General features: G+C 68.3%; 46 protein-coding genes and 1 pseudogene (1 of these 47 cut by a window edge). 19 read left to right on the top strand and 28 right to left on the bottom strand.

Annotation, left to right across the window (positions count from 1 at the left end):
- Positions 1-274: hypothetical protein (locus BMX32_RS18815; protein WP_211664251.1), on the top strand; the 274-nt coding region annotated here is incomplete at its 5' end.
- 225 nt (positions 275-499) lie between these two features.
- On the top strand, positions 500-946 hold the full coding sequence (locus tag BMX32_RS17440) for a DUF192 domain-containing protein (RefSeq protein WP_089981237.1): 447 nt from the start codon (positions 500-502) through the stop codon (positions 944-946).
- Between the two features lie 257 nt (positions 947-1,203).
- Here BMX32_RS17440 and BMX32_RS17435 read toward each other — a convergent pair whose 3' ends face one another.
- Complete coding sequence (locus BMX32_RS17435) at positions 1,204-1,398, bottom strand: rubredoxin (protein WP_089981234.1); 195 nt, start codon at positions 1,396-1,398, stop codon at positions 1,204-1,206.
- Between the two features lie 96 nt (positions 1,399-1,494).
- On the opposite strand from BMX32_RS17435, the gene thiE reads away from it, so the two are divergent.
- Positions 1,495-2,139: a thiamine phosphate synthase gene (thiE, locus tag BMX32_RS17430; protein ID WP_089981231.1), complete on the top strand. Its 645-nt coding sequence runs from the start codon at positions 1,495-1,497 to the stop codon at positions 2,137-2,139.
- On the top strand, positions 2,139-3,416 hold the full coding sequence (gene hemL, locus BMX32_RS17425; RefSeq protein WP_089981228.1) for a glutamate-1-semialdehyde 2,1-aminomutase: 1,278 nt from the start codon (positions 2,139-2,141) through the stop codon (positions 3,414-3,416). The genes thiE and hemL overlap by 1 nt, the downstream gene beginning before the upstream one ends.
- Before the next feature lie 387 nt (positions 3,417-3,803).
- Here hemL and BMX32_RS17420 read toward each other — a convergent pair whose 3' ends face one another.
- From BMX32_RS17420 to BMX32_RS17395, 6 genes are all read right to left on the bottom strand, one after another.
- A complete protein-coding gene (locus BMX32_RS17420) occupies positions 3,804-5,051 on the bottom strand; it encodes an acetylornithine transaminase (protein WP_089981226.1) in 1,248 nt (415 codons plus the stop codon).
- Positions 5,052-5,459: 408 nt separating this feature from the next.
- Positions 5,460-6,725 carry a sigma-54 interaction domain-containing protein gene (locus BMX32_RS17415; RefSeq protein WP_244511597.1) on the bottom strand — a complete coding sequence of 422 codons (1,266 nt, stop codon included), beginning with the start codon at positions 6,723-6,725 and terminating at the stop codon, positions 5,460-5,462.
- Positions 6,726-7,012: 287 nt separating this feature from the next.
- A complete protein-coding gene (locus BMX32_RS17410; protein WP_089981221.1) occupies positions 7,013-7,831 on the bottom strand; it encodes an SDR family oxidoreductase in 819 nt (272 codons plus the stop codon).
- An 11-nt stretch (positions 7,832-7,842) separates the two neighbouring features.
- On the bottom strand, positions 7,843-8,445 hold the full coding sequence (locus BMX32_RS17405) for an LON peptidase substrate-binding domain-containing protein (protein ID WP_089981261.1): 603 nt from the start codon (positions 8,443-8,445) through the stop codon (positions 7,843-7,845).
- Between the two features lie 10 nt (positions 8,446-8,455).
- Positions 8,456-9,814: a UDP-N-acetylmuramate:L-alanyl-gamma-D-glutamyl-meso-diaminopimelate ligase gene (gene mpl, locus BMX32_RS17400; RefSeq protein WP_089981218.1), complete on the bottom strand. Its 1,359-nt coding sequence runs from the start codon at positions 9,812-9,814 to the stop codon at positions 8,456-8,458.
- 51 nt (positions 9,815-9,865) lie between these two features.
- Entirely contained in the window at positions 9,866-10,447 is a 582-nt protein-coding gene (locus BMX32_RS17395; protein ID WP_089981216.1) for an adenylate kinase, read from the bottom strand.
- Positions 10,448-10,642: 195 nt separating this feature from the next.
- Between BMX32_RS17395 and BMX32_RS17390 the strand changes: the two genes are divergently transcribed.
- Positions 10,643-11,899, top strand: a complete 1,257-nt coding sequence (locus tag BMX32_RS17390; RefSeq protein WP_089981214.1) for a 6-phosphofructokinase — start codon at positions 10,643-10,645, stop codon at positions 11,897-11,899.
- 91 nt (positions 11,900-11,990) lie between these two features.
- Here the strand turns inward: BMX32_RS17390 and BMX32_RS17385 are convergent, their stop codons facing one another.
- Positions 11,991-13,409, bottom strand: a complete 1,419-nt coding sequence (locus BMX32_RS17385; protein WP_089981211.1) for a UdgX family uracil-DNA binding protein — start codon at positions 13,407-13,409, stop codon at positions 11,991-11,993.
- 71 nt (positions 13,410-13,480) lie between these two features.
- Positions 13,481-14,626 (bottom strand): annotated as a pseudogene (locus tag BMX32_RS17380) (putative DNA modification/repair radical SAM protein); the annotation flags it as partial.
- A 157-nt stretch (positions 14,627-14,783) separates the two neighbouring features.
- Between BMX32_RS17380 and BMX32_RS17375 the strand changes: the two are divergent.
- The 6 genes from BMX32_RS17375 to ppa all read left to right on the top strand — a co-directional run bounded on the left by BMX32_RS17375 (position 14,784) and on the right by ppa (position 22,132).
- Positions 14,784-16,070 carry an amidohydrolase family protein gene (locus tag BMX32_RS17375; protein ID WP_089981206.1) on the top strand — a complete coding sequence of 429 codons (1,287 nt, stop codon included), beginning with the start codon at positions 14,784-14,786 and terminating at the stop codon, positions 16,068-16,070.
- A 148-nt stretch (positions 16,071-16,218) separates the two neighbouring features.
- Complete coding sequence (locus tag BMX32_RS17370) at positions 16,219-16,647, top strand: RcnB family protein (RefSeq protein WP_089981203.1); 429 nt, start codon at positions 16,219-16,221, stop codon at positions 16,645-16,647.
- Between the two features lie 11 nt (positions 16,648-16,658).
- A complete protein-coding gene (locus tag BMX32_RS17365; protein WP_089981200.1) occupies positions 16,659-17,057 on the top strand; it encodes an RcnB family protein in 399 nt (132 codons plus the stop codon).
- A gap of 132 nt (positions 17,058-17,189) precedes the next feature.
- Entirely contained in the window at positions 17,190-19,238 is a 2,049-nt protein-coding gene (locus BMX32_RS17360; protein WP_089981197.1) for a sodium-translocating pyrophosphatase, read from the top strand.
- 142 nt (positions 19,239-19,380) lie between these two features.
- Positions 19,381-21,504 carry a prolyl oligopeptidase family serine peptidase gene (locus BMX32_RS17355; RefSeq protein ID WP_089981195.1) on the top strand — a complete coding sequence of 708 codons (2,124 nt, stop codon included), beginning with the start codon at positions 19,381-19,383 and terminating at the stop codon, positions 21,502-21,504.
- 94 nt (positions 21,505-21,598) lie between these two features.
- On the top strand, positions 21,599-22,132 hold the full coding sequence (ppa, locus tag BMX32_RS17350) for an inorganic diphosphatase (RefSeq protein WP_089981192.1): 534 nt from the start codon (positions 21,599-21,601) through the stop codon (positions 22,130-22,132).
- An 85-nt stretch (positions 22,133-22,217) separates the two neighbouring features.
- Here ppa and BMX32_RS17345 read toward each other — a convergent pair whose 3' ends face one another.
- The 3 genes from BMX32_RS17345 to BMX32_RS17335 all read right to left on the bottom strand — a co-directional run bounded on the left by BMX32_RS17345 (position 22,218) and on the right by BMX32_RS17335 (position 24,672).
- Positions 22,218-23,237 (bottom strand): DUF2333 family protein, encoded by a 1,020-nt coding sequence (locus BMX32_RS17345; protein WP_089981190.1) that lies wholly within the window; start codon positions 23,235-23,237, stop codon positions 22,218-22,220.
- Between the two features lie 59 nt (positions 23,238-23,296).
- Positions 23,297-23,863 carry a ferritin-like domain-containing protein gene (locus BMX32_RS17340; protein WP_089981187.1) on the bottom strand — a complete coding sequence of 189 codons (567 nt, stop codon included), beginning with the start codon at positions 23,861-23,863 and terminating at the stop codon, positions 23,297-23,299.
- A gap of 143 nt (positions 23,864-24,006) precedes the next feature.
- The gene (locus tag BMX32_RS17335) at positions 24,007-24,672 is read right to left on the bottom strand and encodes a TetR/AcrR family transcriptional regulator (protein ID WP_089981185.1); all 666 of its coding nucleotides are present in this window, start codon (positions 24,670-24,672) and stop codon (positions 24,007-24,009) included.
- Between the two features lie 361 nt (positions 24,673-25,033).
- Between BMX32_RS17335 and BMX32_RS17330 the strand changes: the two genes are divergently transcribed.
- A complete protein-coding gene (locus BMX32_RS17330; RefSeq protein WP_089981183.1) occupies positions 25,034-25,693 on the top strand; it encodes a protein-L-isoaspartate O-methyltransferase family protein in 660 nt (219 codons plus the stop codon).
- Positions 25,694-25,727: 34 nt separating this feature from the next.
- Positions 25,728-27,104, top strand: coding sequence for a TolC family outer membrane protein (locus BMX32_RS17325; RefSeq protein WP_089981180.1), 1,377 nt, complete (start codon positions 25,728-25,730; stop codon positions 27,102-27,104).
- Between the two features lie 58 nt (positions 27,105-27,162).
- Here the strand turns inward: BMX32_RS17325 and BMX32_RS17320 are convergent, their stop codons facing one another.
- Positions 27,163-28,215 carry a class I SAM-dependent methyltransferase gene (locus tag BMX32_RS17320; protein ID WP_089981177.1) on the bottom strand — a complete coding sequence of 351 codons (1,053 nt, stop codon included), beginning with the start codon at positions 28,213-28,215 and terminating at the stop codon, positions 27,163-27,165.
- Between the two features lie 80 nt (positions 28,216-28,295).
- Positions 28,296-29,561 (bottom strand): lipid IV(A) 3-deoxy-D-manno-octulosonic acid transferase, encoded by a 1,266-nt coding sequence (waaA, locus tag BMX32_RS17315; RefSeq protein ID WP_089981259.1) that lies wholly within the window; start codon positions 29,559-29,561, stop codon positions 28,296-28,298.
- 80 nt (positions 29,562-29,641) lie between these two features.
- On the opposite strand from waaA, the gene lpxL reads away from it, so the two are divergent.
- Together lpxL and BMX32_RS17305 are read left to right on the top strand one after the other, a co-directional pair.
- The gene (gene lpxL / locus BMX32_RS17310) at positions 29,642-30,559 is read left to right on the top strand and encodes an LpxL/LpxP family Kdo(2)-lipid IV(A) lauroyl/palmitoleoyl acyltransferase (RefSeq protein WP_089981175.1); all 918 of its coding nucleotides are present in this window, start codon (positions 29,642-29,644) and stop codon (positions 30,557-30,559) included.
- Between the two features lie 286 nt (positions 30,560-30,845).
- On the top strand, positions 30,846-31,760 hold the full coding sequence (locus BMX32_RS17305; RefSeq protein ID WP_089981173.1) for a VirK/YbjX family protein: 915 nt from the start codon (positions 30,846-30,848) through the stop codon (positions 31,758-31,760).
- Here BMX32_RS17305 and BMX32_RS17300 read toward each other — a convergent pair.
- From BMX32_RS17300 to BMX32_RS17275, 6 genes are all read right to left on the bottom strand, one after another.
- Complete coding sequence (locus tag BMX32_RS17300; RefSeq protein WP_089981171.1) at positions 31,707-32,501, bottom strand: glycosyltransferase family 2 protein; 795 nt, start codon at positions 32,499-32,501, stop codon at positions 31,707-31,709. The two genes, BMX32_RS17305 and BMX32_RS17300, sit on opposite strands and share 54 nt — an antisense overlap.
- Positions 32,491-33,771, bottom strand: a complete 1,281-nt coding sequence (locus BMX32_RS17295) for an O-antigen ligase family protein (protein ID WP_089981168.1) — start codon at positions 33,769-33,771, stop codon at positions 32,491-32,493. The genes BMX32_RS17300 and BMX32_RS17295 overlap by 11 nt, the downstream gene beginning before the upstream one ends.
- A complete protein-coding gene (locus tag BMX32_RS17290) occupies positions 33,768-34,907 on the bottom strand; it encodes a glycosyltransferase (RefSeq protein WP_089981165.1) in 1,140 nt (379 codons plus the stop codon). Before BMX32_RS17290 ends, BMX32_RS17295 begins: the two co-directional genes overlap by 4 nt.
- Before the next feature lie 60 nt (positions 34,908-34,967).
- On the bottom strand, positions 34,968-35,174 hold the full coding sequence (locus tag BMX32_RS17285; protein ID WP_089981162.1) for a zinc-finger domain-containing protein: 207 nt from the start codon (positions 35,172-35,174) through the stop codon (positions 34,968-34,970).
- A 113-nt stretch (positions 35,175-35,287) separates the two neighbouring features.
- Entirely contained in the window at positions 35,288-37,183 is a 1,896-nt protein-coding gene (locus BMX32_RS17280) for a S8 family serine peptidase (RefSeq protein ID WP_089981160.1), read from the bottom strand.
- Positions 37,184-37,212: 29 nt separating this feature from the next.
- Positions 37,213-39,579: a YadA family autotransporter adhesin gene (locus BMX32_RS17275; protein ID WP_170843725.1), complete on the bottom strand. Its 2,367-nt coding sequence runs from the start codon at positions 39,577-39,579 to the stop codon at positions 37,213-37,215.
- A gap of 155 nt (positions 39,580-39,734) precedes the next feature.
- Between BMX32_RS17275 and BMX32_RS17270 the strand changes: the two genes are divergently transcribed.
- Positions 39,735-41,540: an ATP-binding protein gene (locus BMX32_RS17270; protein ID WP_170843724.1), complete on the top strand. Its 1,806-nt coding sequence runs from the start codon at positions 39,735-39,737 to the stop codon at positions 41,538-41,540.
- Here the strand turns inward: BMX32_RS17270 and BMX32_RS17265 are convergent.
- The 3 genes from BMX32_RS17265 to BMX32_RS17255 all read right to left on the bottom strand — a co-directional run bounded on the left by BMX32_RS17265 (position 41,522) and on the right by BMX32_RS17255 (position 43,653).
- Positions 41,522-42,205, bottom strand: coding sequence for a response regulator transcription factor (locus BMX32_RS17265; RefSeq protein ID WP_244511595.1), 684 nt, complete (start codon positions 42,203-42,205; stop codon positions 41,522-41,524). The two genes, BMX32_RS17270 and BMX32_RS17265, sit on opposite strands and share 19 nt — an antisense overlap.
- Positions 42,206-42,401: 196 nt before the next feature.
- Positions 42,402-42,989, bottom strand: a complete 588-nt coding sequence (locus tag BMX32_RS17260; protein WP_089981150.1) for a YceI family protein — start codon at positions 42,987-42,989, stop codon at positions 42,402-42,404.
- A gap of 70 nt (positions 42,990-43,059) precedes the next feature.
- Positions 43,060-43,653, bottom strand: a complete 594-nt coding sequence (locus BMX32_RS17255; protein ID WP_089981148.1) for a malonic semialdehyde reductase — start codon at positions 43,651-43,653, stop codon at positions 43,060-43,062.
- A 138-nt stretch (positions 43,654-43,791) separates the two neighbouring features.
- On the opposite strand from BMX32_RS17255, the gene BMX32_RS17250 reads away from it, so the two are divergent.
- Positions 43,792-44,757, top strand: coding sequence for a mitochondrial fission ELM1 family protein (locus tag BMX32_RS17250; protein ID WP_089981146.1), 966 nt, complete (start codon positions 43,792-43,794; stop codon positions 44,755-44,757).
- Between the two features lie 23 nt (positions 44,758-44,780).
- On the opposite strand, the gene recG is transcribed toward BMX32_RS17250, so the two are convergent.
- The 4 genes from recG to rpoZ all read right to left on the bottom strand — a co-directional run bounded on the left by recG (position 44,781) and on the right by rpoZ (position 49,977).
- Positions 44,781-46,877 (bottom strand): ATP-dependent DNA helicase RecG, encoded by a 2,097-nt coding sequence (gene recG / locus BMX32_RS17245; RefSeq protein ID WP_211664252.1) that lies wholly within the window; start codon positions 46,875-46,877, stop codon positions 44,781-44,783.
- 37 nt (positions 46,878-46,914) lie between these two features.
- Positions 46,915-47,298 carry a RidA family protein gene (locus BMX32_RS17240; protein WP_089981143.1) on the bottom strand — a complete coding sequence of 128 codons (384 nt, stop codon included), beginning with the start codon at positions 47,296-47,298 and terminating at the stop codon, positions 46,915-46,917.
- Between the two features lie 99 nt (positions 47,299-47,397).
- Positions 47,398-49,578 (bottom strand): RelA/SpoT family protein, encoded by a 2,181-nt coding sequence (locus BMX32_RS17235; RefSeq protein WP_089981140.1) that lies wholly within the window; start codon positions 49,576-49,578, stop codon positions 47,398-47,400.
- Positions 49,579-49,686: 108 nt separating this feature from the next.
- Positions 49,687-49,977, bottom strand: a complete 291-nt coding sequence (gene rpoZ / locus BMX32_RS17230) for a DNA-directed RNA polymerase subunit omega (protein WP_089981137.1) — start codon at positions 49,975-49,977, stop codon at positions 49,687-49,689.
- Positions 49,978-50,153: 176 nt separating this feature from the next.
- On the opposite strand from rpoZ, the gene BMX32_RS17225 reads away from it, so the two are divergent.
- Positions 50,154-50,990, top strand: a complete 837-nt coding sequence (locus tag BMX32_RS17225; protein ID WP_089981134.1) for an MlaA family lipoprotein — start codon at positions 50,154-50,156, stop codon at positions 50,988-50,990.
- Positions 50,991-51,035: 45 nt separating this feature from the next.
- Here the strand turns inward: BMX32_RS17225 and prmA are convergent, their stop codons facing one another.
- Positions 51,036-51,935 carry a 50S ribosomal protein L11 methyltransferase gene (gene prmA / locus BMX32_RS17220; protein ID WP_089981132.1) on the bottom strand — a complete coding sequence of 300 codons (900 nt, stop codon included), beginning with the start codon at positions 51,933-51,935 and terminating at the stop codon, positions 51,036-51,038.
- Between the two features lie 100 nt (positions 51,936-52,035).
- On the opposite strand from prmA, the gene BMX32_RS17215 reads away from it, so the two are divergent.
- On the top strand, positions 52,036-52,781 hold the 5' portion of the coding sequence (locus BMX32_RS17215) for a zinc-ribbon and DUF3426 domain-containing protein (protein ID WP_089981130.1). 79 nt of this gene lie beyond the right edge of the window; 746 of the gene's 825 nt are visible here — the first part of the coding sequence; it begins with the start codon at positions 52,036-52,038; its stop codon lies off the right edge, out of view.

Genomic DNA, 52,781 nt, shown 5'->3' with positions numbered 1-52,781 from the left:
ATGTGTTAAGCATGCCGCCAGCGTTCAATCTGAGCCAGGATCAAACTCTTCACTTAAGTTTTCGACCATCCAAAGGATGATCTATCTTTCTGAAGTGCTTAACCCCAACAAGAAAAAACTCATTGCTGACTTCTTTCTAGTGGGACACTTGCATTTGGTTGACATCGTCAATCCACCGCAAGGCGTCCACACAATTCACCTGCGCACACTGTCAAAGATCAATCACTTGCATCATCTTTCGTTGATGCCCTCTGAACATTTCGTCCCGAGGTGAGCCGCCCATTCTATATCGTTTTTCGTTTCCGTCAACACCCTCGTGAAGCTTTTTTTCGAGGTGGTTGGTGGAGCCGAGGAACTGTCGCGTGGGTGACTTTCGTCGCGACCAGAAGGAAAGTATAGGGCCGTGCCGCAGCTCTGTGAAGGGGTTTTCGACATCTTTTTGAAAAAAAGTCGCGCGGTAGACTGCGCGCTTCTCCTCACACTAATAAGGTGTCTTTCGATGCATATGAGAGCGATGCTCGCGGCCCTCTTTCTTGCCCCGCTCGGTGCGTCCGGCGCGACCGCGCCTTCGGTCATGCTGCACGGCCATCGTTTCACCACCGAACTGGCCGTCAGCGACGCCCAGCGCGAGCACGGATTGATGGACCGGACCGCACTCGCGGCCGATCACAGCATGCTCTTCATCTTTCCGGACAGCCAACCGCGCGCGTTCTGGATGAAGAACACGCTCATCCCGCTCGACATCCTCTACTTCGGCAAGGATCGGAAGCTGGTGGCCATGCAACTCAACGCCCAGCCCTGCAAGGCGGATCCCTGCGGCATCTATCCCAGCGGCGACAAGGAGGCCACCTATGTTCTCGAAGTGGCCGCCGGCACCTCGGGACGCATCGGGCTTCGGCTCGGCGACGAGCTCTCGATCGAGGGCGAGACCGGCACGGCTCGCTGATCCCCTGCCAGACCGCGCTCACACGGCACATCCACGTGATAGGGGACGAGCAGCGCCGGGTCGAGCCGGGCAAGCTCGTCCCACTGGTCGTCGAAAGGAATGAATCGCTGCATCGCCGCTTCCTCCGCGTCGTCGGCGCACATTGCGTGGCCACGGGATCATGGAAGCAGGTTTTCCTGCGTTATCGGTGGCGAAATGGGGCGGAACGATGTCGGCCCCCTTCGCGAAGCGGTGCGCCGCGAGGGGCGCACCCGCCGTCAGTCGATTTCGACCATCTCGAAATCGTCCTTGGTGACGCCGCAGTCCGGGCAGGTCCACGTGTCGGGGATGTCTTCCCAGCGGGTGCCCGGAGCGATGTCTTCCTCGGGCAGGCCCAGGGCTTCGTCGTAGATGAATCCGCAGACGACGCACATCCATTTGCGCGTCGCGGTCGTGGTTTCGGTGTCGGCCATAGCTTTATGTACTGTCGTGGAGCGGAAAAGTCCCTCATTCTGTCACCCCCGGGCCTGCGGCGGTAGCGCGGCCCCGTCACGATTCAAAGGATGCCCATGACCACCCTCCTCCGGTCCGCCCGTCTGCGCGGCGGCGTCTATGCCATTACCGACGGCCCGCGCGACGACCTTTTCGCCGCCGTGGAGGCCGCCCTGGCGGGCGGCGCCCGCCTGCTGCAGTACCGCGACAAGACCGGCGACGCCGCCCGGCGCCTCAGCGAAGCCACCGAGCTGTCGAGCATCTGCGCCCGCTACGACGTGCCACTGATCATCGACAACGACGTGGCACTGGCCCGCGAGACGGGCGCGGGCGTGCACCTGGGGCAGCACGACGTGTCCGTCACGGTGGCGCGGGAACGGCTCGGGGAGGAGGCGATCATCGGCGTGTCCTGCTACGGAGACGTCGAACGCGCGCGCGCCCTGGCCGCCGAAGGCGCGGACTACATCGGTTTCGGCGCCATGCATCCGTCACGGACGAAGCCGAATGCGACCGTCATCTCGCCGGACGTGTTGACGCAGGCGAAGGCCCTGGGCCTTCCCGTCGTGGCGATCGGCGGCATCACGTCCGACAATGGTGGGGTGCTGATCGACGCGGGCGCGGATTTCCTCGCCGTCGTCTCCGGCGTCTTCGCGGCACCCGACATCCAGTCGGCCACCCGCCGCCTCGCCGATCTTTTCGACTCCCGTTCCGGAACCTCTTGATGACCACGAACCACGAACTCTTCGAACGCGCCCGCAAGCTGCTGCCCGGCGGCGTGAACTCGCCCGTCCGCGCGTTCCGCTCCGTCGGCGGCGAACCGTTCTTCACCGCGCGCGCCGATGGCCCCTTCCTCTTCGACGTGGAAGGCAAGCGTTACATCGACTACGTGGGCTCCTGGGGTCCGATGATCGTGGGCCACAACCATCCCGCCGTGCGGGAAGCCGTGGAACTCGCGATTCGCGACGGCCTCTCGTTCGGCACGCCTTGCCCGGCCGAAGTGACGATGGCCGAAACCATCGTGTCGCTGGTGCCGTCGGTGGAGATGGTGCGCATGGTGAACTCGGGGACGGAGGCCACCATGTCGGCGATCCGTCTCGCGCGTGGCGCCACGGGTCGCAGCAAGATCGTGAAGTTCGAAGGCTGCTACCACGGCCACGGCGACAGCTTCCTCGTGAAAGCGGGGTCGGGCGCCCTCACGTTCGGCGTACCCACGTCGCCGGGCGTGCCGAAAGCCGCCGCGGATCTCACGCTGACCCTGCCGTACAACGACATCGACGCGGCGTCCGCGCTCTTCGCCGAGCATGGCGACGACATCGCGGGCCTGATCATCGAACCCGTCGCGGGCAACATGAACTGCATTCCGCCCCGCGACGGTTACCTCCAGGCGCTGCGCGAGCTGTGCACGAAGCACGGCGTGCTGTTGATCTTCGACGAGGTGATGACCGGTTTCCGCGTCGCCCTCGGCGGCGCGCAGGCGCATTACGGCATCACGCCCGATCTGACCTGCTTCGGCAAGATCATCGGCGGCGGCATGCCGGTGGGCGCCTATGGCGGTCGTCGCGATCTCATGGAGCAGGTCGCGCCCTCGGGCCCGATCTATCAGGCCGGCACGTTGTCGGGCAATCCGGTGGCGATGGCCGCGGGCCTCGCGATGCTGCGGCTCATCCAGGCGCCGGGTTTCCACGACGATCTCGCAGCGCGCACCGTCCGCCTCACCGACGGCCTGCTCGCCGCGGCGCAGGAGGCGGGCATCCCGTTCAGCGTGACGCGGGTCGGTGCGATGTTCGGGCTGTTCTTCACGAACGAAACGGTCGAGACGTATGCGCAGGCCACCGCGGCCGACGTGACTCGCTTCAACGCGTTCTTCCACGGGATGCTGGAGCGTGGGGTGTATCTCGCACCGTCGGCGTTCGAGGCCGGCTTCGTGTCGAGCGCGCATGGCGACGATGAGATCGCGGCGACGATCGCGGCGGCGCGTGAGGTGTTTGCTTCGTTGTGACGGCGCACGCCGGGCCCCACGGCCGCGCCGGTCTTCGGGGATGGGCGCGGGCGCCGCATCGATAGGCGCCACGGTGTGCCGCCAGGAGCCGATGTGACGTTGCGCAAAAACCGATCGCATCGCGGTGGATCCCGGTGTTCACCGGGATGACGGTGAGGGGTGGCCCGCTGCATCGCGAGGTTGCCCGCTGTCGCGGGATCGCCGATACGATCGGCTCCCACACGCGCTCTGACAGGTTGCCTCGAGAATCGTTGGGGAGTCGGGGTGCGTCGTCTGCCGAGCGATTCCGCAGGGAGGCGAAGGCCGGACGAGGACTTAGCGAGGGAGACGACGCGCCCCGCCTCCCCTGCCTCGACGCAGGGCGAGCGCGAGGGCGCAGCCGAGCCGTCAGGCCACCTTCGCTTCCCGGACGAACTCCGCGAGCGTGTCGTGGAGGCGCTGCATGCCTTCCGCGGTTTCCTCGTCGGTGATCGTCAGTGGCGGCACGATGCGCAGGACGTCAGGGCCGGCCTGCAGGATCAGCAGGCCATGCGCCGCGGCGATGTCGAGGATGTCGCCCGCGCGGCCCTTGTAGGCCGTATCGAGCACCGCGCCGATCATCAGGCCGCGGCCGCGCACTTCCGAGAACAGGTGGAACTCGTGGTTGATCCGCGCCAGCCCGGCGCGGATGTCGTTGGCCTGACGCTCCACGTTTAGCAGCACGGCGGGCGAGGCGATCTTGCGCAGTGCCACGAGCGCGACGGCGGCCGCCATCGGGTTGCCGCCGAAGGTGGTGCCGTGGGCGCCGAACTGCATCACCTCGGCGACTTTCGGCCCGGCGAGCATCGCACCGATCGGGAAACCGGCGCCGAGCGCCTTCGCCAGCGTGACGATGTCGGGCGTGACGTGGTCGTGCGCATGGGCGAACAGCGTGCCGGTACGACCCATGCCGCACTGGATCTCGTCCAGCACCATCAGAGCGCCGTGCGTGTCGCACAGCTCGCGCACTTTCTTCAGGAACCCGGGCTCCGCCGGCATCACGCCGCCCTCGCCCTGCACGGGTTCGAGCATGACCGCGGCGACGCCGCCCTGTGCGAAGGCGGCCTCGAGCGCGGGCACGTCGTTGAAGTCCACGTAGCGGAAACCGCCCGGCAGCGGCTCGTAGCCTTCCTGATATTTCGGCTGCGCCGTCGCGGTGACGGAGGCCAGCGTGCGGCCGTGGAACGAGCCGCGGAAGGTGACGATCACGCGCTCTTCCGGCGGGCGCCCCTGCGAGGCCGCCCACTTGCGCACCAGTTTGATCGCGGCCTCGTTCGCTTCCGTGCCGGAGTTGCACAGGAAGACGCGCTCGGCGAACGGCGCGTGCTCCACCAGCTCCTGCGCCAGGTGCAGCGGCGGCTCGGTGTAGAAGACGTTGCTGGCGTGCCAGAGCTTGTGTGCCTGGGCGACCAGCGCGGCGACGAGGTCCGGGTCCTGATGCCCGAGCGAGTTCACGGCGATGCCGGCCCCGAGGTCGAGATAGTCGCGGCCCTCGGTGTCCCACACGCGCGCTCCCTTGCCGTGATCGAGCACGACGTCGCGCGGTCGGTAGACGGGCAGCCAGTAGCGCTTGCCCAAGCCGGTGAGGTCGGAAGGATCGACGGGATGCGACGACATTGGAGCGACTCCTGGTGCCGGCCGCAGCGCCGGCACCCTTACGGGAACGGATGGAATCGCACGGTACGCTCTGCGGTCCGACATCGATCCGAAACGCGCGGCGCCTCGGCGCCCTCGCGGGGGGTCATCGTATAAGGCGCGGGCGGCCGGGACAACGCATGTAGCGCCTCTGCAACGTTCTGTAACACGCCGCTACCGCCGCGGTACGGACCGTCGGCCTCCGCCGATCCGAAAGTCCTTGCGAATCAACGGACCTGCCGCGTGGCATGGCGCTTGCTCCCCTTTCCCCGGAAGGCTGGCGTCACAGCCGCTTCGGTTCGTTCGTCCGACGACCCTGCCAAGCCGGGCGACGAATGGGAACTCCCGGTCCCCCAGAGGACCGGGAGTTTTCTTTTTCCAACGGTGCGTTCAGCGGAGCTGATCGAGGGCCAGTTGATGCTTCTTGCAGAGCCGGTACACGGTGACGCGCGACACGCGAAGGCGCCTGGCGCATTCGCTGATGTTGAACGCGCTCGCGCGGAGGCAGTCCACGATCGCCTCCCGCTCCGCCGACGTCCGCGCGCTGCCGAGGCTGTCGCGATCGCCGCAGGGCGTCTCCATGCTCAGTTCGAGGTCGTCCGGCGTGATCAGCGCGTCGTCCGCGATCACCGCGGCGCGCTGCACGCGGTTCATCAGTTCGCGCACGTTGCCGGGCCATGCGAAGGCGTTGAGCGCCTTGCGCGCGCTGCTGCTGAAGGCGCGCGCACGCGTGCCGTAGCTTTCGCGGAACGCGTCGAGGAAATGCTGCGCCAGCAGTTCGATGTCGCCCGTGCGTTCGCGCAGCGGTGGCATGCGAAGCCGCAGCACGTTGAGCCGGTAGAACAGGTCTTCGCGGAAACGGCCCTGCGCCACGGCCTTTTCGAGGTCCACATGCGTCGCCGCCAGCACGCGCACGTCCACGTGGATGGACTGGCAGCTGCCGATGCGTTCGATGGTGCCTTCCTGCAGGACGCGCAGCAGGTTGGTCTGCGCGTCGAGCGGCAGGTCGCCGATCTCGTCGAGGAACACGGTGCCGCCGTCCGCGGATTCGAAGTGACCGATGCGTCGTGCCGTGGCACCGGTGAACGAGCCGCGCTCATGGCCGAACAGTTCCGACTGCACGAGGTTGGCGGCGATCGCGCCGCAGTTGATCGCGGCGAACGGTTTCGCGCGTCGCGGCGACAGCTGGTGCAGCGCGCGCGCCGCCATTTCCTTGCCGGTGCCGGTCTCGCCCGTGATGAGCAGCGGCAATTCCACCGGCGCGAACTTGCGGATGTTCTGCGACAGCGCGCGGATCGCGGGGCTGTTGCCCGTCAGCAGGCTCGGCGCGTCTTCCTCTTGCACGGCGTCGACGTCGCCCGGTACGCGCATCAGTGCCTGGCGCAGCGCCCCGAAGGACGACGTGCCTTCGATGATCTCGAACGCGTGCGGCAGCGCGCGGCGCACGCACGGATCGCCCGAGGGTGTTCGCGATCCCGTCAGCCCGATCCAGGCGATGCCGGGATGTGCCTCGCGCAGCCCTGTAAGGATGCGCACGGCGGCCTGCGCACTCGCACGCAGGTCCACCACCGCGATGGCGGCATCGCCGCATTCGGGCAGCTCGGCTTCGTGTCTCGCCGGATCGGCCACCAGCGTGCGCCAGCCGGCGCGGATCAAGCCGAAGTGTTCTTCAACGCTCGGTCTACCAATCCAGACGACGCAACGACCCGTCGATTCCCCGCGCGACATGCCTGCTCCTCACCCGTTTTCGTGGCCTGCTGCCGGCTTCGCGGGAACGCTTGACGGACCCGCCGCCGGCACCCCCTGCAGGCCGGCAAGCCCCACTTGTCGCCAACCTCGTGAGGCATGGACGACCGTGGATCGACGTTATACCCGCGTACCGGATGCGGCCATACGCCAAACGGGCTAGCCCTCCGCAAGGCATTTCTTAGCTGTCGCGATAGCTATAGAAACAAATCGGGAAGCAGCGGCTGTCCCGGCGCCACGGCGTAGCGCTCGAAGTCCGTGACGCCTTCGTCGCGCAGCACGTCTTCGTCGATGAAGAAACGCCCCGTCGCGTCGCGTGACGGTTTCGTGAGGATGGCATGCGCGGCGTCGGCCACGATCTCGGGCTTGCGGCAGTTGTCGACGTGCACGCTGTCGCCGAGCATCGCCACGGCGGCGGTCGCAATGACCGTCTTCGGCCACAGCGCGTTCACCGCGATGCCCAGGGGGCCGAATTCGGGCGCCATGCCGAGCACGCAGTGGCTCATGCCGAACTTCGCGATCGTGTAGGCCACGTGGGGCGCGTACCACCGCGGATCGATGCTGGGCGGCGGCGACAGCATCAGCACGTGCGGATTGTCGGCCTGCTTGAGGAAAGGCAGGCAGGCCTGCGTGGTGAGGAACGTGCCGCGCGTGTTCACCTCGTGCATCAGGTCGAAGCGCTTCATCGGCGTGTTCTCCACGCCCGCGAGCCAGATGGCGCTCGCGTTGTTCACGACGATGTCGATGCCGCCGAAGCGCTCCGCCGCCGTGGCGGCGGCCATGCGCACCTCGGCCTCTTCGCGGATGTCGACCTTCAGCGCCAGCGCCTTGCCACCGGCGGCTTCGACGGCCGCGGCGGCGGTATGGATGGTGCCCGGGAGTTTCGGATTGGCGACGCTGCTCTTGGCGGCGATCACGACGTTGGCACCGTCGCGCGCGGCGCGCAGGGCGATGGCGAGGCCGATGCCGCGCGAGGCACCGGTGATGAACAGGGTCTTGCCTGCCAGCGTCGTCATGATGGGTGTCCTCAGGCGCGCTGGAAGCGCGGCAGGATATCGCGGAGTTCCGCCAGCCGTTGCAGCGGATCGTCGAGTTCGAGCATGTGCTGGCATTCGTCCGGATCGAGCGGCAGCAGCTCGGAGAGCCGGTAGCCGACCCAGCTCGCGTCGTCGAGGCGCTCCGCCACGTCGTGCCGCCAGGGCGGCATCATCTGGTCGGCGAGGCGTTCGAGGATCGTGGCGAGCAGGCTGAACTCCACAGGCAGCGGCATCATTTCCTCCGCCCGCCACAGCGCGACGTCGCCGCGCACCTGGCCATCGGAACGCACGCGCGTGCGGGTGACACGGAAGCGTAGCCCGCCCTCGGCGACGATGCCGAGGAGGCCGTCTTCACGCGTGTGGAAATCGGTGATGGTGGCCAGCGTGCCCACCGCAGCGGGCACCGCCGGCTGCCCGGCTTCGCGGCCTTCGAGGATCATGCACACGCCGAACGATCGCCCCGTTCGCGCGCATTCGCGCACGAGGTCGATGTAACGCGGTTCGAAGATGCGCAGCTGCAGGTGACCGCCCGGGAAAAGGACGTTCGACAGCGGAAACAGCGGAAGGTCGAGGTCGGGCTTGGTCGCGGCCATGCCCACCAGTCTAACCTGCGCCGAGCGCCGCGAAGAAGCGTCGCGGCGCACCTTCGAAGCCGCCGTTGGACATGAAGACGACATGGTCGCCTTCCCGTGCCCGGGCGGCCAGCGTGGCGACCAGCGCGTCGACCGAAGCCTCCGTGCTCCCGCGTCCGTCCAGCGCGCCGGTGACCTTGCCGGCGTCCCATGGCAGTTCGGGACGGTGCAGGAACACCACGCCATCGGCGTCGGCGAGCGACGGGGCCAGCGCGTCGGCATGGGCGCCAAGCCGCATCGAATTCGAGCGGGGCTCGAGCGCCACGAGGATGCGCCCCTCGCCCACCCGCGCCCGCAAGCCTGCGAGCGTGGTCGCGATGGCCGTCGGATGGTGTGCGAAGTCGTCGTACACGGTGACGCCGCGCGCCACGCCGATGGTTTCCATGCGGCGCTTCACGCTGGCGAAGCTGGCGAAGGCGGGCAGCAGCGCGACGGGGTCGGCGCCGGCCGCGGTCGCGGCGGCGAGGGCCGCCAGCGCGTTCATGACGTTGTGGCGGCCGAGCGAATCCCAGCGGACCTCGCCGAGCGCTACGCCGTCGCGCACCACGCGGAAATGCGAGCCGTCGGGGCGGACGAGCTCCGCCCGCCAGTCGCCGCGGTCGATGCCGAAGGTTTCGACCGGTGTCCAGGCGCCCATCGCGAGCACCTCGGTCAGCCGCGGATCCTCCGCGTTCACGATCAGCCGCCCGTTGCCCGGCACGGTGCGCACCAGATGATGAAACTGGCGCTGGATCGCGGCCACGTCGGGGAAGATGTCGGCGTGGTCGTATTCGAGGTTGTTCAGGATCGCGATGCGGGGCCGGTAATGGACGAACTTGGAGCGCTTGTCGAAAAACGCCGAGTCGTACTCGTCGGCCTCGATGACGAACGGGCGCCCCGTGCCACGCCGGGCGGACACGTCGAAATTGCCCGGCACCCCGCCGATCAGGAAGCCCGGCGCCAGCCCGGCCGACTCCAGCAGGTGGGCGAGCAGGCTCGTGGTCGTGGTCTTGCCGTGCGTGCCCGCCACCGCGAGCACCTCGCGGCCGCCGAGCAGCGTTTCGCCCAGCCACTGCGGGCCGGAGATGTAGCGCATGCCTTCGTCGAGCATCCATTCCACGGCCGGGTTGCCGCGCGTCATCGCATTGCCCACCACCACCAGATCCGGCGCGGGTCGCAGGTGCTCCGCCCGATATCCCCGCATCAGATCGATGCCGAGCGCTTCCAGCTGGGTGCTCATCGGCGGGTAGACGTTGTCGTCGGAGCCTTCCACCTGGAGGCCGAGTTCGCGCGCGAGCGCGGCGACGCCACCCATGAAGGTGCCGCAGATACCGAGGATATGGACGCGCATGGCTACGACACCGGGCTTATGGCCCGCCGGAGACGGCGAGCCGAGGGAGAATCAGGCGCTGGCGGCCTTGGTGCTTTCGAGCACGGCCTTGATGCGCGCCGTGACCTCGTCGAGTTCGCCGACGCCGTCGACGACCCGGAGCTTGTCGCGCTTCGCGTAGAACTCGGCAACGGGCGCGGTCTGGTCGGCGTAGATGTCGAGGCGCTTTTTCACCGTATCCGGGTTGTCGTCCGGGCGGTGTTCCGCTTTGAAGCGGATGACGCAGCGGCCGAGAATCGCCTCGTTGGGCACGTCGAGCTTGATCACCACGTCGAGCGGCTGCCCGATCTTGGCCAGCACTTTGTCCAGCGCGTCGGCCTGCGCCAGGTTGCGCGGGTAGCCGTCGAGGATGAAGCCCGGCTTGGCGTCCGGCTCGCCGAGGCGATGCTCGATGATGCCCAGCATGATGTCGTCGGAGAGGAGCTGGCCGGCGTCCATGATGCTCTTGGCCTTCTTGCCGAGCTCGGTCTCCGCCTTGATCTCGGCGCGCAGGAGATCGCCCGTGGAGATGTGCGGGATGCCGAGATCCTGCTTGAGGACGGCTGCCTGGGTGCCCTTGCCCGAACCGGGCGCGCCGAATAGCACGAGTCGCATTGATGCTCCGTTTCGCCGGACTTGCGGGAAAAACCCCGCCGTCGGGCACGAGAAAATGGGTCTCAAGGTAACGGCAGTGGCGCCACCGCGTCAAACGGACGACATCCGCCGGGTATAGGCGTCGACCCTTTCAAGGCATCGCGACGCATGCCGCGCTACGCTGACGCTCCCGACCCACCTCAAAGGATGCGAAGCATGGCCGCCGGCAAACTCCTCTACGCCCAGTCGGGCGGTGTCTCCGCCGTGATCAACGCCACCGCCGCGGGCGTCATCGAGACCGCCCGGGACAAGGGCATCGTGGTGTACGCCGCGCGCAACGGCATCCTCGGCGCGCTGCGCGAGGAGCTGATCGACACGTCCAGGGAGGCGAAGGCGAACATCGCGGCGCTGAAGCACACGCCGGGCGGCGCGTTCGGCTCCTGCCGGTACAAGCTGAAATCGCTGGAGGAGAACCGGGCCGAGTACGAGCGCCTGATCGAAGTGTTCAGGGCGCACGACATCCGCACCTTCCTCTACAACGGCGGCAACGACTCCGCCGACACGGCGAACAAGGTGTCGAAGATCGGCCAGGCGCTGGGTTACGACATCAACTGCATCGGCGTGCCCAAGACGATCGACAACGACCTCGTGGTGACCGACACCTGCCCCGGCTTCGGGTCGGTGGCGAAGTACACGGCGATCGCCGTGCGCGAGGCGAGCCTCGACGTGGTGTCCATGATGGACACGTCGACCAAGGTCTTCATCATCGAGGTGATGGGCCGTCACGCCGGCTGGATCGCCGCCGCCGCCGGCCTCGCCGGTTCCGCGCCGGGCGATGCGCCGCATGTGATCCTGTTCCCCGAGAATGTCTTCAACCCGGAGACGTTCCTCGCGAAGGTGAAGGCCACCGTCGAGAAGGTGGGCTACTGCACGGTGGTGGTATCGGAGGGGGTCAAGGACGCCGATGGCAAGTTCCTCGCCGAATCCGGCGGCAAGGACGCGTTCGGCCACGCGCAACTCGGTGGCGCGGCGCCGGTGCTCGCCGCGCTCGTGCGCGAAAAGCTCGGTTACAAGTTCCACTGGGCCCTGCCCGACTACCTGCAGCGCTCCGCACGGCACGTCGCGTCGAAGACCGACCTGGACCAGGCCTACGCCGTGGGCAAGAAGGCGGTGGAATACGCCGCCGAGGGGCTCAACGCGGTGATGCCTGTGATCGTGCGTACGTCCGACGAGCCGTACAAGTGGAAGATCGAGGCGGCGCCGCTGGACAAGATCGCCAACCACGAGAAGAAGATGCCGAAGAACTTCATCTCGAAGGACGGCTTCGGGATCACCGCGGCCGCGCGCCGCTACCTCGCGCCGCTGATCCAGGGCGAAGCGCCGCCACCGTACGGTCCCGATGGATTGCCGGTGTACGTGACGCTGAAGAACGCGAGCGTGCCGAAGAAGCTGAAGAAGTTCGCGGTGGGATGATGGCGTTTCGCCCGGGTGGGAGCCAGCCTGCTGGCGATGGGTGCTCGCGGCAATCCCCATCGCCAGCAGGCTGGCTCCCACCCGGGCCGACCTAAACCAGCAGCTCGCGCATCAGACTGAGATCGCGGACGAAGTCCGCGTAGCCGGCCTCGCGGGCATCGGCATCGGGCAGGCGGAGCAGGTACGACGGGTGCACCGTCGCCATCGCACGGCGGCCGTCCGGCAGGTCGATCCATTCGCCGCGCTGGGCCATCAGGCGGAACGACGTGCCGAAGACCGCCTGCGCCGCCATGGCGCCGAGGCAGACGATGGCATCTGGGCGCACACGGTCGAGCTCGGCCACCAGCCACGGGCGGCATGCCGCCTGCTCCTGCGCGTTGGCGCGCTTGTGCAGGCGCACCTTGCCGCGGGGTTCGAACTTGAAATGCTTGACGGTGTTGGTGACGTAGAGCGCGTCGCGATCCACGCCGGCGTCGCCGAGCGCGCGATCGAACAGCTTGCCCGCGGGGCCGACGAACGGCTTGCCCGCGAGATCCTCCTGATCGCCCGGCTGTTCGCCGATGACCACGATGCGGGCATCCGTGCGGCCCTCGCCGAAGACCGTCTGCGTCGCCGGTTTCCAGAGGTCGCAGGCCCGGCAATCGCGCGCCTGCGCACGCAGGGCCGCGATGCTGCCTTCGGGCACCGCCACCGCGGCCTTCTGCGGCGCCGCGATCTTCCTGTTCGGTATCGTCGGCTGATTCAGCACCATGGCCTGCATCCGCGGCAGCGCGTCGCGCACGAGCTCCGGAATGAGCCGTGCCTCGGGCAGATTCTTCCAGTACTTCACCGGCATCTCGCGACGCATGGCGTCCACCTTCAGCCGCGCGGGATTGAAGATGCTGGCGTAGTACGTGCGCCACATGTCTTCCAGCGCGTCGCCCGAGGGCGCGTCCGCGCGGTGCGCGCCCGGTCCGAACGACAGCGTATCGCCATCCCAGTGCGCGGTGCGCGACGGCGTGAGCAACGACCAGCGCATGCCGGTGAAGCGGCGCACGAAGAACGGCGCCACCCGCGGCACGATGTCGTGCTCGGGCTCGAACCACGCGACATACACCGTGTCGTCGTCGAGACGCACTTCGCGAAAGCGCACGAACGCCTTCATCTTGTGCATGTCGCGATTGACCTGCTTGATGCAACCATGCGCCCAGGCGACATCGTCGTCGGTGGCGATCCGCAGCAACGCCTTCTCGCCATGCGCGAGGCGCCAGAGCATGCGGTAGAGCGTCGCGTGGCGACGCGGATCGGTATGCGCCAGTACGGTGTCCGCCAGACCGAGGAACGCGCGCGGCACCGCGGGCATGCCGGTGCGCACCGGGGCCGGCAGACCTTCGTCGCTACCGAACAGCCCACCCGCCGCGCCGGCCTGCCACGTGACCTGCGCGGGATCGACGTCGGCCATCAGCAACGCGCGCGCCTTCGCGCGCCATTCCGCCAGATCGGACGGATCGTCCAGCGTCACGGCGTACATGATCAGCCGAAGAGGTCGGGCTGGGCCGGCTCGCGCAGATCCTTGCGCAACACGATGCTTTCCCGGTCGCCGCGCGGACGGTGGTCGATCGTCTCGACGAACGGCGCCACCTTCTTCACCGGCACACGCAGCCGGATGAGGTCGTCGTAGCGGATGCGGCGGTGCGAGCGCATCGCGATCATGCGGTCCACCGTCTTCACGCCGAGGCCCGGCACGCGCAGCAGCATCTCGCGCGAGGCGCGGTTCACGTCGACGGGAAAGCGCTCGCGATGGCGCAGCGCCCAGGCGAGCTTGGGATCCACATCCAGCGACAGCATGCCGTCGTCGCCCGCCGGCGCGATCTCGTCGGCGGCGAAGCCGTAGAACCGCATCAGCCAGTCGGCCTGGTACAGACGATGCTCGCGCACCAGCGGCGGCGGCTTCAGCGGAAGGATCTTCGACGCATCCGGAATCGGGCTGAAGGCCGAATAGTAGACGCGGCGCAGGCGGTAGTTCGTGTAGAGGTTCGTGCTGGCGGTCAGCACGTCGCGGTCGCTGGCGGCATCGGCGCCCACGATCATCTGCGTACTCTGCCCTGCCGGCGCGAATCGCGGCGCCTTCTTCTCGGCCTTCGCTTCGTCGATCGACAGACGCAGGCGACCCATCGCGCTGCGGATGTCGCCGAGATCCTTTTCGGGGGCCAGCGATTTCAGGCCGCCTTCGGTCGGCATCTCGACGTTGATGCTGAGGCGGTCGGCCCAGCGACCCGCGGCATCGATCAGTTCCGGCGACGCATCGGGGATGGTCTTCAGATGGATGTACCCGCCGAAGCGGTGCTCCGTACGCAGCGTGCGCGCGACGCGGACGAGCTGTTCCATCGTGTAATCGGGCGACTGGATGATGCCCGAGGACAGGAACAGGCCTTCGATGTAGTTCCGCTTGTAGAACGCGAGCGTGAGCTCCACCACTTCCTCGACGGTGAAACGCGCGCGACGCACGTTGCTGCTGCGCCGGTTGACGCAGTACACGCAGTCGTACACGCAGAAATTCGTCAGCAGGATCTTCAGCAACGAAATGCAACGACCATCCGGCGCGTACGCATGGCAGATGCCCATGCCTTCCGTCGAGCCGATTCCGCCGGTCCCCAGCGAGTTGCGGCCCTTGCCGCCGCTGGACGAGCAGGACGCATCGTACTTCGCGGCGTCGGCGAGAATGGCGAGTTTTTCGGTGACATTCATGGGTCTGGCTATGGTGCCAAAACGGGCTCCCGCCCGCGTGAAGACCCGCTCCGGTGGGCGTCAGCCCGCTGGCGAAGGCTGCTTGCCGCGAGCACCCTTCGCCAGCAGGCTGGCTCCCACCAACTATCATGCGACTTTCTTGCCGGAGCACCCCCCCATGGACCTCGTCATCCGCCACGCCAGCCTTCCCGACGGACGGACCGATGTCGACATCGGTATCGACGGCGGGCGATTCGAGGCGATCGAGCCAGGGCTGCCGGTGAAGGGCGTGGAGGAGATCGATGCGAAGGGCCGGCTTGTCGCGCCGCCGTTCGTCGATGCGCATTTCCATATGGATGCCACACTGTCGCTGGGCCTTCCGCGCCTGAACGCGTCGGGCACACTGCTGGAGGGCATCTCGCTCTGGGGCGAGCTGAAGCCGGTGCTGACGCAGCAGGCGCTGGTCGACCGCGCGATGGCCTATTGCGACATGGCCGTGGCGCAGGGCCTGCTCGCGATCCGCAGCCACGTCGACGTATGCGACGACCGGCTGCTGGCGACCGAGGCCCTGCTCGAGGTGAAGCGTCGTGTCGCACCGTACCTGCACCTGGAACTCGTCGCCTTCCCGCAGGACGGACTGCTGCGTTCGCCGACCGCGAAGGCCAACCTGGTCCGCGCGCTGGACATGGGCGTGGAGGTGGTCGGCGGTATCCCGCATTTCGAGCGCACGATGGCCGACGGCGCGGCGTCGATCCGCTGGCTGTGCGAACTGGCGGCGGAGCGCGGGTTGCGCGTCGACATGCACTGCGACGAATCGGACGATCCGCTGTCGCGACACATCGAGACGCTGGCCGCCGAGACGATCCGCACCGGCCTGCAGGGGCGCGTGACGGGCTCGCATCTCACCTCGATGCATTCGATGGACAACTACTACGTCTCCAAGCTTCTGCCGCTGATCGCCGAAGCGGGCGTGCACGCGATCGCCAACCCGCTGATCAACATCACCCTGCAGGGTCGCCACGACACGTATCCGAAACGGCGCGGCATGACGCGCGTGCCGGAACTGCTGGCCGCCGGCGTCAACGTGGCGTTCGGCCACGACTGCGTGATGGACCCCTGGTACGGCATGGGGTCGGCCGACATGCTCGACGTGGCCCACATGGGGCTGCACGTCGCGCAGATGACGTCGGGGCGCGGCGTCTCGCAGTGTTTCGAGGCCGTCACCGTCAACGCGGCGCGCGTCCTCGGACTCGACGGCTATGGCATCGCGCCGGGCAACCGCGCCGATCTGGTGCTCCTGCAGGCCGGCGACGCCTACGAGGCCCTGCGGCTCAAGGCGCAGCGCCTGCTCGTGGTGCGCGCCGGCCGGATCCTGGCCCGGTCGCCCGAACGCGCCACCGCGCTGGACCTGCCCGGACGCCCGTCGGCGCTCACGCTGGAGTTCCGGCCGGGATCGATTTCCTGAACCGGGCGGTTCAATAGCTGTCGCGTCTATGAACGTCTTTCGTGAAGCTTTCATCCGTAGGACTTCTCATTCAGCGTCGCCTTCCTAGCATCCGAATCGTCGATCGGCCGCGAGACCCGCGGTGTGACGATCGGGCCGGGAGATTCCTATGAAGACGATGCTGCGTACCGCTTTCGCCGCCGCCGCGCTGCTCACCGCAGCGACGGCCTTCGCCGACGATCATCGCGACCACGGTCGCGACCACGACCGTCATGGTTACGACCGTGGGCACGACGGCCGCGGGTGGCATCACGACAACGGCTGGCACGGGCATCGCCCGCCCCCGCCGCCGCCGCGCCCCTATTACGGCCACGGTTACTACCACGGCCCGGCGTACTACCACCGTCCGCCGCCGCCGCGCTATTACGGGCACTGGGAGCGTGGGCACCGTTACTACGGGCGCAACGTGGTTGTGTACGACTACAGCGGCTACCGTCTCCGCCCGCCGCCGCGCGGTTACCACTGGGTGCGTGAGAACAACGACTTCCTGCTGGTCGCCATCGCGACCGGTGTCATCCTCGATATCGCCACGCGCTAAGGAGACGTCTGATGAAGATGCTTACCCGCCTGCTGTTCTGCGTGGCCGCCACCGGCGCCATCGCTCCGGCTTTCGCGTTCGATCCGCCGCAGCGGTACGACCACGACGATCACCGCAACGATCATCGCGACGATCGCCGGGACGACCGTCGCGACGACCGCCGCGACTGGCACGACAACCGTCGCGACTGGCATGACGATCGCCACGACCATCGCGGCCCGCCGCCGCACGCCCGCTGGGAACGCGGCCACCGTTACGACGGTCGCGTGATCATCGTCAACGACTACCGCGTGCGCCACCTGCGCGAGCCGCCACGCGGCTATCACTGGGTGCGTGCCGAGGACAACGCGAGCGAGTTCCTCCTCGTGGCCATCGCGACCGGCATCATCGCCGACATCGCGCTGCAGTAAGTTCGCGCCACGGATGACGCAACCGGGGCCCGCGTCGGCCCCGGTTGCGCAGCGCACAACACGTTCGGCCGACATCCCTGCCTATACTCGGACCGGGCCCCTTTCGGGCTCCTACAATCCGGGGAGGCTTCGATGCTGCAGCAGTACGGTTTATGGATCGCGCTGGCATGTGCGGTCGTTGCGATTCTGTATGGCGCATTTTCGGTCAGCTGGGTCCTGGCGCGATCGCCGGGCAACGAACGGATGCAGGAGATCGCCGCCGCGATCCAGGAAGGAGCCCGCGCCTACCTCAACCGTCAGTACGCCACCATCGGTGTCGTCGGCATCATCCTTTTCCTCCTTCTGGGCGTGTTCCTGGACTGGGGCACGGCGATCGGATTCGCACTGGGAGCCATCCTTTCGGGCGCCGCCGGCTACATCGGCATGAACGTTTCGGTTCGTGCCAACGTGCGTACCGCCGAGGCCGCCAGGAGCGGCCTTTCTTCTGCCCTCGCCGTCGCGTTCCGAGGCGGCGCCGTCACCGGCATGCTGGTGGTGGGCCTTGGACTGCTGGGCGTGGCGGGCTACTACGGCGTGCTCACCCACATGGGCTACGAGCAGGCGCACGTGCTGCACGCACTGGTCGGCCTCGCGTTCGGCTCTTCGCTGATCTCGATCTTCGCCCGGCTGGGCGGCGGCATCTTCACCAAGGGCGCCGACGTGGGCGCCGACCTGGTGGGCAAGGTGGAAGCCGGCATTCCGGAGGACGATCCGCGCAACCCGGCCGTGATCGCGGACAACGTGGGCGACAACGTCGGCGACTGCGCGGGTATGGCGGCCGACCTGTTCGAGACCTACGCGGTGACGCTGATCGCCACGATGCTGCTCGGTGGCGTGATGGCGACGGAGGTCGGCCCGAACGGCATCCTCTACCCGCTGGTGCTGGGTGGTGCGTCGATCGTCGCTTCGGTGATCGGCACGTTCTTCGTGAAGACGCGTGGCGGTAAGATCATGAACGCGCTGTACGCGGGCGTGTTCGTCTCCGCCCTGCTCGCCGCCATCGCGTTCTGGCCGATCACCCAGTCGCTGATGGCGGATTCCGCCTTCGGTCCGGGTCGCCTTTTCGGGTGCGCCCTGATCGGCCTGGTGCTGACCGGAGCGATGGTCGTCATCACCGAGTACTACACGGCCACCGAATACCGGCCGGTGCGGCACGTGGCGCAATCGTCCACCACCGGCCATGCGACGAACATCATCGCGGGCCTGGGTGTGTCGATGAAATCCACCGCGCTACCCGTGCTGGCGGTGTGCGCGGCGATCTGGGGCGCCTTCGCGCTGGCCGGCCTCTATGGCATCGCCATCGCGGCCACCGCGATGCTCAGCATGACCGGCATGGTCGTGGCGCTCGACGCGTATGGTCCGATCACGGACAACGCCGGCGGCATCGCCGAGATGGCGGAACTGCCGGCCGAAGTGCGCGGCGTCACCGATCCGCTGGATGCCGTGGGCAACACCACCAAGGCCGTGACCAAGGGCTACGCGATCGGCTCGGCCGGCCTCGCCGCGCTGGTGCTGTTCGCGGATTACACGCACAACCTTGGCCTTCACTTCGGCGGCGCCGAAGTGCGTTTCGACCTGTCGAACCATTACGTGATCATCGGCCTGCTGATCGGCGGCCTCATCCCGTACCTGTTCGCGGCGATGGCGATGGAAGCCGTCGGTCGCGCCGCCGGCGCCGTGGTGGAAGAGGTACGCCGCCAGTTCCGCGAGATCACGGGGATCATGCAGGGCACCACGAAGCCCGACTACTCGCGCGCCGTGGACCTGCTCACCCGCTCGGCGATCCGCGAGATGCTGGTGCCGTCGCTGCTGCCGGTGCTGGTGCCCGTCGTCGTGATCTTCGGCTTCAAGTGGCTGGGTGGCCCGGAGGCCGGCGCGCAGGCGCTCGGCGGCGTGCTGATCGGCACCATCGTCACCGGTCTGTTCGTGGCCATCTCGATGACCACCGGTGGCGGCGCCTGGGACAACGCCAAGAAATACATCGAAGACGGCAACTTCGGCGGCAAGGGTTCCGACGCACACAAGGCGGCCGTCACGGGCGATACCGTGGGCGATCCGTATAAGGACACCGCGGGCCCGGCGGTGAATCCGCTGATCAAGATCATCAACATCGTGGCGTTGCTGTTGATCCCGCTGCTTTGACGATCGGGAGATAGCGGTGGGAGCCAGCCTGCTGGCGATGGGTGCTTGCCGCAGGCTGGCTCCCACCTAGTCCGGAAGTCATGGGCGAATCCGGCCGGCGGTGCGTTATGGTCGGGTGTCTTCCGCCGGAAACCGAATCCTCATGCACCACCGCTTTATTGCGCTGGCCATCGCCCTTACCTTCTGTGGCATGACCCAGGCACACGACGCATCCCATTCCGCCCCGGCCGCCTCGCAGGCCACCGGCGACGACGAGAACCTCTGGCTCGACGACATCGACGGCGCGAAGCCGCTCGCATGGGTCAAGGCGCAGAACGCGAAGACGGTCGCGGCGTATGCCGAAGGCGAGGACTTCGCCACGCTCGACGCCCGCATCCTCGAGGTGCTGGACTCCGACGCGAAGATCCCGATGGTGTCGAAGATCGGCGATCACTTCTACAACTTCTGGCGCGACAAACAGCATCCCAAGGGACTCTGGCGCCGCACCACGCTGGCCGAGTACCGCAAGGACAAGCCGGCGTGGGAAACCGTGATCGATCTCGACGCGCTTGCCGCGAGCGAGAAGGAAAACTGGGTATGGCACGGCGTGCAGTGCCTGAAGCCGGCGAACCGCCTGTGCCTCGTGTCGCTGTCGCGTGGCGGTGCCGATGCCGACGTCGTGCGCGAGTTCGACCTGTCGACGAAGGCGTTCGTGCCGAACGGTTTTTCGCTGCCCGAAGCGAAGAGCCAGGTGGCCTGGATCGACGAGGACCACCTCTACGTCGCGACGGATTTCGGCCCGGGCTCGATGACCGATTCCAGCTACCCGCGCATCGTGAAGGAATGGAAGCGCGGCACGCCGCTGTCCTCCGCCACCACGGTCTACGAAGGCAAGACGTCCGACATGTCGATCTCGGCGTTCCGCGATCGCACGCCCGGCTTCGAGCGCGACTTCGTGCTGCGCGCGCTGGAGTTCTACAGCAGCGAGACGTTCGTGCGCGGCAAGGACGGCAAGCTGACGAAGATCGACGTGCCGAACGACGCCGAAACCGACATCGAGCGCGAATGGCTGCTGGTCGAGCCGCGCACGGCGTGGACGGTCGGTGGCAAGACGTATCCGTCGGGGTCGCTCGTCGCCACGAAGTTCGACGACTTCATGGCCGGCAAGCGCGAGTTCACCGTGCTGTTCACGCCCGACGAGCACACGTCGCTGTCCAGCCATTCGTGGACGCGTCACCACCTGATCCTCAACGTGATGCGCGACGTCGTCAGCGACGTGCGGATCCTCACGCCGTCGACGACGGGCGACTGGAAGACCGAGGCGCTCGGCGGCGCGCCGGCGCTCAGCACGATGACGGCCGGCGGCGTGGACGCCGACGATGGCGACGACTACTTCCTCACCGTGTCGGGCTTCCTGCAGCCGACCACGCTTTATCACGGCGTGCTGGGTCGGGGAGATCGCGAAGCGCTCAAGCACAGCCCGGCGTTCTTCGACGCGTCGAAGTACACGGTGAGCCAGCATTTCGCCACCTCGAAGGACGGCACGAAGGTGCCCTACTTCGAAGTCGCACCGAAGACGCTGAAGGCCGACGGCAGCAACCCGACGCTGGTCTACGGCTACGGCGGTTTCGAGATTTCGCTGCAGCCGGCCTATTCGGCGGGCGTCGGGCGTGCGTGGCTCGAGAAGGGCGGCGTGTACGTCGTGGCGAACATCCGCGGCGGCGGCGAGTATGGTCCGCGCTGGCATCAGGCGGCGCTGAAGGCGCAGCGTCCCCGCGCCTACGAGGACTTCGCGGCGGTGTCGCAGGACCTCATCGACCGCAGGATCACCAGCCCGAAGCACATGGGCATGATGGGCGGCAGCAACGGCGGCCTGCTCGCGGGCAACATGCTGACGATGTACCCGCAGCTCTACGGCGCGGTGGTCAGCCAGGTGGCCCTGCTCGACATGAAGCGCTACCCGCACATGTCGGCCGGTGCGTCGTGGATGGCCGAGTACGGCAATCCGGACAACCCGGAAGAGTGGAAGTACATCAAGACGTTCTCGCCGTACCACAACCTGCACAAGGGCACCCGGTACCCGCCGGTGCTGTTCACCACGTCCACCCGCGACGACCGCGTGGGCCCGGTGCACGCGCGCAAGATGGCGGCGCGCATGCAGGCCATGGGCTTCGATGCCAGCTTCTACGAGAACATCGAGGGCGGCCACGGCGCGGCGGCGGACAACAAGCAATCCGCCTTCATGAATGCGCTGGCCTACACCTGGCTGATGGACCACCTGAAGTAATCTTCAGGTTGCGGCCGGACCGGGTTTTGCCCGGCCGGCCCGCAGGCCGTATCCTATGGGGCTCTCCTAACCCCTCGAAAGCGCAAGGAATCCCATGGGTCTGCATCTCGTCCCCGCCGGCAAGAACGTGCCGGACGAAATCAACGTCATCATCGAAATCCCGAAGGATGCCGAGCCGGTCAAGTACGAAGTGGACAAGGAAAGCGGCGCGATCTTCGTCGACCGCATCCTGTCGACCCCGATGCGCTATCCGTGCAACTACGGCTACGTGCCGGGCACGCTGGGCGGCGACGGCGACCCGCTCGACGCGCTCGTGATCCTGCCCCTCTCGCTGGTGCCGGGCTCGGTGATCCGCTGCCACCCGGTCGGCATGCTGAAGATGACCGACGAAGCCGGCGCCGACGAGAAGCTCGTCGTGGTACCGGTCGAGAAGGTGTTCGCCGGGTACGCGCAGATCCGCGACATCGCCCAGGTCTCGGGCCACTGGCTCGAGCGCATCGGCCACTTCTTCGAGCACTACAAGGATCTCGAGAAGGGCAAGTGGGTCAAGGTCGACGGCTGGGTCGGTGCCGATGAGGCGAAGGCCGAAATCGTTGCCGGCATGGACCGCTACAAGGCCGATAAGTAAGGATCGAAAAAAAACCCGCCGCCGGCGGGTTTTTTTTGCCTTGGGTTTGGCGGCTGGCCCGGCTGCGATGGCGCAGGCCGAGCCGTCAGCCCCGGCCCAGCAACCCGCGCAGGTCGATGATCGCCGCGTTCGCGCGCGAGATGTAGTTCGCCATCACCAGCGAGTGGTTCGCGAAGAAACCGAAGGGCGAGCCGTTGAGGACGACCGGGCTGCCGAGCGACTTCTGCGATTCCTCGAGTTCGCGGATCACCTGCTGCAGGCTCGCGTCGGCGTTCTTGCTACGCAGGATCGGCGCGAAGTCGTGGCGGATGGCTTTCAGCTGCTCCAGCAGCGTCCATGTGTAGCCGCGGGCTTCGTAGAAGTTGTCGTCGATCTTGTTCCAGGGCGTCTGCACGAAGACGGCCTTGGCGGGACCGGTATTCGCGCCGACATCGGCGTTCGGCGCGGCATCGACGCGCAACTGGCCGACGCTGGCGGAGAGTCGCTGCGAGAGCGAGCCCAGCCGTGCCGACACCGTCTGCAGGTAATCCGCCAGGTTGTCCGCACGCGCGTAGAAGTGCGCGTTGCCGTCTTCGGCGTCCGACAGGCGACCGAGGTATTTACCGAGGTCGTCGACGGCCTTGCCGTACTGCGATTCGGAGCTCGGCAGCAGCCAGCGATCGTTCGGGCTGTTGAGCAGCGGATCGGCCTCGCCCAGATCCTTGTCTTCCGTGGACTGCGTCTGCGAGCGGCTGAAGTCGTTACGCAGGGCGCGCGCGAGGTCGCGCGAGGCGATCAGGGAGCCGAATTCCCAGTTGGGGATGTTGTCCATGAACACGCCGGGCGGCAGGCGGTCGTTGCTGAGGTAGCCGCCGCGCTTGTCGAGCAGGGTGTCGACGGAGCGCATCAGGGTGTACGTGGTGACCGCGCCGGTGCTCATCGGGCGGTCGATGTCCTTCATGTGCGCCGTGGTGGCGGTCACCGGATCGAACTGCGGCGGCTCCTTGTCCCACCACCACATGAGGACCAGCACCAGCAGGATGAGGATCGCGAGCGGAAGCGCGACGGCGAGGCCGAGGGGCCTGCGCCGGCGCTTGACCGGCGGCGGGGTGACGGTCGCATTCATGAGGGTTTCCTTGTCGTCGTGAACGTGACCGGTAGCTTACCCGCCGCACGCTTAACGGGTCAGTGGGCGGAGGGGGCGTCGCCCTTCGCGCCGAGGTTTTCGAGAAGGGTGGCCATGTCCTCGGCGTGTTCTTCTTCCTGCGCCAGGATGTCTTCCATGATGCGTCGCGTGGTCGGGTCGTCGTCGCCGATGTACTGCACGATCTCGCGGTAGCTGTCGATGGCGATGCGCTCGGCGATCAGGTCTTCCTTGATCATGTCGACCAGCGTCGTGCCTTCGACGTAGTCGGCGTGGCTGCGCGAGAGCAGACCCTCCGGATTGAAGTTCGGCGTGCCGTCGAGCTGGGTGATGCGCTCCGCGATGCGGTCGGCGTGCTCCTGCTCTTCCCTGGCATGTTCAAGGAACTCCGACTTGACGCTCTGCGAGTGGATGCCCGGCGCCATGTAGTAGTGATACTTGTAGCGCAGCACGCAGACGATCTCGGTGGCGAGCGCCTCGTTGAGCAGCTTGATCACGGTCTCGCGATCGGCGCGGTAGCCGTCGGTCACGGCGCCGTTGTCGATGTGTTCGCGGGCACGACGGCGGATGTTCTCGATGTCGCTGACGAAGGGCTTCACGTTGGCCATTGCCTGTCTCCTTGCATGCGGGAGGTGGGTAGGGAATGGCGTGACGTTAGGGAGCCTTCTGGAAAGGCCGGGTGAAGACCCGCCCAAGCGGCATCGATTGCTTCGACAGGAAGGCGCGCCGCGGTACACGGCGCGCGTGGGCGTCAGACGCTGACGTTGCGCGGCGAGTACGCGCGCATGAACATGTCCACCGCCGCGAGGGCGTTGGCCTTGACCTCTTCACCGAACTGCACGGCACAGTCCTCGCAACCGAACAGGCGACGGATCAGCAGGTCGCCCTTGAGCAGGGCAAGGAACTGCGTGGTCGCGCGCGAGGCGTCGGGGATGTCGAGCTGGCCGCGCGAGGCGGCGCCTTCGAGCAGGCGCTGCACCAGCTTGTGCATGCGCACCGGGCCTTCTTCCCACACGAGCCGGCCGAAACGCGGATTGCCGCCCGACTGGCAGTCGGACAGGATCGCGCGGAACGTGCCGACGGATTCCGTATTGGTTTCCATGGCCGCGTGCCGGCTGGCGATGTTCGTCAGCGTGACGCGGATATCGGCGCCCTGGCTGAAGTCGAAAAGGTCGTCGGGCAGGCGCTCCTGCACGTGGGCGCGGATCACTTCGCGGAAAAGGTTGTCCTTGTCGCCGAAGTGGCTGTACACGGTGAGCTTGGACACGCCCGCGGACGCCGCGACGGCGTCCATGCTGGTGCCGGCGAAGCCGCCTTGGGTAAACAGCGCCTTGGCGGCCTCGAGAATGGCCGCGCGCTTTTCCATGTCCTTCGGACGGCCCGGGCCCTGGGCCTTGAGTTTCGGGCTGGCGTTCATGGCTACACCTTCACAAACAAAGATTATGACTTTATTATACGCAGCGGTTCAGTTATTTCCAGCACGTCGGGGTTGTCATCTCGCGAGCCGGAAAAACAAGAGCAACGCCGTCCTTCTACCTTAGAATGGTAAATGGGGACGCTCCGGCGGTTCCCCACGTCGCGCAGGGGCCTTCCGCAGCGACCGTTCAGGCGCCAGCGGCCGGTGGCCGGCATGGACCATGACTTCCGTCAGTCCAGTCCGGTGACTTCCGGCACTTCGCCCGGCGGCGGCGGCAAAGCAGCCTTGCGTCATTGGGAAAACGGGTCCTAACCGCTTATCCTTCCGAATCTTTTTGCAGCTTTCGTACGGAAAACCAACCATGGCGATGAATTTCGAGCAGGCCCGGCAGAACATGGTCGAGAACCAGGTCCGGCCCTGGGAAGTCCTCGACGCCGACGTCCTCGACACCCTGAAGGCCGTGCGTCGCGAGGATTTCGTCGCGCCGGCGCACCGTAATGTCGCGTTCGCCGACCTCACGCTGCCGATCGGCCATGGCGAAGTGATGATGAAGCCCGTGATCGAAGGCCGTGTGCTGCAGGCGCTTGCGCTGACCAAGGCCGACGACGTCCTCGAGATCGGCACCGGCACGGGTTACCTCACCGCCTGCCTCGCCCGCCTCGCCGGCAAGGTCACCAGCATCGACATGCACGCCGATTTCGTCGAGGCCGCGCGCCAGCGCCTTGTCGCCGCCGGCGTGACGAACGTCGCCCTGGACACCGCCGAGGCCGTCAACGGCTACACCCCGACGGGCGTTTTCGATGCCGTCGTGGTCACGGGCGCCGTGCATTCGGTACCCGAGAAGTTCGTGCGCTGGCTGAAGCCGGGCGGGCGCATGTTCGTCGTCCGCGGCGATTCGCCCGCGCAGACGGCGGTTCTCCTCACCCACGAGGGCGAGGGGCGCTACCGCGAGGAATCCCTGCTCGAAACGGACCTTCCGTACCTGGCGCATGCCGCGCCGGTGAAGCGCTTCGTGCTCTGACCCACCAGATCCCCATCACTCACGAGGCGAAACCATGCGTTTGAAGCTGCTTACTGTCGCGCTGGCACTGGCCGCGACGCCGTTCGCAAGCCACGCCGAAGATCTGCTCGACGCCTACCGTCAGGCGCGTGCGAACGATCCGACGCTGTCGCAGGCAGATTCGACGCGCCTGGCCACGGATGAAACCGTCGTGCAGACGCGCGCGCTGCTGTTGCCGCAGATCAATGCGCAGCTCAGCCTGAGCCAGACGGACGTCAACGGGCCGAACCGCAGCACGGGCACGGCCGCGGATGGCAGCACGGTCCTCGGGCCCGATCTCGGCCACACCCGTACGCGCCAGCAGACGGCGACCGTCAGCCAGAGCGTGCTCGACCTCAGCAAGTACGCCGACCTGAAGGCGGCGAAGTCGTCGTCCGAGGCGCAGGACGCCACATACGAGGCCGCGCTGCAGCAGCTGGCGACCCGCGTCGCCACGGCGTACTTCCAGGTGCTGACCAACGACGACGCCCTGACCTTCGCCAAGGCCAACGAACAGGCCCTCGCCCGCCAGCTCGAACAGGCCCAGCAGCGCTTCGACGTGGGCCTCTCGGCCATCACCGACGTGCAGGACGCCAAGGCCCAGCACGACACCGCCGTGGCCGCCGTGATCACCGCCGAGAACACCCTGGCCGATTCGCGCGAAGCCCTCACGCAGATCACCGGCAAGCCGGCCGACAACCTGAAGAAGCTGCGCGAGCAGCTGCCCATGGACGCGCCGGCACCGAACGACCCGAAGGCATGGGTGGCCGAAGCGGTGAAGAGCAACCCGCAGATCCTCGCCTCGCAGTACAACGTGGAGTCCGCCGAGCACAGCATCTCGTCGGCGCGCGCCGGCCATCTGCCGACCGTCGACGCCACGGCCACCTACGGCAAGAGCACGCAGTGGTACGAGAACAACGGCACCGGGGCGGCGAACGCGATCAACCGTCTCAACGGCAACGGCCGCGGCCAGACGACGGTGGGCGTCACGCTCAACGTGCCGATCTTCTCCGGCGGTGCCACGCAGTCGCGCGTGCGCCAGTCGATCTACCAGCGTGACGCCGCGCAGGACTCCCTGGAGGCGACGCGCCGCCAGGTCGTCCGCGACACGCTCAACTACTACCGCTCGGTCGTGGCCGGCATCAGCAAGGTCGAGGCCACCAAGGCCGCGGTCGAGTCGTCGGAGAGCGCGCGCGACGCCACGCAGGCCGGCTTCGAAGTCGGCACGCGTACCATCGTCGACGTGCTGATCGCCCAGCAGAACCTCACCCAGGCGCTGAGCGACTACTCGCAGTCCCGCCACCAGTTCATCCTCGACAAGCTGCTGCTCAAGCAGACGGCGGGCACGGTGGACGTGAAGGACCTCGAGGCGATCAACAGCCTGCTGCAGTAAGGCGAGTCGTCCGCGATACGATGCGAAAGCCCCGGGGAAACCCGGGGCTTTCGTCGTTTCAGGGCCGGGCTTCCAGCACGATGTTGAACGGCGACGCGGCCGCGCGACGGAAGCGCCGGAATCCCGCCGCGTCGACCACCACCTCGCGCAGGCGGGCCTCGCCGGCCTGCGCGCCCAGCGCAGGCCCCTGCCGGGCGAGCGACACGGGCACGCAGATCATCGACGACGCCGCGTAGTACACGCGCCCCACGGGATTGAGGTTGTCCGCGGTACGGTCGCCCGCGAAGGGCTCCACGATCATGCAGGTGCCGTCGTCCTTGAGCGCGGTGCGCGCGTGGCGTGCGGCGCCGGTGGGATCGCCCATGTCGTGAAGGCAGTCGAAGAACGCGATGAGGTCGAAATCGCGGCCTGCGTAGCCGGCGGCTTCCGCCTGTTCGAACGACACGTTGGTCACGCCGGCGGCGGCCGCGCGTTCGCGGGCGACCTCGATCGACGGTCCGTGGTAGTCGTACCCGGTGAAATGCGAGGCGGGGAACGCCTTCGCCATCAGGACGGTGCTGGCGCCGTGCCCGCAACCGATGTCGGCGACCCTGCCGCCCCGGGACAGTTTGTCGACCACGCCGTCGAGCGCGGGGAGCCATTCTCCGAGCAGATGCATGTGGTAGCCGCCACGGAAGAAGCGTTCCACGCCGTGGAACAGACAGGGATGATGGTCGCCCCACTCCATGCCCTCGCCGCTGCGGAAGTTGTCGCGCACGCGCGGATAGGTGTGAAAGAGCGCCAGCGCGATCTCGTACGCGCCCGCCAGATCGACGGGGCCGGCCGGATCCGCGAGGCACGCCGCCTGTTCGTCGTTGAGCCGGTAGGTGCCCGACGCCGCGTCGAAATCGACGTAACCGCCGGCCGCCTGGTTGCCGAGCCACTCCCGCACGTAACGCTCGCTGGTGCCGGTGCGCTCCGCGAGGGCGGCGGGTGTGAGGGATTCCTTCGCCAAAGCCTTGTACAGGCCGAGTTCGTCGCCGAGCACGACGAGCACCGCGCTGAACGCGGCGCCGAGGTCGCCGACGGCCTTGCCGAGAAAGGCGTTGAGTCGTTCTTCGTTGAGGGTCATGTGCGCGCTCCGTTACGAGAGGGCGACCCTGCCAACGGCAGCATAGCGCGATGGCCGGCGCCCGCAAGGGCGCCCGACCGTCATTCCTGGAGCAGGCGGTCGACCAGCTCCATCACCTTGCCCACCGAGCCGCGCTCGCTCTCGAACACCTGCCGCGCGGCGCTGCCCATGGCGGCGCGGCGTTCGGGATCCCGCAGCAGCGACAGCACCTCGGCGCCGAGGCCGGAGCCGTCGTCGACGCGCTGGCCGCCGCGCTCGTCGAGCAGCAGCTGGGTAATTTCCTCGAAGTTGTATGTGTAGGGACCGACCAGCACCGGCTTGCCGAAGGCCGCGGGCTCCAGCACGTTGTGGCCGCCGATCGAGACCAGGCTGCCGCCGACGAAGGCGACGTCGGCCGCCGCGAAGAAGCGCAGCAACTCGCCCATCGAGTCGATCACGAAGCACTGCGTGGCATGGCCGGGCAGCGTGTCGGTGCTGCGCGTGGCGACATTGAAGCCCAGGCTCCGGACGGAACTCTCCACCGCCTTGAAGCGCTCGGGATGGCGCGGGGCGATCAGCAACAGGGCGTCGGGCAAACGACGCAGCACCTCGAGGTGCGCCTCGAGCACGCACATCTCCTCGCCCTCGTGCGTGCTGGCGGCGATCCAGACCGGGCGGCCGGTGCCCCAGGCCTCGCGCATCGACGTGCCGGCTTCGAGCGCGGCGCGCGGTACCGGCATGTCGAACTTGAGGTTGCCGCAGACGGTGAGCTGGCTGGGCTCCGCGCCGAGCAGGCGGTAGCGCGCGGCGTCGGTGCGCGACTGCGCGGCGATGTGGCTCACGCAGCGCAGTGCGCGCTTCACCAGCGAGCTCATGCGCGCGTAGCCGCGCAGCGAGCGCTCGGAGAGGCGCGCGTTGGCGATCAGCAACGGGATGCCGTGGCGGCGGCACGCGAAATAGAGGTTCGGCCAGATCTCGGTTTCCACGATCACCGCCAGTCGCGGCCGTGTGCTGCGCAGGAAGCGCTTCACGGCGAACGGGAGGTCGTACGGGAGATAGACGCTGTGCACGGTGTCGCCGAACAGCTGGCGCACGCGCTCCGAGCCTGTCGGGGTCACGGTCGTCACGAGCATCGGGGCCTGCGGATAGGCCTCCATCAGGGCCTTCACGAGGGGCTCGGCGGCGTTCACCTCCCCCACCGATACCGCGTGCACCCACAGGCAGCCGTTGAGGCGGGGCTCGCGGAACCGGCCGAAACGCTCGCGCCAGCGCACGTGGTAGTCGCCGTAACGCATGCCGCGCGCCATCAGGCGGAGCATCACCAGCGGCGTGAACAGGTACATGGCGAGGTTGTAGAGCAGGCGCAGCAGCACGCGGATCCCTGGTATTGCCGATGACCGGGCAGTATAGCCGCCCCCATTCGCTACAATGCCCGGCCATGCCCGGAATGCCCCGCCCCCACCTGACCCGTACCCTGCTCATGCCCCGTCACTGGGCGGGCTGGCTCGGCGTCGCCGTGATCTGGCTGATCGCCCGCCTGCCCTTCCGGCTGCTGATGCGCCTGGGCCGGCTGGCTGGCCGGCTGGCGCTGCACCTGAATCCCGAACGGCGCCGCATCGCGGCGACCAACATCGCACTGTGTTTCCCCGAGCTCGACGCGGAGGCGCAGAAGGCGCTCGTCCGCGCGAACCTGTGCGACGTCGGCATGATGCTCTCGGAGTTCGCGCTGGGCTGGATGGGTTCGGACGAGGCCATCGCGAACGTCCCGGTCACGGTCGAGGGCCTCGAACACCTCGAGGCCGCGCGTGCCGCCGGCCGTGGCGTACTGCTCGTCGGTGGCCATTTCTCGCATCTCGAACTGTGCGCGCGGCTGGTATCGCAGCGCATCCGCATCGCCGGCATGTATCGCCGCATGGATTCCGACGTCTTCGAATTCGCGGTGCTGCGTTCGCGCCTGCACTACGCGAGTGCGATGTTCGAGAAGGACGATATCCGCGGCACGGTGAAATACCTGAAGAACGGCGGCACGCTCTGGTACGCGCCCGACCAGGACATGCGCAGCAAGGACAACGTGTTCGTGCCGTTCTTCGGCGTCCTCGCGGCGACGATCACCGCGACGCATCACCTCGCGCGTCTCTCGGGTGCGCTGGTCATCCCCTTCTATCATCGCCGCCTCCCGGGCGACGCCGGTTACGCGATGCGGCTGGGCGAGCCGATGGACGACTTCCCGAGCAAGGACGCCGCCCTCGACACCGCGCGCGTCAACGCACAGATCGAACAGATGGTGCGCGAAGCGCCCGAGCAGTACCTCTGGGTACACAAGCGCTTCAAGACGCGACCACCGGGCGAACCGAAGATCTACTGAGGGGTGCCGGCAGCGGGACCGGCGGGCGAATGGCGAGCACCCATCGCGGCCGAGGCCGCTCCCACACGAGCCTTCATCGCTCGACGATTGTCGGTCGCGCACGAGGCCACTCCCACACTTACCTTGCATCGCTCGGCTGGCAGCAGACGCGGCCGGGGCGCTTCCGTACGAGTCTTTCGCTCGGCTTTCCTGTCCTGAAACGAATGTCGAACGGCCGTGCGCAGGCGAAAGGCACGCGAAAAATCGTCTGGGTAAAACGGATGCTCCATCACACGGACCGTTCGTCATGTCGTCGATTCTTCGTTTCGCACGTTCGCTGCGTAACCGCACCGGGTGGCATAGCAAACGGTCGCATGCCATCGGTGCCGTGCTCACCTATGTGGGACGGAGCGTCGCGCGGTGGCGCGAGCACGATGCGTGGCTGGCGTTTCTCGAGTCGTCGCCGATGGCGGGCATCACGTCCATCGATCATGTGCTGATCGAGCGCTACCAGCATCGCTACATCAACAAGGCATGGAGCCGCGAGCAGCGTCTGGCGGCCGTGCGCGATCACTACGCCTTCGCGCTTGCCCGCTTCCCGCGCCCGTTCTTCCACACGCTGTATCGCGAACGCAAGGTCGTCGCGGGACAGATCGATCTGCGCGACGGCGGTAAACTGTCGCTCATCGTGAAGGCGCCGATGCGCCGCAGTCGCGAAGGCGAACTGAGCCTTTCGCTGACCGACGCATCGGGCCTGCAGATCTCCTACGCGACGATTTCGTTCGTCGACGGTGGCCGCACCCTCGTGATCGGTTGCCTGCAGGGCGCCGCGAACAACGCCGGGCGCGACGTCGTGCGCGAGCTGACGCGCCAGTGCCACGGCCTGCGCCCGAAGAACCTGCTGCTGTCGATGATCCGCGCGCTGGCCGAGGCCTTCGACGTGGAGCGCGTGCTCGGTATCGGCAACGCGCGCCATGTGTTCGCCGGCATCCCGGACAAGGTCAAGGCCGACTACGACGCGTTCTGGCTCGAAGCCGACGGCGTGGCCGGCGAGGATGGCTTCTTCGTGCTGCCGCCGCGCGAGCCGGTTCGCAACGCGATGGACGTGGAGAGCAAACGCCGCAGTGAATTCAGACGCCGCGAGGCGCTGCGTCATGAGGCCTGCGAGTTACTTCTCTCGGCGTTCGGTGTCGAGCGGCCGGCCCTCGCGCTGGCCGCCTGAGCGGCGCAGTTCGTAGAGCTTGGCGTATTTGAGGAAGGCATAGAACGCATGGACACGGGCGGCGACGAAACCCGCCCAACCGGCGCGCCAGTGCCCGCGCCAGAAGTAGTACCGGGCGAACGCCACCGTCGGATACATGACCATGCGCGTGCGCAGAAAGGCCGGGGTGCGCGCATGCCTGTCGCGCACCTGCAGCGAGGAATACGCGTTCGCCTTGGCGACACGGCCTTCGATGTCGCGCTCGCCATAGTGATCGATCACCACGTCGAGACGGCCGACCGGCCCGTCGACCACGACGCTCTCGTGCACTTCGTGCCCGCTCATGCGCGCCCGCGTGCGATCGAACAGGCGCACGTAGTGGTTCATGCGGGCACGATCCGCCTGCCAGCGCCAGAACACCCACTCCCGTCGCAGCAGCACGAAACCCGCGACCGTCGGTGCGGTGAGTGCCGCCTCGATGCGCGCGGCGGCGGCGGCCGGCAGCGATTCGTCGGAGTCGAGCAGCAGCACCCAGCGATGACGCGCCAGGTCGATCGCGGCCTGCTTCTGCGCGCTGTAGCCGGCGAAGGGCCGCACCTCCACTCGCGCGCCATGCGAGGCGGCGATGTCGTGCGTCGCGTCCGTCGAGCCAGAATCGAGCACGACGACGTCGTCGGCGAACGCGACCGAGGCGAGGCACGCGCCGATCGTGTCGGCATTGTTGAACGTCGTGAAGACGACCGAGAGCGGTTCAGCGCGCACGGACCGGCGTCTCGTCCGGGAGATCGGCGTATAGCGCCGCGCACCACACCGCGACGAGCCAGGAGGCGAGCAGGCCCCACCACGCGGCATAGAACGCCATGTGCGTGTTCAGCGGGAAGAGGATCGCCACCAGCGCGACGGTGGCCGGGAACGCACGATCGCGCGCGACCGCGCCGGCCTTCCACCACGTGCGGATGGCCAGCACCGTCGCCGCCAGCCAGGCCAGCAGACCGAGCGTGCCGGTTTCGGTCGCCACCTCGAGCAGCACCTGGTGCGCGTGACACGCCCCTTCGCCGTCGCCGCACTTCTCCACAGTGAGGAAATGGTCGCCGGGCGCCGCATACGTCGGGTACGCCACGCGGAAACCGCGCACGCCCACCCCGTTGACGGGGTGGCCTGCGTACATGCGAAGGCCCGTCACCCAGATGTCGAGACGCCCGGTCAGCGCGGTGTCGAGGCCCGCCGGGGTACCCGACAGGGCCGGGATGGTATGCGCGACGCGATCGCGGAAACGCGGCGACACCTGCCACGCGAGCGCGCCGGCCAGCGCGACCACGCCGCCCGCGACGAGGCCCGCGATGGCGAAGCGGCGCAACGAACCGGCCTCGCGCCAGAGGAACCCGATGGCCACGAGGCCGTAACAGAGCCACGACGCGCGCGAGCCCGAGAGGAGCACGGGACCGAGCGCGAGAAGGAACGCGATGACGAGGCCGCGACGGCCCCAGCGCTCGCGCGCGGACCAGAGCAGGAACGGCGCCAGCGCGGACAGCGCGGGACCGAGCTTCAGGTTGGTCGCCCCGAAGATGCCTGACAGGCGCTCGGGATGCGACGCTCCGGCGAGCCCGTAGCCCGTCAACGCCTGCACCCACGCGTCGGCCACCCACACCGCGACGACGACCCCGGTAGCGAGATACAGCGCGCGCACCTTTCCCGGTCGCCGCATGGCGAAGCTCGTATAGATGCCGAGCGGAGCGAAGCGCAGGATGCCGGCGACGGTGCCCCAGCTCTTGCCCGGCGCGACGGCGTCGACGGCCGAGACCAGCGCCGCGAGCGCGTAGGCGGCGAACAGCGCGAGGAACAGCTTCGCGCCCTCGTGGTGCCGGATCGCGTGCGGCTCGCGCACCAGCAAAAGGATGGTGCCGACCAGCGCGAGGAACACGCCGAGCTCCGCGCTGCGACCGAAGGGCAGCAATGCCGGCACCAGCCACACGGGCAGCAGGGGCGACGCCAGGCCTGCGCGGATCGACGCGCCGGGACGAAAGCCACTCACGCGGCGGAAGCCCCCGACACCACGTCCGCGTAGATCGCGAGTGTCGCGGACTGCATGTCGACGAGCCGGTAGCTGCGCGGCGGCGGAATGGATGGCGCGAAGCGAAGCAGTTCGGCGGCGCGTTCGACGAGTTTCTCGCGGTCGCCCAGCGGTACGCGACCGGCGGGATAGAGTTCCGCCAGCAGCTCGCCGACACCGCCGTGCGCGTAACCCATCACCGGGCGGCACAGCGCCAGCGCTTCCACGACGGTGCGCCCGAACGACTCCGGGCGTACCGAGAGCTGCAGCACGAGATCGGACATCGCGTAGACGTCGCGCACGTCCGAGCGCGTCGGCGAGATCACGACCTTGTCGTCGAGGCCGCGGTTATGGATGAGCGAGCGCAGTTCGGCGACGTACGCCTCGCGGCCCGGCTCGTCGGCGCCCAGCAGCAGGAGGCGGACGTCGATGGCGCGTTGCGCGAGGTCGGCAACGAGCTCGATCGCATCGGCGTGGCCCTTCAGCCGCGTGCCACGACCGGGCAGCGTGAGCAGCGGCGCGCCGGCCAGCTGCGGGTATTGCTCGAAGAAGGCGCGCTGCCAGGTGTCGTCGGGCCGGTAGCCGTACGGGAAGGCGTCGGTGTCGATGCCGCGGGGCACGACGGCGATGCGCGACGCCTCGATGTCGTTCGGGTAGTGGCGCAGCACGTAGTCGCGCAGGGTTTGCGAGACGACGATCACGCGCTCGCCGCGCAGCAGGATCGCGCTGTAGCGACCCGGACTGTTCAGCCCGTGCACGGTCGTGACGAAATGCGGCCGCGGCTTCACGCCGCGCATGGCCCACCAGCCGACCCACGCCGGCAGGCGCGACCGGGCATGCACGATGTCGGGCTTCAGCTCGCGCAGGATGCGGCGCAGCTTGCCCACGGTGAACAGCGTGCCCAGCGACTTGCGCCCGATGGGCAACACGATGTGGCGACTGCCTTCGGCTTCGAGCTGCTCCACCATCCGTCCGCCGGCCGAGACGACGATCGACGTGTGACCCGCCTGGACGAGGGCCCGCGCGATTTCCAGGGTCGAACGCTCGGCGCCACCCGCATGCAGGGAGGGGATGAGTTGTACGACGGTCATCGTCCGGGACGGGGAGACGGTGGCCATGAGCGATCCGGATGGGGTGGGTGACGCGGGCGAAGCAGGAACCGTGCCCGCGTGGGTCGATCAGTCTTTCAGGACGTAGTTCGCGCCGCAATAGGAGCACTTGGACGTACCGCCCTCGTCTTCGATGGGCAGGTAGACCCTCGGGTGCGAATTCCACAGGTACATGCCCGGCATGGGGCACGACAGCGGAAGGTCGGCACGCGTCACTTCGTAACGATTTTCGGCGTTCGCCGGGATCAGCGGCGCAGCCGCGGGATTGGGGCGCATGGGAAAACTCCGGCGATGCGGTGGATCCGGGGACAAGTAAGGGATGTTAGCAGGAACGCTGAGCCAGGCGACGCGCCGGGGCGCCGCCTGGCTGGGGCTGGCATCGGTTTTCGTCAGGGCGCGACGTACGTCGCCAGCACATTCACGTTCGCGAAGTCCTTGACCGCGGTGAGGCGCACGTACCACGTGCCTGCCGCCGGACGCGCCACCGCGACGCTTTCGGCGTTGCCCGGATGGACCGAGCGCAGATCGGCGTCGGAACCGTCCGCGGCGGGCACGTCCGTCGCCTTGACGAAGAGCGACGCGTCGCCCGTGCCGCCCACGCTGCGGATCACGAGGTTGCGGGCTCCCGCGGGCACCTCGATCGCGAAGACGGACGAGCCGCCCGCCGCGCGCTGTTGCGGTGCCGAGAGACGGCCCTGCACCAGTGGCACGACCTGCGGCGGCAGCACGACGCCCGACGCGGCCGCGACGGCGCCCTGCGCGTCGAGGATGCCGCTGCCCACCGAGCGGTCGGGCGTGAGCGGGAACGGGCGGCTGCTCGCGGTGAGCAGGGTCTTCACCTGCGCCGGCGTCGGCACCGGGCGTCCGGCCTTGGCCGCCGCGTCGAGCATCAGCGCGACGGTGGCGCTGACGTGCGGCGTGGCCTGCGAGGTGCCGGCCATGCCGGCATACGTCGAGCCGCCGTCGGCGACCGCGACCGGGGTGGTCGTGCCGGCGTTGTACGCCGCCCAGATGAAGCCCAGCGGCACGGCTTGCTGGCCGCTCGACGCGTCGTTGGTGAAGACGCCGCCGCCGGGCGCCGCCAGCGTCACCGCGGTGCCGTAGTTGGAATAGAACGCGCGACGCCCGGTCACGCCGGTGGCCGCGACCGTCACCACGCCCGGGCAGCTCGCCGGCGTATAGAGAGACGCGTCGTCGCTCGTGTTGCCGGCGGCCACGACCACGGTCGCGCCACGGCCGAGCGCGGCGGCCACCGCATCGGACGTCACGCTGTCGGACAGGCAGCTACCGCCACCGCCGAGGCTCAGGTTGATGACCTGCGCCGGGTGCGTGTTCTCGGGCACGCCGTCCACATGTCCGCCCGCGGCCCAGACGATGGCGTCGGCGATGTCGGACGTGTAGCCGCCGCAGTGACCGAGCGCGCGGACCGGGAGCACCTTCGCCCCCGGCGCCGCGCCTGCCAGACCGAGGCCATTGTTGGTGCGCTCCGCGACGACGCCTGCCACGTTGGTGCCGTGCCAGCTGCTGGATTCCGGCGGGCGCGAACCATCGGTGCATTCGCTGAGCCACGGCTCGGCGTCGGTCCAGTCGCCAAGATCCCAGCCGCCCGGCACGCGGCCGTCGGTGTCGCGCCCGGACACGAACGCGTCGTCGATGAAGTCGTAGCCGGCATCGGCGAGGGAGGTGTCCAGATCGTCGTGGGCGGTGATGCCGGTATCGATGACCGCCACCGTGACGCCCGAGCCGTCCACGGTCGGGAACAGGTTCCACAGGCCCGGCAGGTTCACGCCGCCGGTCGGGTCCGCGAAGTTCCACTGCGCGTAGAGGTAATCCGGATCGTCCGGCGGCGCCGCGTCGGTGGCACGCATGTCGCGCACCGGATGCAGCAGCACGTCGGGCTCGACGTGCGCCACCGCGGGATCCGCGGCGAGGGTCTTCATCAGCGCCGCGGCGTCCGCGGCGCCGAGCTTGCGCGAAAGACGGAACACCGTGCCGTCGACGGCGAGGCGACGGACCGCGGTGGCGCTGGCCGGCGTGGCGGCACGCGCCCCGGTCGACGCGTTGCGCGACAGCGCGGCCGCGAACGCCTGCGTCGCCACGGCGGTGTCGATGCGCTCGTGGCTGTCCTGACGGAAGCGGACGATGAAGCGGTCGTAGCGGAGGCCGTCGCGCAGGCCGCCCGTGGCGACCTTCGCATCCGTCGTCGCGGGCGCGGCGGCGGCGGGAATCGCCGTGAGCAGGGCGAGCGCGAGCGCGCCCATCGAGAGAAAGCGTGTGGTCTTCATGGAGGATGTCCTTGGTGGGAAGCGCGCGGTCACAGATCGACGCCGAAGCCGACGCCCGCCGAGTTTTCGGAGCCGCTGAAGGCGCCGCCGATGCTCATGCGCGTGCGCTCGCCGAGTTGCGTGGCATAGCCGAGCGACAGCGCCTTCTGGCCTCCCTGCACACCGGCACCGACCGCGATGCGACCCGCGGACGACGTCGCGCCGGCGGCGTTGATCGCCATCTGCGTGCTCGCCGCACTCATCGCGCCGATGCGATCCACGCGGCGGTCCACTTCCCGGAAGCGATCGTCGTATTGCGAGAAGCGCTGATCGGTGTAGCGCTTCGCGGCGTCGAGCGTCGCGCGGTCGCCGGTGTCGGCATAGCTCTTCGCACTCTGCAGCGCCTGATCCACCTGGCCGACATTGGCCGCGTCCGTCGCCGCGGTACCCGCGGCGACCTGGGTCACGCGGCGCTGCTGGCCCACGTTGCCGACGGACACCGTGTTCGCCTCGTCGGCGACGGAACCCGCACCCAGCGCGACGCTGTTCCCGGCCGTGCTGGACGCACCCTGCCCCACCGCCGTGCCGGAAGCGGCACTGACGTGCGTGTCCGCACCGACCGCCACGGCGTTCGTCGCCGCCGCGTCGATCGTCGCGTTACTGCCCACGGCCGTGCTGCCGTCCGCGCTCACCGTGGCACCGGTGCCGATGGCGGTATCGCGACCGTCGCGCGCCATCGCACCCTCGCCGAGCGCGAGACCCTTGCCTCCGCCGTGCCCGGGGTCGCCATGACCGGGGCCGCCATGGCCCGGGCCACCGTGGCCGTCGTCGTTCTGCAGTTCCCGGATATCGTGCAGCGCGCCGCTCAGGGAGACGTCCAGCGCTTCCAGCGCGCGACCGACGTCGGCATACGGGTTGCCCTGGACGAGATACGTCGGCGCCGTGAACGTGCCGCCCGCGTACGAGGCGCCGCCGCCGAACGCCGCCGCGATGGCGAGGCCGTTGAGTTCGGCACCGCCCGACACCTCCTGCAACGCGCTCGTGAGCTGCCCCACGTTGACCGCGTCGTTCGTATCGATGCCGGCGCGCACGTTGGCGATGCGACGCGTGATCGCGTCGTGCGTCGTGCCTTCGCCGTCGACCCAGGCCGTCGCCGCACCGACGGACACCGTGTCGTCCGCGTCCGCCAACGAGCCCGCGCCGAGCGCGACGCCGTTGGCGCCGAGCACCAACGTGGAGCGACCCAGCGCCACACCGTTGCCGAACGCCTGCGCCCGGTCGCCGACGGCGATCGCATAGTCGGCGTACTCGAACGGACTGGCGTCCAGCGTGCCCGGCAGGTCGTCGCAGATCATGCAGGGCAGGTCGCCGCCACCGTCGTCCGGCGGCATCGGTCGCTGGCCGCCGGTCCGCGCGTTCGTACCGAAGGCGATGCTTCCGACGCCGTAGGCCTGCGCGCCGAATCCCGCGGCGCTCGAATCGGCGCTGTTGGCACGGGCCGCGCCGATCGCGATGGAGTTGTCGCCCACCGCCGTGGCCGCCGCACCCAGCGCCGCCGCGACGCTACCCGTCGCCTGGGCGGCATAGCCGACCGCGGTCGACGAGCCGAACGCACCCGTGGCGAGCGCGTTGGCGCCCACGGCGGTCTGTCCAAAGCCGTTCGCGCGGGTGCCCACGCCCACCGCCAGCGTCCGCTCGCCTGCCGCCTGGGCACTGTAGCCGATAGCCTGCGCGAAGATGCCGTCCGCCGAAGCGAACTGGCCGATCGCCATCGACGCCGGACCGATCCCTTGGGCCGACAGGCCGACCGCCATCGACTGGTCGCCATCCGCGTGCGCACCGGCACCGACGGCAAGGCCGAAGTCCGCCGACGCGCTGGCGCCCGCGCCGACCGCGACCGCCGCGTAACCGGTCGCGCTGGTGGACGCGTCGACCAGATAACCGTCCGCATCGGGCACCGCCGCCGAGCCGCCCAACGCCATCGCGCCGGTGCCGCTGGCGAGGCTGCCGTAGCCCAGCGCTACACCGCTGTCGCCCGTCGCGGTGGCGAACGCGCCGACCGCCGAGGCACCGACGCCGCTGGCGAGGCTGAAGCCGCCCATGGCCACCGTGTAGTCGGCGAGCGACTGGCTCGCATAGCCCACGGCGCTGCTGGCGAGCCCTATCGCGCTGCTGGCCGCGCCGATGGCGACGCCGTCGCTGCCCGGCGCGACCAGGGCGTCATCGCTCCCGTCACCCGCGCCATCGACGGCGACGTACTCGCCGCCGGTCGCCGCCACGGCCGCGGAGGAGGCCGGTTTCGTCGTCGCCACGGCCGTGGGCGTCTTCACTTCGTCTGCCAGCGCCAGCGCCGGCAGCGCTGCCGCGATCGCCATTGCAATTCGCAGGCGCCCGAACGTCACATATGGATGTCTCACGTTTTCGCTCCCCAAGGAATGCATGTGGCGCCAGCCGTCTTCCCCCCGGATCCCTTCCACGCACCGGCGCCGACTGTCCTGATCGACCGGCGTTGCGCCGGTGTCGGGGCATCGTAGGTTTGTCATCCTCCCGTCACACGCACCCACGGTCACCAATGCTCACCGATCCTCACCAGACGTCGGCACGACCCGTCCACGATGCGCTGCGCGTCTTCGTGCGCTGGCTGCGCGACGTTCCCGTCGACGATCCCGTCGAGCGTCGCCACGCGCCCGTGCTGCAGTTCCTGATGCTTTTCATCCTCGCCACGGTGCCCGCGAACTGGTGCTATCACCTCGCGATCGTGCGCACGCCGATGCGACGCGACGTGATGGTCGACGTCGGCGTGGACGTGCTCGTCTGGGGTGCCGCGGCCCTGGCCCTATGGTTGATCCGGCGCGGCGCCCTGCGTCGTGCGACGCTGGTGTTCACCGGCGCGATGCTCGTGTCGCTGACCACGATGTATCTCTCCATCGGGCTCACGCGCCAGCTGCTCGACCAGACCTATCCGGTGCTCACGATCGTGCTGGGCGGGCTCGTGCTCGGCCGGCGCGAACTGTGGACGATCTACCTGCTGCTGATGGCGATGTTCTGCGTCGGCGGACTCGTCGACGTGGTGCAGCTGTCGGAGCGTGCCTATCCGCGCCCCTGGATCGGTGCGGCCAACCTGCCCTCGCTGGCGATCAGCTACTTCGCCATCACGTTCGTCGTCGACCGCTGCGTCGCCGCGTTGCGCGGCGCGCTCGACGAGTCGCGCCGCCTGACCCGCGCGCTCGCCGCCAGCAACGCCACGCTGCGCGACGAGATGGCGGCGCGCGAACACGCGCAGGAAAACCTCCTGCACGCGCAGAAGATGGAAACCGTCGGCCGCCTGGCGGGTGGCGTGGCGCACGACTTCAACAACGTGCTCGCCGTCATCGAGGGTTACACGGAACAGGCGCGCGACGCCCACGAACCCGAGCGCTTGCGCGAGTCGGTACGCGGCATCGCCGCGGCGGCGCAGCGCGGCGCGGCCGTGAGCCGCAAGCTGCTGAGTTTCAGCCGGCGCGAGACGATCCGCCCGGAGGTGTTCGATGTGCGGGCGGCGATGCGCGAGATCGCGCCGATGCTGCGGCAGCTGTTCGGCGATGGCCATCGGGTGAAAATCGACGACACGCTCGATGCGTCGACGCACGTGTGCATCGACCGCGGGCAACTGGAGCTTTCCCTGCTCAACATCGCCGCCAACGCGCGCGACGCGATGGCGGCGCACGGCCGCTTCGGCGTGACGCTGTCGGCGCTTCGCCATGCGGACACCGACGGCTTGCTCGTGGAACTGCACGACGACGGCGAAGGCATGACCGAGGCGACACGGCAGCGGATCTTCGAACCCTATTTCACGACCAAGCCGGCAGGCTCGGGTACCGGGCTCGGCCTCGCCGTGGTGCGCGATGCCTTCAATGCGGTCGGCGGATGGGTCGACGTGGCGAGCGAGCCCGGTGTCGGCACGCATTTTCGCCTGTGGCTGCCCGTGGTCGCGCCACCCGAGCCGGCGCAGGCCGACCACGCGGCGGTGCGCGTGCTGCTCGTCGAAGACGACGGCGAGCTGCGCGACCTGCTGCTCGACGCGCTGGACGAGGCGGGGTGCGTCGCGATCGCGACCGACAACGCGGTCGATGCGCGACGCATCCTGTGCGACGCCGGGGACTCGCTCGAAGTGGTGGTCAGCGACTGCCACCTTCCGGGCACGGAGCACGGCCGGCTCGGGTGGCTCGACGACATCGATCTGCCGATCGTGCTGATTTCCGCCAGCGTGGATGCCGAGGCGCGCCGGTTGCAGGATGCCGGGCGCCGGGTGAGCTGCCTGCCGAAACCGTTCGCGGCCGCCGCGCTGGTAGAGCGCGTGCGCCGGATGGCCGCGACGCGTCAGGCGAGCATGACGTAACCGGTACCGCGCACGGCGCGCAGGGGCAAGGCTTCGCCGGTGCGGTCGGCGATCTTGCCGCGCAGGCGGTGCACCAGCACTTCGAGCCGGTGCGGGTCGAAGTCGTAGATGTCGTCGGTGAGCGCGGTGACCATGTCGTCGCGACGGACCACCGCGCCGGGCGAGGCCATCAGCAGGGCGAGCACCTTGCGTTCCGCATCGTTCAGCGCGATGCGGCAATCCTGCGGTGACACCAGGCACCAGCCGCTCGCGTCGAGACGCCATCCGCCGCCGGACATCGGCGCCTCCGGCCGGAGCCGGCGTAAAAGACTGTGGAGCGTTGCGGCGAGTTCGCCGAGGTCGACGGGCTTGGCGAGATACGCGTCGGCGCCATCGTTGAGACCGCGGATGCGATCGGCACTCTCGTTGCGCCCGGTCAGCATGACGATGCCCACGTTCGACTCACGCCGCAGCCGCTGCGCGAGTTCGAAGCCACTGGCATCGGGCAGTCCGACGTCCAGGATCACGATGTCGAACGAGCCGCGCGCCATCGCGTCCGCGAGCGCGGCCGCGCTACCCAGCGCCTCGCAATCGAAACCGTAACCGCGCAGCCCGGGTACGAGGATGCGGTCGCGCAACGCCGGATCGTCTTCGACCAGGGCGATGCGAGGCGGCGTCGGCGGCATGATGGGTATCATCGATACCCCGATAGTAGCGGCGTCGTCTGGAAAAGTGGGCGTGCGGTCACGCCGTGGTGGGAGCCGGCCTGCTCGTGATGGATGCTTGCCGCGAGCACCCTTCGCCAGCAGGCTGGCTCCCACCGGAACAAAAAAAACCCGCGCCATGGCTGGCGCGGGTTTCTTGCTCGCGACGTAGAGCGGCTTACTTCTTGGCCGAGGCGTCGTGCGCTTCGGTGGTGATGCGGATGGTGATCTCGTCGCCGACGTTCGGCACGTAGGCACCGACGCCGAAATCGGAACGCTTGATCTTCGCGGTGGCATCGAAGCCGACCGTCTGGACCTTCATCATCGGGTGCGGGCCGACCTTGTTCAGCGTGACGTCGAGCGTCACCGGCTTGGTCACGCCGTGGACGGTGAGGTCGCCCGTGACCTTGAGCTTGCCCTTGCCGGCTTCCGTGACCTTGGTGCTCTTGAACGTGACGTTCGGGTACTTGGCGGCGTCGAGGAAGTCGGCCGACTTCATGTGCTCGTCGAGCTTCGGCACGAACGTGTCGAGGCCGGTCAGCGGCAGCGTGGCTTCGACGGTCGACTTGGTCGGGGCGGCTTCGTCGTAGACGAGCGTGCCGTCCACCTGGCCAAGGTTGGCCGACGGGTTGGAGAAGCCGAAGTGGTTCCAGCTGAACAGGACCATGGTGTGGCCCGGGTCGAGCTTGTACGTGACGGGAGCGGCGGCGGCGGTGCCGGCGGCGGCGAGCAGGCCCGCGAGGGCGACGTAACGGAGAGCGCGCATGGTGAATCTCCTGCAGTGAGAGTGGGTACTGCCAGACAACAGCGGGACCGGGGTCGCCGCGGGAAAAGGATCAGAGGATCTGCGCGGCCTCGTCGAAGTCGAGGCGCGGGTTGCGGGGGTGCAGGCCATTGGCGAGGTCGCCGTAGCCGATGTTCACGAGGAAGTTCGACCTGACCTGGGTGCCGGCGAAGAACTCGGCGTCGACGCCTGCCTGGTCGTAGCCCGACATCGGGCCGCAGTCGAGCCCCAGCGCGCGGGCGGCCATGATCACGTAGGCCCCCTGGAGCGAACCGTTACGGGTGGCGGTCGCCTGCACGAGCGCCTCGTTGCCGACGAACCAGCTGCGCGCGTCGGCATGCGGGAACAGCTGCGGCAGCTTCTCGTAGAAGGCGAAGTCGGTGGCGATGATCGCGGTTACCGGGGCCGCCATGGTCTTGGCGGCGTTGCCTTCGGACAGGTACGGGTGCAGGCGCTGCTTCGCATCCTTCGACTTGACGAAGACGATGCGCATCGGGGACGAGTTCGCCGAGGTCGGGCCCATCCTGGCGAGATCGTAGATCTGCCGGAGCTGCTCGTCGGTCACTTCCTTGTCCAGCCATGCGTTGAGGGTACGCGCGCTGCGGAAGAGCTGGTCGAGGGCGACATCGTTCAACGGAGAACTCATGGATATCCTTGTACAGTGACAAAAGGCGCCGGGGGACCGGCATCCCGACAGTGTAAGCGCCACGACGCCCTTCGTGGACCGGTCAGCCAGGGAACGAACTGTGCCGAAATCGACAACAATCGCGAATCCGGGGGTGCCATGAACGGCTTGCCTGCGAATTCCTGCTGGGTGGTGACCGATGGCGCCGCCGGCAACCGGCGGCAGGCGCTGGCCCTCGCGGAGGCCCTGACGCCGGGGATCCGCGAACTCGCCGTCGAACTGCGCGCGCCCTGGTCGTGGTTCGCGCCGCGGTTGTTGCCGGGAGCGCGCATGGCGCTGGGGCGCGGCGACGACGCCCTCCTGCCGCCATGGCCCCAGCTCGTGATCGGTTGCGGCCGCCATGCGGCATGGGCGACCCGGCAGATCCGCCGCTGGTCGGCGGGGCGCACGCTCGCGGTGCAGATCCTCGACCCGCGGCTCGATCCGTCGCACTGGGACCTCGTGATCGCACCGCGACACGACCAGTTGCATGGCAACAACGTGCTGAGCCCCCTGGGCTCGCTGAATCCGATCGACGATGCATGGCTCGAGGACGGGCGGAGCGCGTTCGCGCAGTTCGCGAACCTCCCCGGTCCGCGCCTCGGTGTGCTGATCGGCGGGGAACGGCGCGGTACGCCGCTGGATGCGAACGCGGTCGACGCATTCGCCGCCGCGGTGCGGGTCCGCCATGCGGCCGACGGCGGTTCGGTGCTCGTGGTCGTGTCGCGTCGGACGCCCGCGGCGGTCCTGCCCCGGCTGCGCGAAGCGTTCGCGGGATTGCGCGGCGTGGTGTGGACGGGCAGCGCCGATGGCGCGAATCCGTACCCCGGCATCCTCGGCTGGGCCGACCGTCTCGTCGTGACCCCCGATTCGGTGAACATGCTCTCGGAGGCGTGTGCCACGGGGCGGCCGGTGCATACGATCGTCGCGGCCCCCTTGCCGGAAAAGCTCGGGCGATTCCACGCGGAGCTGCGCGCGGCCGGACTGCTGCACGACATCGACGCGCGGACGGAAGCGCGCCAGCGACCACTGCGGGAAACGGCGACGATCGCGGCGGAGGTGCGGCGACACCTCGGGTTGGCCTGAAACCGGTGGGAGCCAGCCCTGGATCAGGCGTCGACGTAACGGGCGGCGTCGCCGACCCAGCGGGCGATCAGGCGTTCGCAGCGGTCGGGGTGGTGTTTCATCATGGCTTCCGCCACGCGCTGCACGTCGGGCATCAGATGCGCGTCGCGCGCGAGATCGGCGATGCGGAACTGGAGCTGGCCCGTCTGGCGGGTGCCGAGCACTTCGCCGGGGCCACGCAGTTCGAGGTCCTTCTCGGCGATGCGGAACCCGTCGTTCGTTTCCCGCATGACCTGCAGGCGCTCCTTCGCCAGCCGCGACAGCGGCGTCTGATAGAGCAACACGCAGTTCGACGCCACGGAGCCGCGACCGACGCGGCCGCGCAGCTGGTGTAGCTGTGCCAGGCCAAGGCGTTCGCTGTTCTCGATCACCATGAGGCTCGCGTTGGGCACGTCCACGCCGACCTCGATCACGGTCGTGGCGACCAGCACCGCGAGTTCGCCGGCCTTGAACGCATCCATGACGGCCTGTTTTTCCTTCGGCTTCATGCGGCCGTGGATCAGGCCCACCGCGAGATCGGGCAACGCGGTGGTGAGTTCGGCGTGCGCCACTTCGGCGGCCTGCGCCACGAGCTGTTCGGATTCTTCGATCAGCGTGCACACCCAGTAGACCTGGCGACCCTGCAGGCAGGCGGCCTCGATGCGCTCCATGACGTCGTAGCGACGCTCGTTCGAGATCGCCGCCGTCTGCACGGGCGTGCGCCCGGGCGGCAGCTCGTCGATGGAGGAGACGTCGAGGTCGGCGTACGCGCTCATGGCGAGGGTGCGCGGGATCGGCGTGGCCGTGAGCACGAGCTGGTGCGGAATCAGGTCGCCCTCGGCGCCCTTGTCGCGCAGCGCCAGACGCTGGTGCACGCCGAACCGGTGCTGTTCGTCGACGATGACGAGGCCGAGCTTCGCGAACGCGACGCCCTCCTGCATCAGCGCGTGCGTACCGACCACGACGTGCGCGCTGCCACTCGCGGCGTGACCCAGCGCGGTCTTGCGCGCCCTGCCCTGCACCTTGCCCGCGAGCCACTCGACCGTGAGCCCGAGTGGCTCGAGCCACGCACGGAAGTTGCGCAGGTGCTGCTCGGCAAGCAACTCCGTCGGCGCCATCAATGCCACCTGGTAGCCGGCTTCCACGGCGGCGACGGCGGCCAGCGCCGCGACGACCGTCTTGCCGCTGCCGACGTCGCCCTGCACGAGGCGCAGCATGGGATGCGCACGTACCAGATCGCGCGCGACCTCTTTCGACACACGTGTCTGCGCACCCGTGAGCGGAAACGGAAGCCCCGCGAGCAGCCGCTCGCGAAGCGTGCCCGCGCTCTTCAGCGCCGGCGCCTTGCGCTCCTTCACCGCCGCGCGCATGCGTCGCAACGTGAGGTGCTGCGTCAGCAGCTCTTCGAACGCGAGGCGCTTCTGCGCGGGATGGCCGCCTTCGCCGAGCTGGCGCAGATCGACCTCCGGCGGAGGCCTGTGCACGTAGAGCAGCGCGTCGCGCAGCGACGTCATGCCTGGCGGCAACGCGATGCCGTCCGGCAGCAGTTCGAGGCGATCGTCCGCGGGCAGGTACGCGAGCGCGCGCGCGACGACGCCGGCGAGGCGTTTCGCACCGAGGCCTTCGGTGGTTGGGTACACGGGCGTCAGCCGTTCGTCGACGACGACCGGATCGTCCGCCTCGATCCGCTGGTACTGTGGATGCACCATCTCCAGACCCTGCGGCCCCTGGCGCACCTCGCCGAACACGAGAAGACGGGTGCCCTTCGGCAGCTGGTCGACCTGCGACTTGCGGAAATGGAAGAAGCGCAGCAGCAACGCGCCGCCCGATGCGTCGCCGAGGATCACCTTCAGCTGCGGACGGAAACGAAAGCCGCGCTCCACGAAGTCGACGGTGCCTTCGACCTGCGCGCGATCGCCCGGGCGCAGGTCCGCGATCGGCACTACGCGCGTGCGGTCCTCGTAGCGCAGCGGGAGATGGAACCAGAGGTCCTGCACCGTCCGGATGCCGAGCCGTCCCAGCGCCTCGGCGAGCGCTGGCCCCACGCCGCCGAGCGACGTCAGCGGCGTGCGGCCGGGATCCGCGGGCGGCGAGGCGACGATCGGAGCCGGACGACGAATCACGGGATCGCGCGTGTCCTTACGGCAGGACGAGGATCGCGTCGACTTCGACCTGCGCGGCCTTCGGCAGACCCGAGACTTCGATCGTGGAACGCGCGGGGTACGGCTGCTGGAAGTATTCGGCCATCACCGCGTTGACCGCGGCGAAGTTGCCGAGATCGGTCACGTAGATGCCCACGCGCACGATGTCGGACAGCTTGCCGCCCGCCGCCTCGGCCACCGCCGTGAGGTTGTCGAACACGCGGCGCGTCTGCACCGTGATGTCGCCCTCGACGAGGTTGCCCGTCGCGGGATCGAGCGGAATCTGGCCAGAGAAGTACACGGTGTCGCCGGCGCGCACGGCCTGCGAGTACGGACCAATGGCGGAAGGCGCCTTGTCGGTGGCGATGGTGCTGCGGGTCATGGGGGTGTCCGTCGGGGAATCTTCCCGAAGTCTAGCCATCCTGGCCAGCGATGGCGACCGGCGGCGCGCCCTGCGCGCGAAACGCTGGCCGCCGCCGCCTTACAGCGGGTGGCGGTAGACGCCGCTGACGACACCGGTGCGACGCACGCGGCGCATGACGTCGGCAAGGTGCTTGCGGTCCTTCACCTCGATGGCGAAGAGCAGCGTCGCCGCCGTGCTGTCGCGTTCGATGTACTCGACGTTCTCGATGTTCGAGCCCGCGTCGGCGATGGCCGCCGCCACGGTGGCCAGCACGCCCGGACGGTTGAGCACTTCGATACGCAGTTCGGCGCGGTAATCGCCCGACACGTCGCGATCCCATTCGATGGCGACGATACGCTCCGGCGTCTTGCGGAACTCGGCGACGTTGGGGCACTCCACGCGGTGCACCACGATGCCCTTGCCCGACGAGAGGAAACCGACGATCTCGTCGCCCGGCAGCGGATGGCAGCAGTTGCCGAAGCTGAGAACACCGCGTTCGGCGCCGCTGATGCGGATCTTCTCGGCGGTGTGCTCCGGCTGCGATTTCGTCGCGGTCTCGCGCGGCCCGAGCAGCCCGACGAGCTGCGTCGCCACCTGATCGGCGAAGCGGTTGCCGAGCGCGATCTCGGAGAGCAGTTCTTCCAGCCGCTTGAGCTTCGCTTCGTCGAGGAAACGATCGAGCGTCGCGGCGGGAATGGCATCGAGGCTGAGGCCGCGCGCGTCCAGGGCGCGATCGAGCATGCGGTGGCCGAAGTCCACCGCGTCCTCGTGCTGCAGGTGCTTGAGGTACTGGCGGATCGCGGTGCGCGCCTTGCCGGTGACCACGGCTTCGAGCCACGCGGGATTCGGCACCGCGGACGGCGCCGTGATGATCTCCACCTGTTGGCCGGAGACCAGACGCGTACGCAGCGGCACGAGCTTCTTGTCGACGCGCGCGGCCACGGCGTGGTCGCCCACGTCGGTATGCACCGCGTAGGCGAAGTCGAGCGCGGTGGCATTGCGCGGCAGCGAGAAGATCTCCCCGCGCGGCGTGAACAGGTACACCTCGTCCGGGAAGAGGTCGATCTTGACGTTCTCGAGGAACTCCGACGCGGACGGCGTGTTCGCCTGGCTGTCGGCGAGCGCGGAGAGCCACTCGCGGGCGCGCGCCTGCGCGCTGTTCGCGGGGCCGGAGTCGCTCTTGTAGGCCCAGTGCGCGGCCACGCCACGCTCCGCGACCGATTCCATCTCCGACGTGCGGATCTGGATTTCGATCGGCGCGCCGAACGGACCGAGCAACACGGTGTGCAGCGACTGGTAGCCGTTGCCCTTGGGAATGGCGATGAAATCCTTGAAGCGGCCGTCCACCGGCTTGTACAGACCGTGCACTGCGCCGAGCGCCATGTAGCAATGCATGGCCGAGTCGGTGATGACGCGGAAACCGTAGACGTCCATCAGCTGCGCGAACGACTTGTGCTCGCTGCGCATCTTCGAATAGATGCTCCACGCCGACTTGATGCGGCTGACCGCGCGGCCCGGGATCTTCTCCGCGGCGAGGCGGCCTTCGAGCGCCATCTCGATCTTCGCCATCGCTTCGCGACGGTTGCCGAGCGCGGCGCGGATGCGCTCGCCGATGATGCGATGACGATCCGGATAGAGCGCCTTGAAGCCGAGGTCCTGCAGTTCGGCCTTGAACTTGTTCATGCCGAGGCGCTGCGCGATGGGCGCGTAGATCTCGAGCGTTTCGCGCGCGATGCGCCGGCGCGAGTCGGAATCCTTCGCGCCGAGCGTGCGCATGTTGTGCAGGCGGTCGGAGAGCTTGATGAGGATCACGCGCAGGTCGCGCGCCATCGCCAGCAGCATCTTGCGGAAGCTCTCGGCGTCGGCTTCCGCGCGGCTCGAGAAGCGCATCTTGTCGAGCTTGGTGACACCGTCGACGAGTTCGGCCACGGTCTCGCCGAAGGCGCCCGCGAGCTCGGCGCGCCCGAGGCGCGTGTCTTCCAGGGTGTCGTGCAGGATCGCCGCGATGATCGTCTCGGCGTCGAGGCCGAGATCGGCCAGCACGTGCGCGACGGCGACCGGATGGGTGATGTACGGCTCGCCGGACTTGCGCGTCTGGCCCTCGTGCGCCGCGGCGCCCACGAGAAACGCGCGACGGATGCGCAGCACCTGCTCGTGCGGCAGATACGCGCCCACGCGATCTTCCAGCGCCTGCACATACGGAGGCACCGGAGCATCGTCGACCACGTCGGTCAGTTTTTTCGCGGGAATCACTTCCATGGGAGGAACCACCGCCTCAGGCGGCGCCTCCCGCGCGCGGCTTCAGCAGCCGCGCCTCAACGTGCGCAGGGTACGGATGAAGGCAGGGCCGACAGCGACCCGGCGTCATCAGTCATCTCCGCCCTTCGAGAGGTCGTCGTCCACTTCGGTGGCGGCCCACTCGAGGGCTTCGCGCTCGGCACGCTCGCGGGCGACGCGGTCGATTTCGTCGATCATGTCGTCGTTGACACGACGCGCGGCGATTTCGCGCAGGGCCAGCACCGTCGGCTTGTCGTTGTTCGGATCGAGCGTCGGCTGGGCACCCTTCGACAGCTGGCGGGCGCGCTTGGTCGCCATGAGCACGAGCTCGAAGCGGTTGTCGACTACCTCAAGGCAGTCTTGGACAGTAATACGGGCCATTTCAAATCCTTGACAATAAAGACACTTCTGACCACGCAGTTTACCGGTCCGGCCCGTTGGCTGGCAATCGGGGGACGGGTATCATGCGCGGTTCTGACCACCACGGACGGCTCTTAGTGCAAATAATAATACTGCGCGGTACAATAAAGCACCGCCCCACCCCCAAAGCCGCGTCGATGCACCCCACAACCCTGAACCGGATCGCCAGGATCGCCCGCACCACCCTCGGCCTCGTGGCCGTGGCGCTGCTCGCGGCCTGCCATGTCGCGCCGCCCCGCACGGACGACCCGAACGAGAAGCTCAACCGGAAGGTGTTCGCCTTCAACGACAAGCTCGACAAGGCGGTGATCCGCCCGGTCGCGGTCGGCTATCGCAAGGTGACGAACCCGCCCGTACGCACGGCGATCAGCGATTTCTACACGAACATCCGCCTGCCGATCACCGTCGCGAACGATCTGCTCCAGTTCCGGCCCAAGCAGGCGCTGCAGACCAGTGGCCGCTTCGTCGTGAACCTGACGATCGGGTTCCTGGGCTTCAAGGATCCGGCGAGCCTGCTCGGCATCCCGATGGAGCAGAACGACTTCGGCGTGACCCTGGCGCGTTGGGGCGTGCCCGAGGGCAGCTACCTCGTCCTGCCGTTCGTCGGTCCGACCACGGTCCGCGACGTCTGGCGCCTGCCGGTCGACAGCTACTTCTTCGATCCGCTCAGCTATTACGGTCGCAACCACGACTTCAAGTACGGCCAGGAATACATCCCGCAGGTCCTCTACCTCGTGACCCTGCGTTCCCGCGGTATCGATGCGGAGAGCTTCCTCGCGTCGGCCTACGATCCCTACGTGTTCGTGCGGGACGCCTACCGTCAGCAGCGCCTCTACAACATCTATTACGGCAACCCTCCGGCCGAGGCCATCGAAGAGATGCAGGGCCTGAACGACGACCAGGGCTTCGACCCGGACAAGCTCCTCCAGGAGCAGCACTCCTGGGAAAAGAAAAACGACCAGAAGGTCGAGTGAGAACGAGGGCCCTTCGGGGCCCTTTTTCTTGGGCCGCTCCTACATTCAGCTCTTGCGGCGCCCGCTGATCCGGACCCAGTCCTCCAGCGTGCGCACCTCGAGGTCCTCGAACCACTCGGCGTAACGTACGAGCAGCTCCTCGTGCTGACCATGGAGGATGCCGGAGAGCGCGAACGGCGCGCCCGGTTTCACCGCGGCCGCGAACGTCGGGGCGAGTTCGCCCAGGGGGCCGGCGAGGATGTTCGCGACGAGGATGTCGGCGAGGCCGGCGGGTGCCTCGCCCGGGAGGTAGACCTCGAGATCGGCGTCGACGCCGTTCCGCTCCGCGTTGTCACGGGAGGCGATCAGAGCCTGCGGGTCGTTGTCGATGCCGACGGCGTGGGGCGCGCCGAGCTTGAGCGCGGCGATGGCGAGGATGCCCGATCCGCAGCCGTAATCGAGGAGCGTCTTGCCCGCCATCTGCTGGCCGTCGAGCCATTCGAGACACATCGCCGTGGTCGGGTGCGTGCCCGTGCCGAAGGCGAGGCCGGGGTCGAGCCGCACGACGACGATGTCGCCGTCTTCCGGCGGATCGATGTTCCACGGATACACCCACAGCCGGCGGCCGAACGGCATCGGCTTGAACTGATCCATCCACGCGCGCTCCCAGTCCTGGTCGTCGACCACGCGCCAGGCGATCTGCGCCGGCTCGATGAACGGGAGGTCGTCCGCGATGGCCGCGGTGAGGCCGCGCTTGTCGGCGTCGGCGTCGAACAACGCGTTGAGCACGATCTGGTTCCACAACGGGATCTCGCCGACGCCGGGCTCGAAGATGGCCTCCTCGTCCGGCGTTTCGGCGTCGGCGTCCTGCAGCGTGATGGACAGCGCGCCGAGATCCTCCAGCGCGGTTTCGACGCGCGGTTGTTCGGCGGCGCGGATCGTCAGGGAAAGTTCGAGCCAGGGCATGGAGGGGCCATCAGGAAAACGGAGCCTGCGATTCTACAAGGGACACGCCTCCGGCACCGGATCGCGCGCACGGACGCGACGCGGCCGCTATGATCGGCCGATGTATACGCAGTGCCCCGAGTGCCTCACCGTCTACAAGCTGGAAGCCGAACTGCTCGTGCCCGCGTGCGGATGTCTTCGCTGCGCGCATTGCGAGGCGGTATTCAACGCGCTGGGCACGCTCGCCGCGCAGCTGCCGCCGGAACCGTTCACGCGACTCGAGGAGCACGCGCTCGACCGGGATCCGCCGCTGGCCGGAGTCGCGGTCTTCCGGCCACGCCCCGAGCCCGAAGAAACCGCCGTCGCCGCCGACCCGGACGACGAGGAGCCGGCGACCGTCGCGACCGTCGAAGAGACCGGCGAGGATTTCACGCAGCTGACCTTCACGCCGCGCTTCGCGCGACCGAAGCGCCGCTCGTGGCGCACGGCGGCGTGGGTCGGCACGTGCGCGGTGCTCGTGCTCGGCCTCGGCGCACAGCTGGCATGGGCGAAGCGCGACGTGCTCATCGCGGATCCCGCGGTGGGGCCGCTGCTGGCGAGCGGCTGCGCCGTCGTGGGTTGCCGGTTGCCTCTCGTCGCGGCGCCATCGCGACTGCGCCTTCTCGCCCGCGACGTCGAGCAGCATCCGTCGGTGACGGACGGCCTGCTGATCACTGCGAGCGTGCGAAACGATGCCGCGTTCGCCCAACCGTATCCGATCGTCACCATCGTCCTGTCCGATGCCGCAGGCCGTCGCCTCGCGATGCGTCGCTTCCAGCCTGAGGACTATGTCGGCGACGCGAGTGCGCGTGCGCGTGGCCTGCCGGC

Source organism: Luteibacter sp. UNCMF331Sha3.1 (genome assembly GCF_900109915.1).
In the GTDB taxonomy this organism is placed as follows: Bacteria; Pseudomonadota; Gammaproteobacteria; order Xanthomonadales; family Rhodanobacteraceae; genus Luteibacter.
This window is presented reverse-complemented; position numbering and strand designations above follow the sequence as displayed.

Coding starts and splice junctions, on each gene's coding strand:
- BMX32_RS17440 (WP_089981237.1), top strand. CDS start 500: ATGCATATGAGAGCGATGCTCGCGGCCCTCTTTCTTGCCCCGCTCGGT.
- BMX32_RS17435 (WP_089981234.1), bottom strand. CDS start 1,398: ATGGCCGACACCGAAACCACGACCGCGACGCGCAAATGGATGTGCGTC.
- thiE (WP_089981231.1), top strand. CDS start 1,495: ATGACCACCCTCCTCCGGTCCGCCCGTCTGCGCGGCGGCGTCTATGCC.
- hemL (WP_089981228.1), top strand. CDS start 2,139: ATGACCACGAACCACGAACTCTTCGAACGCGCCCGCAAGCTGCTGCCC.
- BMX32_RS17420 (WP_089981226.1), bottom strand. CDS start 5,051: ATGTCGTCGCATCCCGTCGATCCTTCCGACCTCACCGGCTTGGGCAAG.
- BMX32_RS17410 (WP_089981221.1), bottom strand. CDS start 7,831: ATGACGACGCTGGCAGGCAAGACCCTGTTCATCACCGGTGCCTCGCGC.
- BMX32_RS17405 (WP_089981261.1), bottom strand. CDS start 8,445: ATGGCCGCGACCAAGCCCGACCTCGACCTTCCGCTGTTTCCGCTGTCG.
- mpl (WP_089981218.1), bottom strand. CDS start 9,814: ATGCGCGTCCATATCCTCGGTATCTGCGGCACCTTCATGGGTGGCGTC.
- BMX32_RS17395 (WP_089981216.1), bottom strand. CDS start 10,447: ATGCGACTCGTGCTATTCGGCGCGCCCGGTTCGGGCAAGGGCACCCAG.
- BMX32_RS17390 (WP_089981214.1), top strand. CDS start 10,643: ATGGCCGCCGGCAAACTCCTCTACGCCCAGTCGGGCGGTGTCTCCGCC.
- BMX32_RS17385 (WP_089981211.1), bottom strand. CDS start 13,409: ATGTACGCCGTGACGCTGGACGATCCGTCCGATCTGGCGGAATGGCGC.
- BMX32_RS17375 (WP_089981206.1), top strand. CDS start 14,784: ATGGACCTCGTCATCCGCCACGCCAGCCTTCCCGACGGACGGACCGAT.
- BMX32_RS17370 (WP_089981203.1), top strand. CDS start 16,219: ATGAAGACGATGCTGCGTACCGCTTTCGCCGCCGCCGCGCTGCTCACC.
- BMX32_RS17365 (WP_089981200.1), top strand. CDS start 16,659: ATGAAGATGCTTACCCGCCTGCTGTTCTGCGTGGCCGCCACCGGCGCC.
- BMX32_RS17360 (WP_089981197.1), top strand. CDS start 17,190: ATGCTGCAGCAGTACGGTTTATGGATCGCGCTGGCATGTGCGGTCGTT.
- BMX32_RS17355 (WP_089981195.1), top strand. CDS start 19,381: ATGCACCACCGCTTTATTGCGCTGGCCATCGCCCTTACCTTCTGTGGC.
- ppa (WP_089981192.1), top strand. CDS start 21,599: ATGGGTCTGCATCTCGTCCCCGCCGGCAAGAACGTGCCGGACGAAATC.
- BMX32_RS17345 (WP_089981190.1), bottom strand. CDS start 23,237: ATGAATGCGACCGTCACCCCGCCGCCGGTCAAGCGCCGGCGCAGGCCC.
- BMX32_RS17340 (WP_089981187.1), bottom strand. CDS start 23,863: ATGGCCAACGTGAAGCCCTTCGTCAGCGACATCGAGAACATCCGCCGT.
- BMX32_RS17335 (WP_089981185.1), bottom strand. CDS start 24,672: ATGAACGCCAGCCCGAAACTCAAGGCCCAGGGCCCGGGCCGTCCGAAG.
- BMX32_RS17330 (WP_089981183.1), top strand. CDS start 25,034: ATGGCGATGAATTTCGAGCAGGCCCGGCAGAACATGGTCGAGAACCAG.
- BMX32_RS17325 (WP_089981180.1), top strand. CDS start 25,728: ATGCGTTTGAAGCTGCTTACTGTCGCGCTGGCACTGGCCGCGACGCCG.
- BMX32_RS17320 (WP_089981177.1), bottom strand. CDS start 28,215: ATGACCCTCAACGAAGAACGACTCAACGCCTTTCTCGGCAAGGCCGTC.
- lpxL (WP_089981175.1), top strand. CDS start 29,642: ATGCCCCGCCCCCACCTGACCCGTACCCTGCTCATGCCCCGTCACTGG.
- BMX32_RS17305 (WP_089981173.1), top strand. CDS start 30,846: ATGTCGTCGATTCTTCGTTTCGCACGTTCGCTGCGTAACCGCACCGGG.
- BMX32_RS17290 (WP_089981165.1), bottom strand. CDS start 34,907: ATGGCCACCGTCTCCCCGTCCCGGACGATGACCGTCGTACAACTCATC.
- BMX32_RS17285 (WP_089981162.1), bottom strand. CDS start 35,174: ATGCGCCCCAATCCCGCGGCTGCGCCGCTGATCCCGGCGAACGCCGAA.
- BMX32_RS17280 (WP_089981160.1), bottom strand. CDS start 37,183: ATGAAGACCACACGCTTTCTCTCGATGGGCGCGCTCGCGCTCGCCCTG.
- BMX32_RS17270 (WP_170843724.1), top strand. CDS start 39,735: ATGCTCACCGATCCTCACCAGACGTCGGCACGACCCGTCCACGATGCG.
- BMX32_RS17265 (WP_244511595.1), bottom strand. CDS start 42,205: ATGCCGCCGACGCCGCCTCGCATCGCCCTGGTCGAAGACGATCCGGCG.
- BMX32_RS17260 (WP_089981150.1), bottom strand. CDS start 42,989: ATGCGCGCTCTCCGTTACGTCGCCCTCGCGGGCCTGCTCGCCGCCGCC.
- BMX32_RS17255 (WP_089981148.1), bottom strand. CDS start 43,653: ATGAGTTCTCCGTTGAACGATGTCGCCCTCGACCAGCTCTTCCGCAGC.
- BMX32_RS17250 (WP_089981146.1), top strand. CDS start 43,792: ATGAACGGCTTGCCTGCGAATTCCTGCTGGGTGGTGACCGATGGCGCC.
- BMX32_RS17240 (WP_089981143.1), bottom strand. CDS start 47,298: ATGACCCGCAGCACCATCGCCACCGACAAGGCGCCTTCCGCCATTGGT.
- BMX32_RS17235 (WP_089981140.1), bottom strand. CDS start 49,578: ATGGAAGTGATTCCCGCGAAAAAACTGACCGACGTGGTCGACGATGCT.
- rpoZ (WP_089981137.1), bottom strand. CDS start 49,977: ATGGCCCGTATTACTGTCCAAGACTGCCTTGAGGTAGTCGACAACCGC.
- BMX32_RS17225 (WP_089981134.1), top strand. CDS start 50,154: ATGCACCCCACAACCCTGAACCGGATCGCCAGGATCGCCCGCACCACC.
- prmA (WP_089981132.1), bottom strand. CDS start 51,935: ATGCCCTGGCTCGAACTTTCCCTGACGATCCGCGCCGCCGAACAACCG.